This is a genomic window from Chitinophaga arvensicola, from assembly GCF_900110835.1.
Lineage (GTDB): Bacteria > Bacteroidota > Bacteroidia > Chitinophagales > Chitinophagaceae > Chitinophaga > Chitinophaga arvensicola.
This window is the reverse complement of sequence record NZ_FOJG01000002.1, coordinates 3,294,040-3,351,710: the sequence shown is the minus strand read 5'-3', so window position 1 is coordinate 3,351,710 and position 57,671 is coordinate 3,294,040. Positions and strand designations below refer to the sequence as shown.

The 57,671-nt window shown below is 46.7% G+C and carries 51 protein-coding genes (2 of these 51 only partly in view); 38 read left to right on the top strand and 13 right to left on the bottom strand.

The features are described from left to right. From BMW79_RS30550 to BMW79_RS30535, 4 genes are all read left to right on the top strand, one after another. Window positions 1-1,187, top strand: the 3' portion of a protein-coding gene (locus BMW79_RS30550; protein WP_089902509.1) for a SusC/RagA family TonB-linked outer membrane protein. The gene continues 1,924 nt to the left of window position 1, outside the view; the window shows 1,187 of its 3,111 coding nt (coding positions 1,925-3,111); its start codon lies off the left edge, out of view; its stop codon occupies window positions 1,185-1,187. An 11-nt stretch (window positions 1,188-1,198) separates the two neighbouring features. Next, on the top strand, window positions 1,199-2,767 hold the full coding sequence (locus tag BMW79_RS30545) for a SusD/RagB family nutrient-binding outer membrane lipoprotein (RefSeq protein ID WP_089902508.1): 1,569 nt from the start codon (window positions 1,199-1,201) through the stop codon (window positions 2,765-2,767). A 461-nt stretch (window positions 2,768-3,228) separates the two neighbouring features. Beyond that, window positions 3,229-6,510 (top strand): SusC/RagA family TonB-linked outer membrane protein, encoded by a 3,282-nt coding sequence (locus tag BMW79_RS30540; RefSeq protein ID WP_089902505.1) that lies wholly within the window; start codon window positions 3,229-3,231, stop codon window positions 6,508-6,510. A gap of 37 nt (window positions 6,511-6,547) precedes the next feature. After that, entirely contained in the window at window positions 6,548-8,125 is a 1,578-nt protein-coding gene (locus BMW79_RS30535; protein WP_089902504.1) for a SusD/RagB family nutrient-binding outer membrane lipoprotein, read from the top strand. A gap of 142 nt (window positions 8,126-8,267) precedes the next feature. Here BMW79_RS30535 and mutS read toward each other — a convergent pair whose 3' ends face one another. Next, window positions 8,268-10,877 (bottom strand): DNA mismatch repair protein MutS, encoded by a 2,610-nt coding sequence (gene mutS / locus BMW79_RS30530; protein WP_089902501.1) that lies wholly within the window; start codon window positions 10,875-10,877, stop codon window positions 8,268-8,270. 46 nt (window positions 10,878-10,923) lie between these two features. On the opposite strand from mutS, the gene BMW79_RS30525 reads away from it, so the two are divergent. The 9 genes from BMW79_RS30525 to BMW79_RS30485 all read left to right on the top strand — a co-directional run bounded on the left by BMW79_RS30525 (window position 10,924) and on the right by BMW79_RS30485 (window position 17,696). Next, window positions 10,924-11,457: an RNA methyltransferase gene (locus BMW79_RS30525; RefSeq protein WP_177192393.1), complete on the top strand. Its 534-nt coding sequence runs from the start codon at window positions 10,924-10,926 to the stop codon at window positions 11,455-11,457. A gap of 12 nt (window positions 11,458-11,469) precedes the next feature. After that, window positions 11,470-12,342, top strand: coding sequence for a UbiA-like polyprenyltransferase (locus BMW79_RS30520; protein ID WP_089902498.1), 873 nt, complete (start codon window positions 11,470-11,472; stop codon window positions 12,340-12,342). An 18-nt stretch (window positions 12,343-12,360) separates the two neighbouring features. Continuing rightward, window positions 12,361-12,774, top strand: coding sequence for a Holliday junction resolvase RuvX (ruvX, locus tag BMW79_RS30515; protein ID WP_089902494.1), 414 nt, complete (start codon window positions 12,361-12,363; stop codon window positions 12,772-12,774). A gap of 90 nt (window positions 12,775-12,864) precedes the next feature. Next, a complete protein-coding gene (gene def / locus BMW79_RS30510; RefSeq protein ID WP_089902491.1) occupies window positions 12,865-13,443 on the top strand; it encodes a peptide deformylase in 579 nt (192 codons plus the stop codon). A 71-nt stretch (window positions 13,444-13,514) separates the two neighbouring features. Further along, a complete protein-coding gene (locus BMW79_RS30505; protein ID WP_089902489.1) occupies window positions 13,515-14,066 on the top strand; it encodes an RNA polymerase sigma factor in 552 nt (183 codons plus the stop codon). A 12-nt stretch (window positions 14,067-14,078) separates the two neighbouring features. After that, complete coding sequence (locus BMW79_RS30500) at window positions 14,079-15,002, top strand: anti-sigma factor (RefSeq protein ID WP_089902486.1); 924 nt, start codon at window positions 14,079-14,081, stop codon at window positions 15,000-15,002. 201 nt (window positions 15,003-15,203) lie between these two features. Continuing rightward, the gene (locus BMW79_RS30495) at window positions 15,204-15,755 is read left to right on the top strand and encodes an RNA polymerase sigma factor (RefSeq protein ID WP_089902483.1); all 552 of its coding nucleotides are present in this window, start codon (window positions 15,204-15,206) and stop codon (window positions 15,753-15,755) included. Between the two features lie 60 nt (window positions 15,756-15,815). Then, a complete protein-coding gene (locus BMW79_RS30490) occupies window positions 15,816-16,619 on the top strand; it encodes an anti-sigma factor (RefSeq protein ID WP_089902480.1) in 804 nt (267 codons plus the stop codon). Between the two features lie 120 nt (window positions 16,620-16,739). After that, a complete protein-coding gene (locus tag BMW79_RS30485; protein ID WP_089902477.1) occupies window positions 16,740-17,696 on the top strand; it encodes a hypothetical protein in 957 nt (318 codons plus the stop codon). A 23-nt stretch (window positions 17,697-17,719) separates the two neighbouring features. Here BMW79_RS30485 and BMW79_RS30480 read toward each other — a convergent pair whose 3' ends face one another. From BMW79_RS30480 to BMW79_RS30460, 5 genes are all read right to left on the bottom strand, one after another. Then, the gene (locus BMW79_RS30480) at window positions 17,720-18,088 is read right to left on the bottom strand and encodes a TfoX/Sxy family protein (protein WP_089902474.1); all 369 of its coding nucleotides are present in this window, start codon (window positions 18,086-18,088) and stop codon (window positions 17,720-17,722) included. An 87-nt stretch (window positions 18,089-18,175) separates the two neighbouring features. Then, window positions 18,176-18,550 (bottom strand): VOC family protein, encoded by a 375-nt coding sequence (locus BMW79_RS30475; protein ID WP_089902471.1) that lies wholly within the window; start codon window positions 18,548-18,550, stop codon window positions 18,176-18,178. Window positions 18,551-18,623: 73 nt separating this feature from the next. Next, window positions 18,624-19,439: a helix-turn-helix domain-containing protein gene (locus BMW79_RS30470; protein ID WP_089902467.1), complete on the bottom strand. Its 816-nt coding sequence runs from the start codon at window positions 19,437-19,439 to the stop codon at window positions 18,624-18,626. A gap of 42 nt (window positions 19,440-19,481) precedes the next feature. After that, window positions 19,482-21,155 carry a T9SS type B sorting domain-containing protein gene (locus BMW79_RS30465; RefSeq protein WP_089902464.1) on the bottom strand — a complete coding sequence of 558 codons (1,674 nt, stop codon included), beginning with the start codon at window positions 21,153-21,155 and terminating at the stop codon, window positions 19,482-19,484. Between the two features lie 146 nt (window positions 21,156-21,301). Next, on the bottom strand, window positions 21,302-22,375 hold the full coding sequence (locus tag BMW79_RS30460) for an RluA family pseudouridine synthase (RefSeq protein ID WP_089902461.1): 1,074 nt from the start codon (window positions 22,373-22,375) through the stop codon (window positions 21,302-21,304). A 111-nt stretch (window positions 22,376-22,486) separates the two neighbouring features. On the opposite strand from BMW79_RS30460, the gene lipB reads away from it, so the two are divergent. Then, entirely contained in the window at window positions 22,487-23,200 is a 714-nt protein-coding gene (lipB, locus tag BMW79_RS30455) for a lipoyl(octanoyl) transferase LipB (RefSeq protein ID WP_245752745.1), read from the top strand. A 66-nt stretch (window positions 23,201-23,266) separates the two neighbouring features. Here lipB and BMW79_RS30450 read toward each other — a convergent pair whose 3' ends face one another. The 3 genes from BMW79_RS30450 to BMW79_RS30440 all read right to left on the bottom strand — a co-directional run bounded on the left by BMW79_RS30450 (window position 23,267) and on the right by BMW79_RS30440 (window position 26,386). Continuing rightward, window positions 23,267-23,953, bottom strand: a complete 687-nt coding sequence (locus tag BMW79_RS30450) for a hypothetical protein (RefSeq protein WP_143059303.1) — start codon at window positions 23,951-23,953, stop codon at window positions 23,267-23,269. Between the two features lie 112 nt (window positions 23,954-24,065). Further along, window positions 24,066-24,965, bottom strand: coding sequence for a 1-aminocyclopropane-1-carboxylate deaminase/D-cysteine desulfhydrase (locus BMW79_RS30445; RefSeq protein WP_218150481.1), 900 nt, complete (start codon window positions 24,963-24,965; stop codon window positions 24,066-24,068). Window positions 24,966-25,045: 80 nt separating this feature from the next. After that, window positions 25,046-26,386, bottom strand: coding sequence for an alpha-L-fucosidase (locus BMW79_RS30440; protein ID WP_089902455.1), 1,341 nt, complete (start codon window positions 26,384-26,386; stop codon window positions 25,046-25,048). Between the two features lie 131 nt (window positions 26,387-26,517). Here BMW79_RS30440 and BMW79_RS30435 point away from each other — a divergent pair, with 131 nt between their 5' ends. From BMW79_RS30435 to ilvA, 8 genes are all read left to right on the top strand, one after another. Continuing rightward, complete coding sequence (locus BMW79_RS30435; RefSeq protein ID WP_089902452.1) at window positions 26,518-27,417, top strand: sugar phosphate nucleotidyltransferase; 900 nt, start codon at window positions 26,518-26,520, stop codon at window positions 27,415-27,417. After that, window positions 27,318-28,505 (top strand): phosphotransferase enzyme family protein, encoded by a 1,188-nt coding sequence (locus BMW79_RS30430; protein ID WP_089902449.1) that lies wholly within the window; start codon window positions 27,318-27,320, stop codon window positions 28,503-28,505. The genes BMW79_RS30435 and BMW79_RS30430 overlap by 100 nt, the downstream gene beginning before the upstream one ends. Window positions 28,506-29,022: 517 nt before the next feature. Then, on the top strand, window positions 29,023-29,925 hold the full coding sequence (locus tag BMW79_RS30425) for a branched-chain amino acid transaminase (protein WP_089902446.1): 903 nt from the start codon (window positions 29,023-29,025) through the stop codon (window positions 29,923-29,925). Between the two features lie 245 nt (window positions 29,926-30,170). Then, complete coding sequence (ilvD, locus tag BMW79_RS30420) at window positions 30,171-31,850, top strand: dihydroxy-acid dehydratase (protein WP_089902443.1); 1,680 nt, start codon at window positions 30,171-30,173, stop codon at window positions 31,848-31,850. Further along, window positions 31,816-33,564 (top strand): biosynthetic-type acetolactate synthase large subunit, encoded by a 1,749-nt coding sequence (ilvB, locus tag BMW79_RS30415; RefSeq protein ID WP_245752743.1) that lies wholly within the window; start codon window positions 31,816-31,818, stop codon window positions 33,562-33,564. The genes ilvD and ilvB overlap by 35 nt, the downstream gene beginning before the upstream one ends. Window positions 33,565-33,613: 49 nt before the next feature. Then, on the top strand, window positions 33,614-34,150 hold the full coding sequence (gene ilvN / locus BMW79_RS30410; RefSeq protein WP_089902440.1) for an acetolactate synthase small subunit: 537 nt from the start codon (window positions 33,614-33,616) through the stop codon (window positions 34,148-34,150). Window positions 34,151-34,231: 81 nt separating this feature from the next. Further along, the gene (ilvC, locus tag BMW79_RS30405) at window positions 34,232-35,278 is read left to right on the top strand and encodes a ketol-acid reductoisomerase (protein WP_089902437.1); all 1,047 of its coding nucleotides are present in this window, start codon (window positions 34,232-34,234) and stop codon (window positions 35,276-35,278) included. A 163-nt stretch (window positions 35,279-35,441) separates the two neighbouring features. After that, entirely contained in the window at window positions 35,442-36,698 is a 1,257-nt protein-coding gene (gene ilvA / locus BMW79_RS30400; protein WP_089902434.1) for a threonine ammonia-lyase IlvA, read from the top strand. Window positions 36,699-36,771: 73 nt separating this feature from the next. On the opposite strand, the gene BMW79_RS30395 is transcribed toward ilvA, so the two are convergent. After that, window positions 36,772-37,818, bottom strand: a complete 1,047-nt coding sequence (locus BMW79_RS30395) for an NAD(P)-dependent alcohol dehydrogenase (RefSeq protein ID WP_089902431.1) — start codon at window positions 37,816-37,818, stop codon at window positions 36,772-36,774. 143 nt (window positions 37,819-37,961) lie between these two features. On the opposite strand from BMW79_RS30395, the gene BMW79_RS30390 reads away from it, so the two are divergent. Beyond that, window positions 37,962-38,762: an SDR family NAD(P)-dependent oxidoreductase gene (locus BMW79_RS30390; protein ID WP_089902428.1), complete on the top strand. Its 801-nt coding sequence runs from the start codon at window positions 37,962-37,964 to the stop codon at window positions 38,760-38,762. Window positions 38,763-38,771: 9 nt separating this feature from the next. Then, a complete protein-coding gene (locus tag BMW79_RS30385) occupies window positions 38,772-39,911 on the top strand; it encodes an NAD(P)/FAD-dependent oxidoreductase (protein ID WP_089902426.1) in 1,140 nt (379 codons plus the stop codon). Between the two features lie 44 nt (window positions 39,912-39,955). Here BMW79_RS30385 and BMW79_RS30380 read toward each other — a convergent pair whose 3' ends face one another. Next, on the bottom strand, window positions 39,956-40,963 hold the full coding sequence (locus tag BMW79_RS30380; RefSeq protein ID WP_177192391.1) for a porin family protein: 1,008 nt from the start codon (window positions 40,961-40,963) through the stop codon (window positions 39,956-39,958). Window positions 40,964-41,394: 431 nt separating this feature from the next. Between BMW79_RS30380 and BMW79_RS30375 the strand changes: the two genes are divergently transcribed. From BMW79_RS30375 to BMW79_RS30350, 6 genes are all read left to right on the top strand, one after another. Further along, a complete protein-coding gene (locus BMW79_RS30375; RefSeq protein ID WP_089902420.1) occupies window positions 41,395-43,080 on the top strand; it encodes a sodium:solute symporter family transporter in 1,686 nt (561 codons plus the stop codon). A gap of 96 nt (window positions 43,081-43,176) precedes the next feature. Further along, the gene (locus BMW79_RS30370; RefSeq protein ID WP_089902417.1) at window positions 43,177-44,655 is read left to right on the top strand and encodes a xylulokinase; all 1,479 of its coding nucleotides are present in this window, start codon (window positions 43,177-43,179) and stop codon (window positions 44,653-44,655) included. 40 nt (window positions 44,656-44,695) lie between these two features. Then, entirely contained in the window at window positions 44,696-46,024 is a 1,329-nt protein-coding gene (gene xylA / locus BMW79_RS30365) for a xylose isomerase (RefSeq protein WP_089902415.1), read from the top strand. A 78-nt stretch (window positions 46,025-46,102) separates the two neighbouring features. Next, window positions 46,103-47,056 carry an aldose 1-epimerase gene (locus BMW79_RS30360; RefSeq protein ID WP_089902403.1) on the top strand — a complete coding sequence of 318 codons (954 nt, stop codon included), beginning with the start codon at window positions 46,103-46,105 and terminating at the stop codon, window positions 47,054-47,056. An 81-nt stretch (window positions 47,057-47,137) separates the two neighbouring features. Continuing rightward, window positions 47,138-47,323 carry a CsbD family protein gene (locus BMW79_RS30355; RefSeq protein ID WP_089902400.1) on the top strand — a complete coding sequence of 62 codons (186 nt, stop codon included), beginning with the start codon at window positions 47,138-47,140 and terminating at the stop codon, window positions 47,321-47,323. Between the two features lie 182 nt (window positions 47,324-47,505). After that, window positions 47,506-48,225: a carboxypeptidase-like regulatory domain-containing protein gene (locus BMW79_RS30350; protein WP_089902396.1), complete on the top strand. Its 720-nt coding sequence runs from the start codon at window positions 47,506-47,508 to the stop codon at window positions 48,223-48,225. A 59-nt stretch (window positions 48,226-48,284) separates the two neighbouring features. Here the strand turns inward: BMW79_RS30350 and BMW79_RS30345 are convergent, their stop codons facing one another. Both BMW79_RS30345 and BMW79_RS30340 read right to left on the bottom strand, forming a co-directional pair. Further along, complete coding sequence (locus BMW79_RS30345; protein ID WP_089902393.1) at window positions 48,285-49,376, bottom strand: S1C family serine protease; 1,092 nt, start codon at window positions 49,374-49,376, stop codon at window positions 48,285-48,287. 12 nt (window positions 49,377-49,388) lie between these two features. Beyond that, the gene (locus tag BMW79_RS30340) at window positions 49,389-49,964 is read right to left on the bottom strand and encodes an RNA polymerase sigma factor (RefSeq protein WP_089902390.1); all 576 of its coding nucleotides are present in this window, start codon (window positions 49,962-49,964) and stop codon (window positions 49,389-49,391) included. Between the two features lie 132 nt (window positions 49,965-50,096). Between BMW79_RS30340 and BMW79_RS30335 the strand changes: the two genes are divergently transcribed. The 8 genes from BMW79_RS30335 to BMW79_RS30300 form a co-directional block, all read left to right on the top strand. Next, window positions 50,097-50,330 carry a hypothetical protein gene (locus BMW79_RS30335; RefSeq protein ID WP_089902388.1) on the top strand — a complete coding sequence of 78 codons (234 nt, stop codon included), beginning with the start codon at window positions 50,097-50,099 and terminating at the stop codon, window positions 50,328-50,330. A 581-nt stretch (window positions 50,331-50,911) separates the two neighbouring features. Continuing rightward, the gene (locus BMW79_RS30330) at window positions 50,912-51,736 is read left to right on the top strand and encodes a prephenate dehydratase (RefSeq protein WP_089902384.1); all 825 of its coding nucleotides are present in this window, start codon (window positions 50,912-50,914) and stop codon (window positions 51,734-51,736) included. Window positions 51,737-51,744: 8 nt separating this feature from the next. After that, window positions 51,745-52,908 carry a pyridoxal phosphate-dependent aminotransferase gene (locus BMW79_RS30325; RefSeq protein WP_089902382.1) on the top strand — a complete coding sequence of 388 codons (1,164 nt, stop codon included), beginning with the start codon at window positions 51,745-51,747 and terminating at the stop codon, window positions 52,906-52,908. Continuing rightward, window positions 52,905-53,747: a prephenate dehydrogenase gene (locus BMW79_RS34160; RefSeq protein ID WP_089902377.1), complete on the top strand. Its 843-nt coding sequence runs from the start codon at window positions 52,905-52,907 to the stop codon at window positions 53,745-53,747. The genes BMW79_RS30325 and BMW79_RS34160 overlap by 4 nt, the downstream gene beginning before the upstream one ends. A gap of 33 nt (window positions 53,748-53,780) precedes the next feature. Next, on the top strand, window positions 53,781-54,884 hold the full coding sequence (locus BMW79_RS34155) for a chorismate mutase (protein ID WP_245752741.1): 1,104 nt from the start codon (window positions 53,781-53,783) through the stop codon (window positions 54,882-54,884). An 82-nt stretch (window positions 54,885-54,966) separates the two neighbouring features. Then, window positions 54,967-55,992, top strand: coding sequence for a 3-dehydroquinate synthase (aroB, locus tag BMW79_RS30310; RefSeq protein WP_089902376.1), 1,026 nt, complete (start codon window positions 54,967-54,969; stop codon window positions 55,990-55,992). Between the two features lie 39 nt (window positions 55,993-56,031). After that, on the top strand, window positions 56,032-57,294 hold the full coding sequence (aroA, locus tag BMW79_RS30305; protein ID WP_089902373.1) for a 3-phosphoshikimate 1-carboxyvinyltransferase: 1,263 nt from the start codon (window positions 56,032-56,034) through the stop codon (window positions 57,292-57,294). Between the two features lie 55 nt (window positions 57,295-57,349). Beyond that, window positions 57,350-57,671, top strand: partial view of a chorismate synthase gene (locus BMW79_RS30300; RefSeq protein WP_089902370.1) — the 5' end (the start) only. The gene runs 680 nt beyond the window's last position; the window shows 322 of its 1,002 coding nt (coding positions 1-322); its start codon is at window positions 57,350-57,352; its stop codon lies beyond the right edge, outside the window.

Here is a 57,671-nt window from a genome sequence, read left to right as displayed (position 1 = left end):
TAACTATGCCAAAATGGATCAACTACGCAAAGATCCGTACCTCCTGGGCACAGGTGGGTGGCGATACCGATCCGTATCGCTTAAGACTGGCGTACACCGTGCAAAATCCTTTGACACTGGGCACTACCAGTTTCCCGGTGGCAGATGTGAAGAAAGCACAGGATGGCAGTTATGCCGTGCCCAACCCCATCCTGAAACCTTATGTGAATACCAGTTATGAAGCCGGTTTTGAAACACGCATGTTCGACAGCCGCCTGAGTATCGACTTCTCTTACTATACCCGCACAACAAAAGATGATATCGTACAAACAACTATCTCCAACGCTTCCGGTTTTAACACCGCTTTTATCAATGTGGGTAAAGTAAGTAATAAAGGCGTTGAGCTGATGGTAACGGCGACCGCTATACGTACAAAAAATTTCACCTGGGATATCACGCCCAATTTTGCCTACAACAAAAGTGAAGTGATACAACTGGACGGCAGGCTGAAATCGCTCAAAATATCCGATGTGCGTACTTTCAATGCTACCATTCAACAGGTGCCGGGGCAGCCGTTTGGCGTGATAGAAGGGTATAAATTCAAACGCGATGACCAGGGCAATATCCTGTTCAACAGTGCCGGCAAGCCATTGCAGGGCGATTATACCATTTTTGGTACCGGTGTAGCACCTTATACCATGGGCTTCAACAACAACTTTACTTACAAGGCCTTTTCACTGGGTGTGCTGATCGATGCACGCTGGGGTAACAAAATATATTCCGGTACCAACGACTACGCCTACTATTTCGGCTTACAGAAGAATACCCTGGAAGGCCGCGAAGGAGGAGTGAAGATCAAAGCACAGGATGCAGCTGATCCCACCAAGTATGTGGATAAAACCATTCCGGCACAGGACTACTACCAGAATATAGCCTTCAACATTGCAGAGCCATTTATTTATGACGGCAGCTTTGTGAAACTGAGACAGGTGATCCTGACTTATGCACTGCCTTCACAGATCCTGAATAAGTCGCCCTTCACCGGCGCCTCGCTGTCCTTTGTGGCGCGTAATCTCTGGATCATCTATAAGGATATCCCCAACGTAGACCCCGAATCGACATACAGTAACGGAGCCGGTCAGGGTGCAGAGTTAATGGGGTATCCACAAACCAGGAGCTACGGATTGAATCTGAATGTGAAATTTTAAATCAACTGATTATGGCTAAGTCAATATATAAATCACTGATACCGCTGATGGCCGTTGTGCTGGCCCTGGGCGGATGTACCAAGAATTTTGAGAAGATCAACACAGACCCTACTTCCGCACCGAAAGTAGCTTCCAGTATTTTACTCACCCGTGGACTGATCTTTACTTCCGGTGGTGAGTACGAAGCATGGCGCGCGAACCTCATCTATTGCGGACCGATGATCCAGCATTTATCTTCCCTGAGTTTAACCTATGTGGGAGATAAATACCTCTATAATGATGATTATTCAGGTGCAGCCTTTAACTCGTTTTATCCGAATGCCACGAAAACTCTGGCTACGCTGATGACCCAGAGTGCGGCAAATGCAGGCGAGAAAAATTACAATGCCATTGCGCGTATTGCGCGGATCATTGTGTTGCAGCGCCTCACCGATCTGTATGGTGATGTTCCTTATTCAGAAGCCGACAAAGCCTATCCTGACCTGGTATTTCTGCCAAAGTATGATAACCAGGACGCTATTTACGCAGGATTTGCGCAGGAGCTGGAGCAGGCGGCCAATGATATTGATGTTAACGGCACCGTGGCGGGCGACATCTCCGGATATAATGGTACGGCAGCACAGTGGAAGAAGTTGGCGTATTCCCTGATGTTGCGTGTAGGTATGCGGTTATCCAAAAAAACAGATCAGACGCTGGCGAAGCAGTGGGTGCAGAAAGCCGTGGCAGGCGGCGTTTTCACCGCCAATGAGGACATTTTTTATATCCAGCATGCACCGGGCGATTATGATAATCCCAACAGTCATGTGATTGGCGTGTATCCCAGCAGCCGTGCGGAAACAGGAAAAGACAATCTCAGTATCAAGTTGTCGAAGTTTTTTGTAGACATGCTGAAAAGCAAGGGGGATCCACGTTTAAGGATTATTTCAGAATTGCCGAAGCCGGATTCCACACCGGGTGGGAGTGATGTAGCCGCTGTGCAGAAAGGGTTGCCAAACGGGTACGACAATTCTTCTGATCCCGTTTATGGTATTGGATCTACCGGAGATGCGAACCTGGTACATTACTCACAGCCAAAGCAGATTATCGTCCAGCCCAATTCTCCCAATGTGTTTATCACGTATTCGGAAGTGCAGTTGATGCTGGCGGAAGCGGCTGCCCGTGGCTGGATTGCCGGAGATCCGGTGCAGTATTTCATAACAGGTGTACGGTCAGGAATCTGGCAATGGTCTGTTTATTCTTCTTCCATTGTATACAATGATGCGGCGGCTACGGCTTATGCCACCACGCAATCGGTAGCAGTGGCAGCGGGTTCGTTGTCTGCAAAACTGGAGGCGATCAACACCCAGTATTACATTACAACTTTCCTGAATGAATATGAAGCTTTTGCGAATTGGCGGCGCAGCGGGTTCCCGGTTTTGACGCCCGTGAATTACAAAAATAATGAAACCAATGGGCAGATTCCCCGGCGGTTGCGGTATCCACGCGGCGATTACGATGTGAACAGAACCAATGTGGAAGCGGCTAACGCGCATCAGGGAGCAGATATTTTTATGACGCCTGTATGGTGGGATAAACCATAAACATAAAAGCGGATGTTGTATCAAACAACATCCGCTTTACTTCGAAATGCTAACTATAATGTTATTTTCATTACGATGAATATTATTTTCTCTTTCTTAACGACCTGTTAACGAAAAATAAAAAAATTGTTAAATCTTTTTTGCACTTCTCACAATTATAACTAAGTTTGAAACCGTTATTCAAAAATGAAACTGAAAACTTGTAGCGAAGATGAAATGAGGAGAGTGGTTATACAGGTTTTTTTTTGTGGGATAAAGCTAAAACGTTTTACTACTGCTGTTCAACCAGAGTGACGAGAATGCCAATGGAGTAATTCCATATTAAAATTTAGGAACGGAAACTACTTGATTACCATCAGGATTCCTGTGCAATGCAGGTAACTATGGTAGCGGGACCTCTGTGTCTTTTTTGCTTATGTGTCTGATTCACTTGTTATAATTCACTAAACCAAAAGGAAGCCATGCGAAGATCACTTCTTCTCACCACGGTGCTTTTCTTATGCTGCTGCATCACTGCGTGGGCGCAGGATAAGAAAGCGGTTACGGGAGCCGTTAAGGACGAAAAAGGAACACCCCTGCCAGGTGTAACCGTAAAAGAGAAAAACGCCTCCAACGGAGCCACCACAGGCCCGGATGGGAACTTCAAAATCCAGGTAGCAGACGGCGCAACGCTTGTCTTTTCCTACATCGGATTTATCAACCAGGAAGTAGCTGTTAACGGACAGTCTACCTTAAAAATCGTATTAAAAGAAGACAACAAGAATCTGAACGAAGTGGTGGTAACCGCCATGGGTATCAAGAGAGAAGCCAAAGCACTGGGTTACTCTGTAAGTACCGTAAGTTCAAAGGAAATCACCGAAAGCGGAAGCACCAACTTCGCTTCTGCTTTGTATGGTAAAGCAGCGGGCGTGAAAATCGTATCTGCCCCCGGTGGCGCCTCCAGCGGCGTTTCCGTGCAGGTGAGAGGAGTATCCTCCGTGAGCTTAAGCACACAGCCACTATATGTAGTGGATGGTGTACCATTAAGAAACTTTAACGATCCTACCACCAACACCTTCGGTACCAGCAACTCCAGGATTGAAGGAAATGGTATCCTCGACATCAACCCGGAAGACATCGAAACACTGACCATCCTGAAGGGCGCCAGTGCTTCTGCCCTCTATGGTTCTGAAGCCACCAACGGTGTAGTAGTGATCACCACCAAAAAAGGCGTGAAAGGCCGTGGCCTGAATGTAGACGTTAACTACGTGTACAACCAGGAAAAACTCGCGTCTTCTCCCGATTACCAGAATGAATATGGTCCGGGCTATGATCCTGCCACCAACCTCCAGGTAGGTGCGGATTCTGACGGCTGGATCAAAGATGCAGACGGCGCCATGCACCCCTACTACAGAGCGTACGACCAGTTCGGTCCGAAGTTCGATGGCCGCGATGTAAAGTACTGGGATGGAACTACCCGTAAATACCTCGCACAGAAAAATAACTACAAGGATTTCTTCCAGGATGGTTACAACTCTGCTGCCAATGTCGCTATCTCCAATGCCAGTGATAAAGGTAGCTTCCGCTTCTCTTACAGCCGCATCGACTATAAGAGCATCATGCCGGGAAGTAATCTCTATAAAAATAACTTCAACTTCAACGGTACACTGAAACTGAGTGAAAAAGTAAGCGTAGACCTGGTGTCTACTTACAACAACAGCTTTGTTCACAACCGTGCAAATGTAATGAGCAACATCTTCGGTTCATTCGATGGCTTCTTTAGCCGCTTCGATGATATGAATGTGTTCTTCAACAGGTACCAGACCAGTAATGGTTATAAATATGTAGACGCTACCAACAACCAGTACGATCAGAGCGAGAAAATGGCTTACCGTTTCCGCGCTACCAACCTGATGGACTACCTGTGGAACAATCTGCGTAACAGGTATGATGAAACACAGAACCGCTTTATCAACAGTGCTACCCTGAACGTAAGCCTGTTGAACAGCCTGCGTTTCAGAGGCCGTGTAGGTGGTGATTTCACCAACGTCACCATTACCGATCAGCAATACAACACCAAGCCGGTTGTTTATGAAAACAGCGGCCAGTATGCGCTGACCACCCGTAATAACAATTCCTTCTACGGCGATGCGATGCTGATATACAACCCTAAAGTGTCTAAAGACTTTGACATGTCTTTCACAGGTGGTGTTACCGGTCGCAAACAGAAATATAAGAATCAGTATACCCAAACCAAAGGTGGTTTGATGGATGAAAACTGGTTTACTTTAACCAACTCCGTTGATCCGCTGTATGCTACCGGTGTTCGTGCAGAACAGATTGACGTAGCTGGTTTCGGTATGATTAACCTCGCCTACAAAGGCTTTCTGTTCCTCGAAGGAACCGGTCGTTATGAGTCTACTTCTACCTTGCCGGTAAAAAATAACAAATACTTCTATCCTTCTGTGAATGCCGGTTTCCTGCTGTCTGAAGTAGCGAAACTGCCTGCTTTCATTGATTATGCGAAGTTCAGGGCGTCTTATGGCCTGGTGGGTAACCATCCCAACATGTATCAGTCGAACGTAGCGTATACGCCGTACACCGTTACACTGAGCAAGAATAACGTACCTTATCAGCAAACCAGTCCGGGTTCTTTTGGTAATGAAGAACTGAGATCAGAGAAGAAAAGAGAAGCAGAAGTTGGTTTTGAAGCGAAGTTCCTGAAAAACAAACTCGGTATAGATTTTAGCTACTATACCAATAAAGTAATGGACCAGATCCTGACCATGAGTACACCTGCATCTTCAGGCGCTACTTCCCAGATCATGAATGCCGGAGATCTGAGCAACTATGGTTACGAAGCAGCTATCAATGCTACACCAATTGCTACCAAAGATTTCCGCTGGACTACCCGTTTCAATTTTGCAATCAACAAAAACAAGCTGACTGCCCTGAGAGATGGCCAGACGACCCTGACCATGCAGAGTTACGATGGTGGCTATCTGCTCCTGCAATCAAACGTAGGTGATCCATTGGGTAATATCTATGTGCATCCGCGCGATAAAGATGCCAACGGTAATTACCTGGTAAATGGAGACGGTATCTATACTGCCAACACCAATAAATGGGAACTGGCCGGTAACATCATGCCTAAAGTAGTAGGTGGTTTCTCTAACTCCGTGAGCTATAAAAACCTCACTCTGGATTTTACCCTGGATTACCGCTTAGGTGGCGACCTGGTATCTATTCCTTACTACTACCAGGTAGGTGCGGGTATGTTTAACAGTACCCTGAAATACAGAGACGCTGCACATGGTGGTATTGCCTATGACGCAGTAGACTACGCCAGCGGCAACCTGGTGGCTAACCCGAATGGTGCGCACCACGATGGTGTAATCCTGCCTGGTGTAACCGCCGATGGTAAAAAGAATGAGAAAGTAATTACTGCCGCTCAGTATTATATGAGTCAGTACGACTGGCAAACCAATGGTTTGTATGAAAATGCAGTACAGAAAAACAGCTACATCAAGCTGCGTGAAGTAACGCTTACTTACAACATGCCTAAACGCATTGTTGAGAAAATGCACTTCCAGGGACTGCAATTGTCACTGATCGGCAGAAACCTGTTCTATGTATGGAAAACTTTACCAAAAGGTTTAGACCCGGAAGTAGCAGTAGGTTCACAATGGTTTAGCCAGGGTGTTGATGGCGGTACTGCCGGCCCAACAAGAAGTCTTGGTGCCAGTCTGCGCGCCCGCTTCTAGCAGGATACTGATTTGTAAACGTACTTAACAGATTAAAATGAAACGTCTTTTAATAAATACTTCACTGCTTATTTTGCTCGTCGCTTCTTTTAGCGCCTGTAAGAAACAAATTGCAGATGACTACCCAAATCCGGAGTTAACGACTACCGGTTCTATGAGCAAACTGCTCAGCGGTATGTATATGAACAAGCGTATGCGCCCTTCCTACTGGGATTACGCCACTTTTATATTGCCTACCACCGCTGCTTTCGCGCAATCAACGGCATTGTCTCCCTCTATAAAAATGTATATCCCTTCTCCTACCTATACGGAGAACCGCTGGATAGATTTTTATGCAGGTGGTAAAAGCGATGATAATGACCTGAACTATGTAGGTCCCGGCATCATGGCCAACTACCGCGAAATGGAAACTACTTATGGTAAATTAACACCCGCTCAACAGGCAGATCAACTGATTTTCCTGAGCTGCGCCAAAGTAGTATTGTACGATCAGGCTGCGCAAATGGTAGATCTCTGGGGAGATATTCCTTTTACAAAAGCAGGTTCCCTGAATACCGACCGCGTAGTGATCCCCGCTCCGTTTGATAACGCGGCAGCTATTTATGATACACTGATCGCCGGCCTGGATAATCTGAACAGCTATTTCGAATCAGCTGCTCCTCCGGTTGAAATCATGGCTGCCTTCAAAAAAGCAGATTTCATGCTGAATGGCGATATCGCCTCATGGAGACGTTACACTAACTCATTGCGTCTGCGCCTGCTCATGCATACCTCTTTCGTAAATGAAGTACGTGCTAAAACAGCGGTAACTACCATGTTGGGCAACCCGTCCAAGTATCCGCTGATCAGCAGCAATACGGAGAATGTGGTGATCAAAATGAGTGCACCTACTTTAAAAAGCGATCTGCAGAGCGCTTTAACAGGTAGTCCTTTAGCGCCTGCATTTTTACTGGATACCGTAATGGCTGCCAACAGTGATCCCCGTACTGATGTATACTGGGACCCGGGAAAATTACATGGTATGAAAGGCTTCCCGACAGATGGTACTGCCAGTGATTATGAAAAATTAGGGTATGCTACTTACGACACCGCTACCTTCTTTAATAACTACAATGTACCAGGCGTTATACTGACCGCCTCCGAAGTAAGTTTCCTGAAAGCAGAAGCTGGCGAAAGATGGGGGATTGGTGCACCGCAATCCGATTATGAAAATGGTATTTCACAGTCGGTAGGTTTTTATTACAGTATTAACCAGTCTGCTGTATTCAGTACCGGCACCTGGCCTATCCTGCCTACACCATCTGCTGCTGCTATCAGCAATTTTGTTGCGAAACCGGCTATTGCCTACACTGGTACTACCCAGCAGAAACTGGCAAAAATCTGGACGCAGAAATGGGTGAACTTCTTCATCCTGCAAGCAGGTGAAGCATGGACAGAAGTAAGACGCACAGGATATCCTGTACTGCCTTTCGCAACAGGTACTTCCTCCGGATCTACTACGCCGCCGCAGCGACTCCTGTATCCATCCACTGAACAGATCTACAATCCTGACAACTATGCGCAGGTGGCCGGAAAAGATAAAGCAAACATCAAAATTTTCTGGAACGTAAAATAAAACGACCAGTGAACAATGAGATAAAAACAAAGGCTGACCATTCCGGTCAGCCTTTGTTTTTGGTACTAAGTTGTGGTTTATAGCCAGGTTTCAAAACGCCCCCGGGCCAATCCGGGAAAGTCACTTTTGAAACAGTTTTTGCTTATCCGATCATATTCTTGATCTCGCTCAGCTTCAGCAAAGCTTCTACCGGCGTTAAGCGGTTAATATCCACTGTATCCAGTTTTTCACGGATCTGCTGGAACACATCGCTGTGTGCATCAAAAATATTCAGTTGTAATTTCTGTGACGGAGTATTGATCTGCTTGATGTTTTTCTGCAATGGCGCATCAATATGTTTTTCTTCGAGATTGGCCAGCACTTCATTGGCGCGATCAATCAGTTCCGGCGGCATACCTGCCATACGGGCCACATGGATACCAAAGCTATGGCGGCTTCCACCCGGCGCCAGTTTGCGCAGAAAGATGATTTTATTACCGGATTCCATATTGGTGATATGGAAGTTTTTTACCCGGACGTGTTTGTTTTCCAGTTCATTCAGTTCATGATAGTGCGTGGCAAACAACGTTTTCGGGCGGTGTTGTGTCATATCATGCAGATATTCCACGATGCTCCAGGCAATGGAAATGCCATCATAGGTGCTGGTACCACGTCCAATTTCATCCAGTATCACCAGGCTGCGAGCCGTGATGCTGTTGATGATGCTGGCGGTTTCATTCATTTCAACCATGAAGGTAGATTCGCCGCCGCTCAGGTTATCGGAAGCGCCTACACGGGTAAATATTTTGTCGGTTAATCCTATATCCGCGCTGGTGGCAGGCACAAAGCTACCCATGTGCGACATGAGGGTGATGAGCGCCGTTTGCCGCAGCAGGGCCGATTTACCGGACATGTTGGGACCAGTGAGGATGATTACCTGTTGGTCTTCTTTATTTAACAACAGGTCGTTGGATACATAAGTTTCTCCTGCGGCCAGTCCTCTTTCAATTACGGGATGGCGTCCCTCTTTAATGACGAGGTCGAAGCCTTCGGTGATATTCGGCCGGCGGTATTTATACTGCATGGCATTCTGAGCGAAGCAGAGGAGACAGTCGATCCGCGCAAATACCTGTGCGTCTTCCTGTACAGGCTTTATAAATGCCTGTAAACTTTGTACCAGGTCATCAAATAGTCTGCTTTCCAGTACCTGGATTTTATCTTCCGCACCTACAATTTTCTCTTCGTACTCTTTCAGTTCGGGCGTGATATATCTTTCCGCGTTGGCCAGTGTCTGCTTGCGCATCCAGCGGTCGGGCACTTTATTTTTGTGGGTATTGGTCACTTCCAGGTAGTAGCCGAAAACGTTGTTGAAAGCTATTTTCAGGGAAGGGATACCGGTGGCTTCCGATTCTTTCTGCTGGATCTGCAGGAGGTAGTCCTTGCCTTTATTGGCGATGTTGCGCAGTTCATCGAGTTCCGCGTTCACGCCTTCTTTGATACAGCCGCCTTTATTCACCAGTACCGGCGGATTTTCCATGATCTCGTTGAGGATCCGGTCCAGCAACGGTGCACAGGGATCCAGTTTTTCGTTTAGCCGGCGGAGGTAGTCGCTGTCAGTATCTGCCAATAGCGCCTGAACGGCCTGTACCTGCTGCAGGGAGCGGGCCAGCTGCATCACTTCCCTTGGATTTATTTTTTTCAGGGGTATTTTGGAGACGAGTCTTTCCAGGTCGCCGGTCTGCTTCAGGTGATGCACCAGTGATTTGGAAAGGTCGGTTTCCTTAATGAAGTATTCTACCGTATCCAGGCGTTCGTTGATGCCTTTGATGTCGCGGAGAGGGAATACCATCCAGCGTTTGAGCAGGCGTGCGCCCATGGGCGTTACGGTGTTGTCGAGTACTTTCAGGAGGGTATGACCGTTTTCCACGCTGCTGTTAAGCAGTTCCAGGTTACGTACCGTGAAGCGGTCCATCCATAGGAAATCTTCCTGGCTGATGCGCTGCATACGGGTAATATGCTGGAGATTCGGGTGCTCGGTATCCTTGAGGTAGTGAAGGGTAGCGCCGGCCGCAATGATAGCAGCGGGTAATCCGTCTACACCATAACCTTTGAGGGAATGGGTCTGGAAATGTTTCAGCAGTATTTCTTCCGCGTAAGTGGTGGTAAAGATCCACTCATCCATGGTGTAGGTATAAAACCGTGTACCAAAGGTGGCTTTGAAGTGTTTCTGTTGCTGTTTGGCAAACAGTACTTCTGCGGGGCGGAAGCTCTGCAGGAGTTTATCCACATATTCGATACTGCCTTCGGCGATAAAGAATTCGCCGGTGGAGATATCGAGAAAGGATACGCCGGTGGTATCTGTACCAAAATGTACGGTTGCCAGGAAGTTGTTGCTGGAGTTTTCCAGCAGCTTATCATTGATCGCTACACCAGGGGTCACCATTTCGGTGACACCGCGTTTCACGATGCCTTTTACCGTTTTGGGATCTTCCAGCTGGTCGCATACGGCCACACGGTGACCGGCTTTTACCAGTTTATGCAGATAGGTATCTAAAGAGTGGTGTGGAAATCCTGCCAGGTCTACATAAGAGGCAGAGCCATTGGCTCTTTTGGTTAAAACAATGCCCAGTACACGGGCGGCTATAACTGCATCCTCATTAAACGTTTCATAAAAATCGCCAACACGGAACAACAACACTGCATCCGGATATCTCTCCTTGATGGCTTTATGTTGTTGCATGAGCGGTGTTTCTTCCGTTTTACTTTTTGCCATGGCGCAAATATATAAAACTCATCTCATCCTATTATCTTTGCAGGTGATGAGAAAATTAAGCATGGATGAACTGGGCCGTAAAACGGTCGAAGAGTTCAAGGCAGCCGATAAAACGCCGATAGTACTGGTATTGGACAATATACGCAGCATGCACAACGTGGGATCCGTATTCCGTACGGCAGATGCTTTCCTGGTACAGGGGATTATTTTATGCGGCTATACGCCGGTACCGCCCCACCGGGATATCAATAAGACAGCGTTGGGTGCCACCGAAACCGTGGAATGGCAGTATTTCGAAACCACCATGAGCGCCGTGCAGGAGTTGCAGGCGGCCGGTTACCAGGTAATGGCCATTGAGCAGGCGGTAAACAGCCAGCAGCTGGACGCGTTCGTTCCATCGGCCGATAAGCCGCTGGCACTGGTGTTCGGTAATGAAGTGAGCGGGGTAGATGGAGAAGTGATGAAGATCGTGGACGGCTGCATCGAAATTCCGCAGCTGGGTATGAAGCATTCCCTGAATATTTCTGTGAGTACCGGTATTGTGGTTTGGGATATCTTTGTAAAATTGAAGAAGGCTTAAAGAACTAATGATATGATTTCTACGGTTAACAAGTATTTATCGCTGGTAAAGTTCAGCCACACCATCTTTGCGATGCCTTTTGCCCTGACAGGCTATTTCATGGCCACTACCAAAGGGGGCGGCAGTTTCAGCTGGGCTACCTTCGGACTGGTGGTGCTGTGTATGGTATTTGCCCGCAGTGCGGCCATGGCATTCAACCGCTGGCTGGATGTGGATATCGACAAATTGAATCCACGTACGGCGAAAAGAGAAATACCTGCCGGTATCATCTCTCCCAAAAACGCCCTGTTCTTTATTATTGCCAATGTGGTACTGTTTATTATCACTACCTGGTTCATTAACCCGATCTGTTTTTTCCTGTCGCCGGTAGCGTTGCTGGTGGTGCTGGGTTATAGCTATACCAAGCGTTTTACGGCATTGTGCCACCTGGTGCTGGGAGTAGGGCTGTCGCTGGCGCCTATTGGCGCTTACCTGGCGGTAACCGGTGCGTTTGCATTGCTGCCGGTACTGGTATCTTTCCTGGTACTGTGCTGGGTATCCGGTTTCGACATTATTTATTCCCTGCAGGATGAGGATTTTGATAAATCCCAACACCTGAACTCTATACCAGCCTGGCTGGGCCTTTCAGGCGCGCTCCGTTTCTCGGAACTGTTGCATGTAATAGCTGCGGCGCTGGTGGTAACCATCGGGTTAACCGGTCATTTCCACTGGATCTTCTGGATAGGGGCAGTCGTGTTTGTAGTAATGCTGGTATCGCAGCATCTGCTGGTAAAACCTTCCGATCTGAGTAAGATCAATATCATGTTTATGACTACCAACGGTATAGCGAGCGTGGTATTTGCGGTGTTTGCGATTACAGATATGCTTGTTTTTCCTGCGATTTAATTTAAAAATATTGACAATATGGCCCGTTTGATGGCAATTGATTACGGAAAAAAGAGAACCGGACTGGCCGTAACAGATCCAATGCAATTGATTGCCAGTGGTTTAACTACCGTTGCCACACACGACCTGATCCCTTTCCTGAAGAAATATTTTGCCGCAGAGCCAGTGGAAACGATCGTCATTGGCGAACCCAAACACCTGGATGGCAATGCTACCCACGCTACGCCGCTGGTGGAAGAGTGTATCCGCATCATTAAAAAGAATTTCCCCGAGATCCCGGTAGTGAAGGTAGACGAACGTTTTACCTCCAAAATGGCTTTCCAGACGATGATCGATAGCGGTTTAAAGAAAAAGGACCGGCAAAATAAAGCGCTGGTAGATGAAATTGCTGCTACTATTATGTTACAGGAATATCTCCGGAATAAAATATAAAAAATCTACTTAATCTGTATAATCACTGTCACCGGAGTTATACAACATCCGAAATTGTCTATCTTTGCGGATTAAACCAAGTATTTGAACATGATTTTGCCAATTGTAGCTTACGGGCACCCGGTATTGAGAAAAGTAGCAGAAGATATCACGCCTGAATATCCTAACCTGAAGGAATTGATTGCCAATATGTGGGAAACCATGTACGGTTCCAATGGTGTGGGCATTGCAGCACCACAGATCAATAAAGCGATCCGGCTGTTTGTAATAGACAGTGAACAGATTATTCATAACCTGGAAGAAGACGAAAAGAACGATTATCCTGGTGATGAAGGTGTGAAAGAGGTGTTTATCAATGCGCATATTGTAGAAACCGGTGGAAAGGAATGGGCTTACAACGAAGGTTGTTTAAGTATTCCTAAGGTCCGTGAAGATGTAAATCGCGCAGAAACTGTTACCTTGAGCTACGTTGACGAGAATTTCACCCCGCATGTAAGGACTTTCACTGGTGTAACCGCCCGTGTAATCCTCCACGAATACGATCATATCGATGGTGTGTTGTTCATTGACCACCTGAAGCCATTGAAGCGCAGAATGTTGAAAAGTAAGTTAGAAGACATCACAAAAGGTAAAATACGGGTGGACTACAAAATGACTTTCCCTAAATAGGAAATAATTTTGTAATGTAAAGAAAACCTGTTATTTTGGTATCATAAAGTATAACATCCATATCCTCAAACTTGGGAGCGACCTTAACATACACTGAAGTTGAATTGATTTCGGGCCTGCTGGCCAGGGATGAAAAGATATTCACTTATTTGTATGACCATTATTCACCCGCTTTATATGGCGTAGCCCTCAAAGTAGTAGGAGAAGAAGCAGCAGCAGGCGATGTATTACAGGAAGTGTTTGTAAAGATCTGGCGGAATATTGACCGCTATGATGCCTCTAAAGGCCGCCTTTTTACCTGGATGCTGAATATTACCCGCAACACCGCCATCGACAGTCTCCGCTCAAAAAATCACAAACTTGAACAGCGTGTACAGGATGTAAACAGTGTGGCACTGATGTATGAACCGCAACTGGCGGTACATCTGTCGGTCGACCATCTGGGCTTAACCAAGGTGATAGAAAAGTTGCAGAAAGATCAACGCATTATTATTGACATGGCTTATTTCAAGGGACATACCCAGGAAGAAATAGCCAGGTCCCTTGAAATACCATTGGGCACCGTTAAAACCCGAATGCGCAATGCTATTATACAATTGAGAACACTCTTAAAACAATTGTAATTTTAAGAACTAGTGGATGTACAACGATACATATCATCCGGAATCCTCGAAAGCTACGTATTCGGCATGTTGCCGGAAACAGAGCAGGGTGAGGTAGAAACGGCCGTATTACAATACCCCGACGTCAAAGCTGCAGTAAGTTCCCTGCAACTGGACAAGGAGAGGTTTGTACAGCTGTATGCTATTGCTCCTCCTGCGGGTATCAAGGAACGACTGATGGAGGCCATCCGTCTGGAGAATACCCCTGAAGGAAACAACCTGTTACCGGATGAACTGCGTGCGCCCGCTGCAGCTCCCGCCAACGGGAAATATCACCGCCGGGAAAAAGCCCCCAAAGAAACACCGGTAAAACAACTGCCCGTTACCAAAACATCCTCCAACGACCGCCTCTGGAAATACCTGACAGCGGCCATTGTAGTGTTGCTGATCGGTAGCGTGGTCATGAACTTCTTTTTCTTCCAGAAATCCACCGATTACAAAAGCCGTTATAAATCCCTCATAGCTACGAAAGAGAAGCTGGAAGCGGATAAAGCGCAACAATCGCAGGCCAGTCTGAAGAAAACAGACAGCAGTGCCCTGGCAGAAGTGGATCCGCTGAGCAATCCTGATTTTAAATGGACGAAGATCACCGGTGGTGGCGCTTATGCAGGCAACGAAGTTTCTGTAGGCTGGAATGCGCGTACACAGGGTGTATACCTGCAGGCAACGCTGATGCCTGTACCTCCTGCCGGCAAACAATACCAACTCTGGGCTATCGTAAATAAGAAACTGGTAGACGCCGGCGTTTTCGAAACCGGTGCAGCTGTATCACAACAATTACAACAGATGAAAGCGATGACCGTGGCACAGGGCTTTGCTATTACGCTGGAGAAAAAAGGCGGCAGCCCCGATCCGAGCATGGACCAGGTTTGTATGTCTGCCAAAATCGCCAGATAGTTGTATGATGTATTTTGTTTATCATTAGAAATCAGTATATTGCTTTTATAATACCCCCGTTTTAACCGTAAAAGAAGACACACACACAACTGTTATTTAAAATTATCCGTGAAAGCTGCTGATAGATGGATCTTGTTCCGTTTCGTCATGTTGTGAAATTAATTCGACTGTTCTAATACTATAAAATATATCCAATCTATTTTGGAATACGCTGCTACATATACAGAAGCTGAGCTGGTACAAGGTTTGAAAGACCGTGACCAGAAAATATTCAGCTATTTGTATGACCATTACTCACCGGCTTTGTATGGTGTGATCGTGAAAGTACTGAACGACGATAGTGCTGCCGGAGATGTATTGCAGGATGTATTCCTGAAGATCTGGCGCCACCTGGATCGTTACGATGAAAGTAAAGGACGTCTTTTTACCTGGATGCTCAACATTGCAAGAAACACAGCGATTGATATTCTACGTTCAAAATCCCATAAGTTGGAACAAAAAATCCAGAATTTAACGGATGACGTACATTTAGTCAACAACGGACTTTCAACCGTTCAGCCATCGACCGACTACCTGGGATTTTCCCGGATCCTTGAAAAGCTGACTAAAGAACAGCGTACCCTGATAGATTTAGCGTATTACAAAGGTTGTACCCAGGAAGAAATTTCCCGGGTGATGGAGATTCCTTTGGGTACGGTAAAGACCAGGATGCGAAATGCCATTACTCAATTAAGAAACATTTTAAACAAGTAAATATTTTTTGCAATAGTGGACCCACAACATTTCATATCGTCCGGAATTATTGAGCTTTATATGGCAGGCATCGCTAGCGAGGAAGAAGTTCGCGAGCTGGAAGCTGCTATGGCCCAATTCCCGGCTGTGGCAGCAGAGGTAGAAGCCTACCGCCGCAATATGGAAGAGTATATCAGGTTGCAGGGAAGGACTCCGGAGGCGGATATAAAAACCAGTTTATTCAACAAAATAAATAACGAACCCAATTTGCAGGAGGGTGAACCTGTACCCGATCAACACCTGCAACAACCAAAAGTAGTGTCCATGCAAGAAACTAAAAGCCTATCCTGGAAATGGCTTGCCACCGCCGCCGCCGTGCTGCTGGTGGGAAGTCTTGTTCTAAACTATGTGTTCTTCAACCGGTACAAAGAATTCAGGGAGTATAAAGACAAATACCAGTCTTTACTCGTATCCCAGAACTCCATTTTGTCAAAGAGCAATCTTTACAAAACCCGCTTAGAACAAATGCAGGAATCCATGGAAATTATCCAGGATCCTAAAGTACTGAAAGTGCCGATGCCAGGTACCAAAGCGTTCCCTGAAGCATTAGCCACTGTATTCTGGAACCCGCAGAGTCAGGAAGTATATCTGAAAGTAAACAAACTGCCAGAACCTACTACCGACAAACAGTATCAACTCTGGGCTATCGTAGATGGCAAACCAGTTGATATGGGCGTGTTCGAAATGGGTGATACCGCCAGCCTCCTCCAGAAAATGAAAGTAACCGGCAAAGCACAAATGTTTGCTGTTACCCTGGAGAAAAAAGGTGGTGCGCTGCAACCTACGATGGAACAAATGTATGTAGCCGGAAAAATTCCCGGTTGATAAAAAGGGACTTCCCCTTTAAGAAAAAACAAAAAGCTGTTGTAAGTCCAACTTACAGCAGCTTTTTGTTTTTAGCATTTGTCTAACATCCACTAAATGCTTTTTTCTTAAATTGCAGCTATGTCACATGTATGGAAAAGTATAGTAGCCGGAACCATTGCCCTCAGCTTGTTACAGTGTTTAACCCTGTCCGCTCAGGACACCGCCCGCTATAAAGGAATGACGGTAAACCTGGATGAAGTGATTGTAGCAGCAAAGCGTGTGGGCTTCGACGTTAATAGCTTTATTAAAAGGGTGGAAGATGACACCACCTTCTACCGCGCCTTTAAAAACCTCCACATCGTTGGCTTCGATGCCATCAACGATATCCAGGTACTTGGTAAGAATGCACAGGTACAAGCCTCCCTTTTTAATCAAACCCACCAGGAACTGAAAGGGAAATGCCGCACCATGCAGGTGTCCAACGAAAAAGTAACCGGCGACTTCTACACCCGTAAAGGAAATTATAACTACTACACTGCTGAATTATACGCTAACCTGTTCTTTACCAAAGGAACCGTATGCACGGACGAATCCGGGGAAGATCCCGACCGCTCCAGCGGTAGCCTCGCCCGGCACAAATCACAGCTGAAACAACTGATCTTCAATCCCGGTAAACCCATCCGAGGCGTTCCCATCGTAGGCCCCAAAGTAGCCATCTTCAACAGTGAAGTGATGCGCTTTTACGACTTCTCCATCAGCGCACAAAATTATGTGGATGGTACCCCCTGTTATGTGTTTACCGCCAAAACAAAGCCCAACCTGAACCGGATCGACCGGGCAGATGTAGTGATCGATGAACTGATTACTTGGTTCAATAAGGAAAACTTCGAGATCGTAGGCCGTAAATATGCCCTTTCCTATAAAACAATGCTGTTCGACTTTAATGTGAAAATGAATGTGCAGATGACAAAGTACAATGGCCTCCTCATCCCCGCACTGGTTACCTACAATGGTACCTGGAATGTGCCTTTCAAAAAACGGGAAACAGCTGTATTTGCGGCAAAATTCCTCAATTTCACAGGAGCTGCGGAGTAAATAGTATGTTTCTGGCAAGCTTATTATTGTTTTCCGGCTTTTCCTTTTTTCGGTTTGCCGGATGCTTTTGATATCTTATTGTATGCTACGCAGATGTTTATGTAATACTCAAATTCTTTTACGGACTTAAATCCCTCCGGGTTTATATAGCAATAACCTTTATATTCTTTCCCTTTCATCAACATGGTTTCATAACCATTTTTTTCTGCGAGTGCTTCCTGCAGTTCAGGATCGAAACGCAACATTAATTTGTCGCCGCTTACACAAACGCAGGTTTTCCCGTTAACCATAAAATTCAGCACACTAAACATTTCTTTTTCGGTGATTTCTGTGGAAACGATTTCCGCAAGATAAGCCCTGACCCTGTCTGCCAGTTTGCTGTTGTAAGCCATATTATTTTATGATAGATGATAAATAAAGTCACAGGCGACAGCAATCCATGTCCCGGATACTTTTGCGTCGCCTGTAAGTGCTTCGTATTATTTTCTTGAATGAATGCCGATAGTATTCCCTTCTGTGTCTGTCAGTATCGAAATAAATCCAAATTCCCCGATGGAAGTTTTAGGCTGAATGACCTTTCCATTGGCTTTTTCTACCCGGCTTTCTTCAGTAACACAATCTGCTGAAGCGAAATAAATGATGGTGTTATTTCCTTGCGCAGCCCTGTTTTCCTGCTCTACCAGCGCGCCGGAAATATTCAGGCCTTCATAGTCCGAAGGGAAAGCCGATTGTTTACCCCACTTCTCAGGAAGGTCTACAAGCTGAATATTGAAAACCGTTTCGTAGAATTTTTTTGCACGTGCCAGGTTGGATACATGGATGTCGAACCAACAAACGGGATTTACATTTTTCATATTTACTTATTTTAAGTTACAGTAGCAAAGTTGCAGGGAGCTGGAAACTTAAAATTGTAAAAATGCGACACGGCTAATCGATGCTGTCGAAGATCAGCGACATTTTCAGTTGATCGCCATAAAATTCTTTTGGTGTTATACCGGTAAACTCTTTAAAATCCTTGATAAAATGTGCCTGGTCGTAATACCTGCTTTCATAGGCTAAACCAGTAAGGGTAGTCACTTCCTGGGTAAGCAGTATTTTGAGTGTAGCCTGAAGTCTGATAGTTTTTGAAAGCTGTTTCGGACTTAATCCGATTGTTGAGGAGAACCGGCGTTCCAACTGCCTGCGGTTTACCTGGCTTTGCCTGGAAAGCTCACTCACAGAAAGTTGCCCGTTTGCTGTCAGCATAGTTTCCACGGTCGATTTTACGATGTAATCAACATGTGCTTTCTCCGTTAACAGGTTAAATAAAAAATGCTCAATAATATGGATTCTTTCTGAAGTGCTGTCGGCATTTAAAATTTGTTGTCCTGTTTCCTGTCCGTTTTTTCCAAACAGCTGTTCCAGGGGAATGGCGGTGTTTTCCATTTCTTTTATCGGGAGAGATGTAAACGGTAAAAAACCATCCGGATAAAAGCAAACGAAGAAAGTGCCTGTTTCTCCTGTGGGCGCCACCTCATAAGGTTGGGTTAACTGGCCTATTAAAAAACATTTAGGCAGCATAATACTGTTTCCATCACTGGTGTAATGTTGGTATTCATCCCCATAATGAAAAATCAATTTCATACAACCATCCGGAACAATCGTATTCCTGGCAGGTGTTTTTTCTTTTGGACTTTCCAGTGTCCAGTAACATTTGACAAACGCTGCTAAGTCAGGATCCGGTTCAAATATCTGATGTTTCATGGATGATCATTTGCGCACGGATTGAATGTAAAGTATTTTATCTTAATTCACCAGCGTGATCGTCCCCGTTTTATGCACAGGAAAACGGGTCAGTACTTCTTTATAATCTACTATCCATACATAAGTTGCCACATCCGCTAAAGTGCCATTGATACGGCCATTCCAGCCCACCTGCGGATCGGTGGTATAAAAGATCCGTTCCCCCCAGCGGTTGTAAATACTCATCACATAATCGTATATGGGACACCGGTAGACCGGCCGGAAATAATCATTCCGTCCATCGCCATTGGGTGTAAATGCAGTAGGGAAGTATAGCTGGCATTCGCAGTCGTGGTATTTTACTTCTATGGAATCCACGGATTTGCCACAGCTGTTGTACGCTACCATCGCATATATGCCTGGCCTTGTAACGGTATACATCGGGGTGCTGGTACTGTCCTGCCATTTGTAGATGCCGCCCTGGGCGCCGGTAGCGCGTAGCTGGAATACTTCATTTCTGCAGAGCAGGGTATCCGGACCCAGGTTTACACGCAGGGTATCTTCATAGCGCACAGAGATACTGTCGGTCGATTCACATCGTCCTATCTGCGCATGCACATAATAATAGCCGGGTTTGGTTACGTAATAGGTGGCCTGGTCCGAGCCGTCCTGCCACAGGTATTTCCCGTTCCCGAAATCGGCGGTCAGCACCAGGAAGTTGCCTTTACAGATTGCGGTATCATTGCCGAGGTTCAGTTTTTTCAGGCGGTTGTAATTAATGAAAATAGTATCTACTACACTGCAGGTATTATTGATTTCCACCAATGCCCAGAGGTTGGTGGTATTGCGGATGGTGACTGCCGGTGTAGTGGCGCCGGTACTCCATTCCCATTTGGTGGCTGTAGGAATATTGGGTGCGATGCGGATGGTTTCACCAGGGCAAAGCAGGGTATCCGGGCCCAGTGAAAACGGGTAAGCCGGGCCGGTAAAAGTAATGGTGATATCGTCTGATACGGTGGCACAACCTTTCGGAAATACATCTACATGATAAGTGCCGGAGGTGGTCACATTAAGATTAGGCTCTGTGCTGCCATCCTGCCAGAGGTAAGTACAGTTCTGCGCTGTGGCATCGAGCATAATATTTTCGCCGGTGCATAAAATGAGATCCTTTCCCAGGTTGATGGTAGGGATAGGAGTATAGAAGATATTCACCGAGTCGGGGTTCGGACAGCCATTTATTTTCACTTTGTAGGTACCCGAAGTATCCACAAGAATACTGGAATTGGTGGAGCTGTCCTGCCACAGGTAAGTGGCGCCGGGTATCACCGGGGCGCTCAGCGTCATAGTGCCGCCTTCGCAGAGGGTAATGTCCTGCGGCCCGAGATCGAAGAAAGGTACTGGTGTAACGATGGTGACGGGTTGTGTATTGGTATCCGGTACACCATTGCGCCAGGCAATGAGGGTAACGGTATAAGTGCCGATGCTGTTATAGATGTGATACGCCACTACATTTTTGGACGTGTCTTTCACGCCGGTGAGGGGATCTCCAAAGTACCATTTTACGGAATCAATGCCATTGGGATTGATGATCAGGAAATAGGAAGTATCATTCACACAGGTAGAGGATACGGCAAAAGGTGTTCGCTGGGCGCTGGCAGTGTTGCTGCACAGGCAGCATACCAGCAATACCGGTATCAGGAATAAAAAGCGATAGCAATCAGATATTTGGTCTCTCATGTATTGACATGGTAATTGCTGCTAAGATAACCTAAACATGTAGAATATTTGTAATAAAAAGAATGAATTTTATGATAAGAATTATTGGGGGGAAGTAACGGCGGATTTTGTCTTGCTGCGGGAGTAAGACAAAACCCGCGTTATCACTATATTTCCTCGTCTTTTAGTGGTCTTGCGGCGATATATCTTTTCCACTTTTCCAGTACGGAAGTAAAATCGGAAGGCAGGGCACTTTCAAAGTACATCTGTTCGCGGGTGCGGGGATGTATAAAGCCCAGTTGTTGCGCGTGCAGGGCATGGCGTGGCATAATAGTGAAACAGTTATCTACAAACTGTTTGTATTTGGTATAGACCGTTCCTTTCACGATGCGGTTACCACCGTAGGTTTCATCGTTGAAGAGAGAGTGGCCGATATGCTGCATGTGCACACGGATCTGGTGGGTGCGGCCGGTTTCCAGTCTGCATTCCACCATGGTTACATAGTTGAATCTCTCCAGTACCCGGTAGTGGGTAATGGCTTCTTTACCATATTCTCCATCCGGATAGGCGTCCATGATCTTGCGCAGGCGCTGGTGGCGGCCTACGTGGGCTACTACGGTGCCTTCGTCTTCTTCAAAATCACCCCATACCAGCGCAATGTAGCGGCGATGCACGGTGTGATCAAAGAATTGTTTGGCAAGGTCGTTCATCGCCTTATCGGATTTGGCGATCACGAGCAATCCGCTGGTATTTTTATCGATCCGGTGTACCAGCCCAAAGCGTGGGATTTCCGGTTCAGTAGCCTGGGTTTTATCGCCCAGGTACCAGGATAAACCGTTTACCAGCGTACCATCGCGGTTACCGCAGCCGGGGTGTACTACCAGGCCGGCGGGTTTGTCGATGATCATAATATCGTCGTCCTCGTATACAATATTCAGTGGAAGCTCCTGTGGGATGATATCGGTATTTTCCGGGTTCCGGTTGGAAAACACAACGATCCTGTCCAGTGGCCTGATCTTGTAATTGGATTTTACGGGTTTATCGTTCACCAATACCATTTCGCCATCCAGGGCTTGTTGTATCTTATTGCGGGTGGCGCCTTCTATCCGGTTGGTAAGGAATTTATCAATACGGATGGGTTCCTGACCTTTGTCTACCACCATATTAATTTTCTCATACAATTCCTCACTGCCATCACCGTTGTCCAGCTCATCTTCCAGTTCCAGCAATTCTTCAGCCATTAATATAATTTTTTGCAAAGGTAAAGTTTAGTTGGCAGTTTAGCAGCCCTTCGGTCAAATGTTCCGTATCACAGCGAATTGGCGTACCTTTGCGCAGCTGAAAAGACCAACATGATCATGGATAAAGGAAAGCAACAGATTGTAGTGAAAGACCTCGGCGTGATAGACTACCAGGCAGCCTGGGACTACCAGGAGCAGTTGTTGAAGGAAAATGTGCAGTTGAAGTCCAGGTCGGCCGATCAGGCCCCGAAGCCCACCACCAACTACCTGCTGTTTTGTGAACATCCGCCGGTATACACCATCGGTAAAAGCGGGCATATGGAAAACCTGCTGATTTCGGAACAGGAGCTGCAGGAGCGGGGTATTGGCTTTGTACCTACCAACCGGGGCGGTGATATTACTTTTCACGGACCGGGCCAGCTGGTCGGATATCCTATCATGGACCTGGAAAATTTCTTTACAGATATCGGTAAATACCTGCGTTGCCTGGAAGAGGTGATTATCCGCACGCTGGCGGAATATGGCGTTACTGGCGACCGCTCTGCCGGAGAAACCGGTGTATGGCTGGACCCGCACGATAAAACCAAAGCCCGTAAGATATGCGCCATGGGCGTACGTTGCAGCCGCTGGGTAACCATGCACGGTTTTGCCCTGAATGTAAATACCCTGATGGATTATTTCAATAACATTATCGCCTGCGGCATTGCAGATAAGAAAGTGGCTTCACTCGATACAGAGGTAGGACATACGGTAAACCTGGATGAGGTGAAAGCGAAGCTAAGCAGGCATTTCGGAGAAGTGTTTGAAGCGGAGATGGTTTCCTGATCCTGTAAACATAAAAAGCGAAGGCCCATATGGAACTCCATATGGGCCTTCGCTTTTTATGTTGCTTTACATTTTATAGTTCAATGGAATGAAGAGGTTCCATTTCTCTTTCAGTTTGCCTTCTTCAAATATTTCGAAGTTGAACCAGCCTGCATGCAGGAATATGGCCTTTTCCAGGATGAGAGAGGGGCCTTTGATCTGGTCTATATCAAACAGGAAGGTGCCATTGGCTTCGTAGAACTTCACCGAATATTTCTTTTGCAGGGCATCGGGTAATTTGATATTCACATTGCCATCGGCAGTGGTGTAGATATAGTTGGAAGGATGCCAGGATACTCTTTCCGGCTCCTTATTTTCCTGCTCCCGGCCTCTGAGTCCTTTCGCGGCGTCTTTGATATCCGCATACTGCAGTTTCATATCGGCCCGGATGGAGCTGTCGGACACGGCCAGTATGGTTTTACTGTACATGAAGCGGCCATTGGTGAAAAGGATGAACAGGCGGTAATAGTTGCTGCCTGGTAAAGGTTTATTATCGAGATAAGCGTTCCTGGTTTGTGTAGGGTAGCTGGCGTAGCCGATGGTATTAAAGTTCAGTACGCTGTCGAGCGACCGCTGAACGCCTATTTCTTTCACCTGTGTAAAACCGGAGATCCAGTCGAGCTGTATTTTACCGGTTTTAATGGAGGCGGTGAAATTGGGCAGTACAGGAGGGACAAACTCTTCTGACTGAGCTTTTCCTGTGAATGCGGTCAATAAAAAAATTCCAATAACAAAAGTTATACGCACAAACTGCTTCATACTGATTATTCCGTGAGCTCTTAAAGTTGGCAAAAATACACTACCGTTCAAATATAATGAACTGTTTTTAAAAGGATAGAACGCCGGGGGGGAGGGAAAGATTGCCCTGGAGGCCGCCGGTATGTATTAATAAAATCCTGCTGCCTGTCGGGAAATAGCCCTGCTGGGCCAGATGATGAAAGGCCATTACCAGTTTACCGGTATAAATAATATCTGTAGGGATGCCGGTTTCGGTATAAAAAGTATTGATAAAATCTATAAGTGCAGGTGTTTTCTTCGCATATCCTCCGAGGTGGTGATCGTGGAGTAGTTGCCATTGCGGCCTGTTTTCCTGCGGGAGATGTAAAAGCGAGGCGACTTCCTCCTCCAGGTATGCTGCGCCTTTCAGCACAGCTATGCCGGTGATGTGCTGGTGCGGGGCGGCGCTGTTGATGAGACCCGCCAGGGTGGTGCCGGTGCCTACCGCACAAAGGATGTGGGTATAGTGGGCCGTAGGGTGAATGGAAAGGATGTCTTCACAACCTTTGGCGCCCAGGGCGTTATGGCCGCCTTCCGGTACTACGTGGTAATCAGGAAATAATGCTTCATATGTTTTCCGGGTGATGTTGTTACGATAATCTTCCCGCGTGACGAATACCAGCCCCATTCCATTATCTTCCGCCGTTTGCAGCGTATGATTGAGATGACCGTCATGCTCCTGTCCCCGGATAATGCCCATACACGCCAGCCCGGCTTCTTTACAGGCAACGGCAGTAGCGGCAATATGGTTGGAATAGGCACCACCAAAAGTGAGGATACCATTACAATGATCGGCTGTCGCCGCTGCTATATTGTATTTCAGCTTAAACCATTTGTTCCCCGACACCTCCGGATGTATCTTGTCCAGCCGCAGCATAGCTGCCGATAGCTGTGCTGGCAGCCAGCTCGTCTGAAAAGTATCCAGTGTGATATTGTCGTATGAGAGCATGTGCATTCGGGTAAAAGACCGGGGAGATGAATGCCTGTTGCGGCTTTCATCTCCCCGAATATAATTAAAAACAGTATTTATTAATCATTGGTGAGGAAACCGCCCTGGCCCCTGTACAGTTTCACGGCCTTATCGAGTTTTACTTTCAGTACGGTTACATACTTATCCTGTACGTTTTCCGGTACATCGATGTAAACCAGGCCTGGTACCGGGCTCCAGGAAATTTTGCCTACAACTTTGTGGGTCAGCTGGCTGCCGTTACCCAAAACGGTGATGCTTTCAATTTTATTGGAAAGGCCTTTCACCATTACGGGGCCGCTGGTTCTGGCGGGCAGGAAGAGGTACAGGGTACTGGAATCTTTAGACATCGTGGTAGGTCCGTAGAAGTGGCCCTGTGGGATACCACCGATGGTATTGAAGATCCCTTCTCCGTTGCGTTGGTTCCAGGCGCCGAGTTCTTTCAGCATATGTACTTCTTCTTCGGGGATAGTACCATCGGCTTTGGGACCGATATCGAGCAGAAGGTTACCGCCGTTGGCAACTGCATCCACAAAAATGGTGATGATTTCGAAAGGTGTTTTCCAGTTGGTGTCCTGTGGCTGCCATCCCCAGTTGTTGTTGATGGTCATGCAGAGTTCCCACCAGTGGTACTTCGGACGGGACACCGGGAAATTCTGTTCCGGGGTTTCATAGTCGCCATAGCCTTGTAGGCGGCCATTGATAATGGTATTCGGGTTATGGGTGGTGAGCATTTTACGCATTTTAGGGGCTTCCCATTCTTCGGCAGAATGTTCCCAGTCGCCGTCGAACCACCACAGGTCCGGGTTAAACTTCGTCATCACTTCTTCCATCTGTCCTTCGTAGAACTTTAAGAAGCGCTGCCATTTTTCAGGATGAACCTTGATATCATAGCGGTTGCTGTCTTTCAGAAACTGCGGATAATCGTTGTGGCTCCAGTCGATCAGGGAAAAGTAGGCACCACATTTGATACTATCGCGCCGCAAAGCCGCGTAGAACGGAGTGAGCACATCTCTTTTAGCGGGTGTACTGTTAGCAACATCCAGTTTACTGTACTTGCTGTCCCACAGGGCCACGCCATCGTGGTGTTTGGTGGTCATTACCGCATAGCGGGCGCCGGATTCTTTGATGAGGTCGGCCCAGGCTTGCGGGTTGTAATTATTTGCAGTAAAGCCTTTGAGCTGCTGCATATAATCAGGGTAAGCTATTTTTTTGTTGTGGAAAGACCAGGACTCATCGATCCCGTTGACAGAATAAATGCCCCAATGGATAAAAATGCCCAGCTTGGCGTCGGCAAACCATTGCATCTTTTCTTTAATGTCTTCCGGATTGGTTTTCTGTTGTGCCTCAGCAGTACTCATAAGCTGCATGGCAAAGGCTCCCAGCACTAATAATCGCTTCATTGTTCGGTTTAATTAATCTTTAAAAAAGGCATTGTCCACAAAAAGAAAGTGTGAAAATAGTTTTAATGATTAAATTTAACGCCGATATTTTTAGGTAAATAGTTGACACTTATAAAACTAATATCAGAAAAATGCAACCGACTTTATTGATTTTGGCGGCCGGTATGGCCAGCCGCTACGGCAGTTTAAAGCAAATCCAGGAATTTGGCCCCAGCGGTGAAACTATCATTGACTACTCTATTCACGACGCTATCAGCGCCGGTTTTGGAAAAATAGTGTTCATCATCCGCGAGAATTTTGCAGCGGACTTCAAAGAAATCTTTGAACCGAAGCTCAAAGGCCGCGTGGCTGTTGATTATGTATACCAGGAAATGGATGCATTTTTAGGTGACCATCAGGTTCCTGCCGACAGGACCAAGCCATGGGGTACCGCACATGCAGTCCTTTGCGCAAAAAACGCTATCAATGAACCATTTGCGGTGATCAACGCGGATGACTTCTATGGTACCGACGCATTTGTAAAGATGGCTGACTTCCTGAAAAATGAATGCAGTCCAAATTTATACAGCGTGGTAGGTTATGAACTGGGCAAAACAATCAGTGAGCACGGTTCTGTATCCCGCGGTGTATGCGAAGTGAGTGGTGGCAATCTTGCTGCTATCAACGAAAGAACAAAGATCTATAAGGACAACGACCAGATCGTTTATGAAGAAGCAGATGGCAGCAAACATCCGTTATCTGCCGATACGCCGGTATCCATGAACTTCTGGGGCTTCCATCCGAGCGTATTTGAACTGAGCCAAAGCCTGTTCAATGAATTCCTGGATAAAAGCATCGACAATCCTAAGTCAGAGTTCTTTATTACGATTGTTGCCGATGAATTTACCCGCCGTAAAATTGGTGAGGTAAAAGTAATCCCAACCAGTGCAAAATGGTTTGGTGTTACTTACAAGGAAGATGCACCGGGTGTGCAGGCCAGCTTGTCGGCGCTGGTTGCGAATGGAGAATATCCAGACAATTTATGGAAATAAAACCCAACAACAGGATCCTTCAGGCTTTCGGACTTGAGCCTGAAGGATTAAATGTCCGAAAATTTGGATCAGGACACATCAACAACACTTTTTTGTTAGAAAAGAAGCAGGACGGCAGTAGGTACGTTTTACAAAAGATCAATGTAAACGTATTTAAGGAACCAGGAGTAATCGCCGCCAATCAGAGAATGGCAGCAGATTATCTGGCAGTTCATCATCCCGGCTATCTGTTTATTACGCCGATTCCCACGGTTAATGGGGAAGAGCTCTTTGTAATTGACAATGAATACTGGAGATTGATCCCTTTTATTGCGGATTCCGTAACGGTAGATCAGGCCGACAACCCAAAGCAGGCATATGAAGCAGCCAGACAGTTTGGCCGCCTTGCCAGTTACCTTTCGGGGATTGACCTGAAGCCGTTTAAAGCCTCTATTCCCAACTTTCACAACCTGACCCTACGGTACAGCGCTTTCCAGGAAGCCATCCGGACGGCAAAGGAAGACAGGAAAGCTGCAGCAGAAGAGATGATTGAAGATTTCCTCCGCTATTCTGACATCGCTGTAACGTATGAACAACTGAAAACAAATCCCGAATTCAGGGACCATCTGATGCACCACGATACCAAAATCAATAACGTATTGCTCAACAAGGATACTTATGAAGGTATATGTGTTTGCGACCTGGATACCCTGATGCCCGGAAAAATCATCTCGGATCTCGGCGACATGGTTCGTACCTATGTTTGCCCGGTATCAGAAGAAGAGAAAGATTTCAGCCAGATCGTTATCCGCGAAGAATACTACGAAGCCCTTATGCAGGGGTATCTCGCAGAGATTGGCGGTACTTTGACAAAAGTAGAAAAAGAACAACTGTTCTTTGCCGGGAAGTTCATGATCTACATGCAGGGGATACGATTCCTTACCGATTATCTGAACGGTGATGTCTATTATCCCATCAAGTATCCGACACACAACTATGACCGGGCAAAAAATCAGCTGGTTTTACTGCAAAGGCTCATGGAAAAAGAAACCGTACTGCAGGACATTATCGATAAGTGCCTGCACGTCAATGTAACAAGTGAACAGTAAATGAAATCATTTTTAGAACGTGAACAGTAAATGAAATGAAATCATTTAGCCCCGGTGCTTTCCGCACCGGGGCTTTTTTATACCCCAAAACGACCCGATCCGCGTCTTTTGTACACAAAATCAGTAGATTAATTTATAACGATAAAGCAGTTTGATTAGAAAACGCGCAACTATTGTCAAGTTTTTTTAAATATTTTCAAAAACCCTTAATGTGATTAATTTTTTACGAAATATTAGGTGAGTTGTTGTTTTTTATTTTTTTCACGAATACTTTTGTAGAGACACTAAAAGAAAACAAGCACCTCCATGTGGGTAAATAAAGACAACATAAAACTTAATCACATCGTACCTCAGCTCAATTGGGCTATCACGAAGGTCGTGATTATCGTCGTTGTCATTATTAGCCACCAATATGGAGGATAGGTAAACGTGCATATAATCACAAAATATAACGCCTTCCTCCGACAAGAGGGAGGCTTTTTTTTGGACTGTATATTCCTGGTATAATTTCAATTTTATGTATAGCTATTACAACGACAACACCTTTCTCTACATCAACGGTGAGTACACCAAAGCAAATGCTGCTACAACTGACCTGTATGGCCAGTCGCTCCACTACGGATATGCCGTTTTCGAAGGCATCCGCGCCTACAAAACTGCGAATGGCGAAGTGAAGATCTTTAAAGCAAAAGAACACTTCGACCGCCTGAAGCGCTCGTGTGAACTGATCCACATCCCCTACAAATTTGATAACGAAGAGCTGATCGCTGCCTGTTACAAAGTACTGGAGATGAATAACATGGAAGAAGCGTACATCCGACCGCTGGTTTTCTGTCCGCCGAATATGACGCTGAAAGCCGCTTCCGAATCACAAATCCTGATCTGCGCATGGGAATGGGGAGCTTACCTGGGAGAAAAACTGTTACGAGTTATGACTTCCTCCTACGAACGCCCAAATCCAAAAGCCTTTAAAATAGAATCCAAATCCGCTGGTCTTTATGTAAACTCCATACTGGCCTCACAGGAAGCAAAAGAAAAAGGTTACGATGAGGCACTCCTCCTGGATATGAATGGATACGTTGCAGAAGGACCAGGTGCTAACATCTTCTTCGAAAAAGACGGCAAAATCTACACTCCCCCAGCCGGTAACATCCTCCCAGGCATCACCCGCGCCACTGTTATCGAACTTTGCCAGGAACTGAATATCCCACTGGAAGAAAAATTATTCACCATCGCTGAATTAAAAGAAGCTGAAGCAGCCTTCTTCTGCGGTACCGCAGCAGAACTCATCGGCCTGGATTCACTGGATGGCCAGTCTTTCAGCAAACCATGGGCACAGTCGCTCGGTAAAACACTGCAGCAGGCCTATAAAGCGAAAGTGCTGGAAAAAGCATTTCAACGCGAAGCTCAGTTAGCTTAGCCGCTGACTGTTGGCTGTCAGCACACAAATGCTGACAGCCAACAGTTAAAATCCCTTGAAGGTTGTAAATCGAAAAACTTACAATCCACTACAGTAAAGGATTTGAAAGTTCAAAAGGCAGATTTGAAGACCGGTAAATTGGAAATTGTTGGTTTGAATATGCGCACGCTACCGGGTAATTTAGTGGAGAAGTTTTAAAATAGGGTAGCTATAAATACGGGTTATCCTCCCAATAACTAAAAGCAATGGAATTAAACAAATACAGCAAGACGATCACGCAAGACCCTACACAACCCGCTGCACAGGCTCAGTTGTACGGAATTGGTTTAACAGAAGAGGACCTGAAAAAAGCACAGGTGGGCATCGTCAGCATGGGCTACGATGGTAATACCTGCAATATGCACCTGAACGACCTGGCAAAAGATGTCAAAAAAGGCGTCTGGGCCAATGACCTGGTGGGACTGATTTTCAACACCATCGGCGTCAGCGATGGTATGAGCAATGGTACCCCCGGTATGCGTTACTCTCTCGTTAGCCGTGATCTGATTGCAGATTCCATTGAAACTGTTGCAGGAGCACAGTATTATGACGCCCTGATCACCGTTCCAGGCTGTGATAAAAACATGCCCGGTTCCCTGATGGCTATGGGACGCCTCAACCGCCCTTCCATCATGGTATACGGTGGAACCATTGCCCCTGGTAAATACAAAGGCCAGGACCTGAATATCATCTCTGCCTTCGAAGCACTGGGTCAGAAAATGGCCGGTAACCTCGATGAAGGCGACTTTAAAGGCATCGTACAGAACTCCTGCCCGGGTGCAGGTGCCTGTGGTGGTATGTATACTGCCAATACCATGTCTTCTGCTATCGAAGCACTCGGTATGAGCCTTCCTTACAGCTCATCCAACCCCGCATTGAGCCAGGAGAAAAAAGATGAATGTATCGCTGCCGGTCAGTACATCCGCCTGCTCCTTGAAAAAGATATTAAACCTTCTGACATCATGACGAAAGAGGCATTTGAAAATGCGCTCACCATCATCATGGCTTTGGGTGGCAGCACCAATGCAGTACTGCATTTTATCGCTATTGCGAAATCAGTAGGCATCTCTATCAGACTGGAAGATTTCCAGCGCATCAGCGACAAAACACCGCTGATCGCCGACCTGAAACCAAGTGGTAAATACCTGATGGAAGACCTGCACAACATCGGTGGCGTTCCATTAGTGATGAAATACCTCCTGAAAAAAGGTTATATCCATGGCCACTGCATGACCGTTACCGGTAAAACCATCGCAGAAAACCTGGAAGAAGTAGCAGACATCGACTTCAGCACACAGGATATCATTGTGCCGCTGGAAACACCGCTGAAACAAACCGCACATATCCAGATCCTTTACGGTAACCTCGCTACTGAAGGTTCCGTAGCCAAGATCACCGGTAAGGAAGGCGAACGTTTCAAAGGCCCTGCCCGTGTATTTGACGGCGAATTTGAACTGATTGCCGGTATCACTTCCGGTAAAGTACAGAAAGGCGACGTAGTAGTGATCCGCCAGGTAGGTCCGAAAGGCGCTCCCGGTATGCCTGAAATGCTGAAACCAACCAGCGCCATCATGGGTGTGGGATTGGGTAAAAGCGTGGCATTGATCACTGATGGCCGTTTCTCCGGAGGTACACACGGATTCGTGGTAGGTCATATCACACCGGAAGCCTTTGAAGGCGGAAACATCGCCCTGGTAAAAGACAACGACATTATCGAAATAGACGCAACGAAGAATTATATCAATGTAGAGATCAGTGATGAAGAGCTGGCCGCACGCCGGGCAGCATGGCAGCAACCTGCATTGAAAGTGACCAATGGAATCTTATTTAAGTACGCAAAACTTGTAAAAAATGCAACAGAAGGATGTGTTACCGATGAAGCCTGAGATAGCAGATAAGCAGTTAGCTGTAAAGCCTGTAATTACAGGTTCCGAAGCCGTGATCCGCTCCCTGATTGAAGAAGGGGTCGACACCATTTTCGGATATCCGGGTGGGGCGATCATGCCTATTTATGATGCCCTCTACGATTTTCAGGATCAGGTCCATCACATACTCGTCCGGCACGAACAGGGTGCCACGCATGCTGCACAAGGTTATGCACGCAGTTCCGGTAAGGTAGGAGTGGCCTTTGCTACTTCCGGTCCCGGCGCTACCAACCTGGTTACAGGTCTGGCAGATGCCTATATGGACAGTACCCCCATGGTGTGCATTACCGGCCAGGTAGCCGCCGCCCTGTTAGGTACTGATGCATTCCAGGAAACAGACGTGATCGGTATCACTATGCCTATCACCAAGTGGAATATCCAGGTAACCCGTCCGGAAGATATCCCGGGCGCTATGGCCAAAGCTTTTTACATTGCCCGTAGTGGCCGTCCGGGCCCTGTGCTGGTAGATATTACCAAGAATGCGCAGTTCGGGGAGTTTGAATATGAGTACAAGAAATGTGAATATATCCGCAGCTACCGCCCTATTCCTGAGTTAAGCCAGGAAGCTGTATCGGAAGCCGCTGCACTGATCAACAGTGCAAAGAAACCATTCATTCTTTGTGGTCATGGCGTACTGCTATCCGGTGCGGAAAAAGCATTGATTGCACTGGCGGAAAAAGCGCAGATTCCTATCGGATCTACCCTGCTGGGCCTCTCTGCCGTTCCGGTAGATCACCCGATGTACGTAGGTATGCTCGGTATGCACGGTAACTACGGTCCTAATATGCTCACCGGTGAAGCCGATGTGGTAATTGCTGTAGGTATGCGTTTCGATGATCGTGTAACCGGCGACGTAGGTACCTATGTGCCCAACGCGAAAGTAATCCACATCGAAATCGATGCAGCCGAAATCAACAAGATCGTAAAAGCAGATGTAGCTGTACACGCAGATGCAAAACCTGCACTGGAAGCGCTGATCCAACAGGTAAATCCTGCTGATCACACTGCCTGGCTGGAAGAATTCCGCGCAGCAGACAAGAAAGAATACGATAAAGTACAACATAGAGAACTGTATCCGCAGGAAGGTGAACTGAAAATGGCAGAAGTAATCCGCCTGATCTCAGAAAAAACCAAAGGTGAAGCAGTACTGGTAACAGATGTTGGTCAGCACCAGATGGTGGCTTCCCGCTACTATCGCTTCAAAAACCCAAATACCAATGTCACTTCCGGTGGTATGGGTACCATGGGCTTCTCGCTGCCAGCCGCAATGGGCGCCAAAATGGGTACGCCCGAAAAAGAGGTAGTCGCTATTATCGGCGATGGTTGCTTCCAGATGACCTTACAGGAACTGGCCACTATTCACCAGTCACAGATCGGTGTGAAAATAGTGATCCTGAACAACAACTTCCTGGGAATGGTTAGACAATGGCAGCAATTGTTCTTCGACAGGCGCTATTCTTCCACTGAAATGGTCAATCCCGACTTTGTACAGGTTGCCAAAGGATTTTATATCCCGGGCAAGAAAGTCACTGCAAGGGAAGATATCTCCGCAGCTATCGATGAAATGCTGGCACATCAGGGCGCTTACCTGCTCGAAGTAGTGGTGGAAAAAGAAGACAACGTATTCCCCATGGTGCCTGCAGGCGCACCTATTACCACTATCCGCCTGGAGTAGCAGGACCCGCAGCGATTCATATTGATCATTTGTAATTCACAACAGGTATATGCAAAAAGAATATACAGTAACGGTATATACGGAAGATCGTATAGGTATAACCAACCGTATCACGATTATATTTACCCGCAGGGGCATCAATATCACCAGCTTAACCACCGCTGAAACGGAAATTCCGGGCGTGTATAAATTCGTCATTACGGTGATGTCTACACGTGAAAAACTGGATAAGGTTGTTGGACAGATTGAGCGACTGATTGAAATACACCGTGCGTTTGTACATGAAGAAGATGAAGTAGTTTACCAGGAGCTGGCATTGTACAAAATATCAACACGTTCTTTACATACCGGTGATATCGAAAGACTGATACGTGAAAATAATGCACGTATCCTGACGATCACCGCAGAATATTTTGTCATCGAGAAAACAGGCCACCAGCAGGAGCTGACGGACTTTATCAAAAAACTGGAGCCATACGGCCTGATAGAGTATACCAAAAGCGGCCGCGTAGCCATTGTGAAATGGAGCCGTCGCTTCCATGAGCACCTGAAAGAGTTACACACACAGGACGCTGATATCAGCTGAAAAATTATAAATCATTATTCATTCAAATCACATCTCAGCTAATAGCTCACCGCTAGTAGCTAAAAGCTAAAAAAACAACACATGGCAACCATCAATTTTGGAGGGGTACTCGAACAAGTAGTAACCAGAGAAGAATTCCCTATGGAAAAAGCAAGGGAAGTGCTGAAGAACGAAGTGATTGCAGTTATTGGTTATGGCGTACAAGGTCCTGGCCAGGCACTGAACCTGAAAGACAATGGCTTTAATGTTATTGTAGGTCAACGTAAGAATTCCAAAACCTGGGATAAAGCAGTAGCTGATGGCTGGGTTCCTGGAGAAACTTTATTCGATATCGAAGAAGCAGCTCAGAAAGGTACTATTATTCAGTTCCTGCTGTCTGATGCAGGACAGATCACCCTGTGGCCTACTTTAAAACAACACCTGACACCTGGTAAAGCACTGTACTTCTCCCACGGTTTCGGTATCACGTATAAAGAACAAACCGGTATCATTCCTCCGGCTGATGTAGATGTAATCCTGGTAGCACCAAAAGGTTCCGGTACTTCCCTGCGTCGTCTGTTCCTGGCTGGTCAGGGTCTGAACTCCAGCTTCGCTATCTTCCAGGACGCTACCGGCCGCGCTAAAGAACGCGTTGTAGCACTGGGTATCGGCGTTGGTTCCGGCTACCTGTTCGAAACAGATTTCAAAAAAGAAGTATTCTCCGATCTGACTGGCGAACGTGGTTCCCTGATGGGTTGTATCCAGGGTATCTTCGCTGCTCAATACGAAACACTGCGTAAGAATGGTCACTCACCTTCTGAAGCATTCAACGAAACAGTGGAAGAACTGACACAATCCCTGATGCCACTGGTAGCAGAAAACGGTATGGACTGGATGTATGCTAACTGCTCTACTACTGCTCAGCGCGGTGCGCTCGACTGGTGGAAGAAGTTCAAAACTGCTACCCAGCCTGTATTTGATGAACTGTACGCCAGCGTTGCCGCAGGTAAAGAAGCTGCCCGTTCTATCGCTTCCAACAGCACCGCAGATTATCGCGAAAAACTGAACGAAGAACTGAAAGAACTGCGCGAAAGCGAAATGTGGCAGGCAGGTGCGGCTGTACGTAAGCTGCGTCCTAACAACGCGTAATAGCAATTATATATAAATTACAATGGCAAAGCATTTTCGAATTATTGAAATTATTGGTGCTGATATTTAGTACAGAAGGAAAATATTCTTACTGTTTACTAAGTATGGTTCCATGATTTCGATAAGCCCGGAGATGCTTTGCCATTTGTATTAATTACATTTTATGTCTGAAGTAATGAGTAGTGTCAATTCCCTGAATATCCTGGAGGCGGCGATGAAACTGAAACCCATCGTCAACCGCACACCACTGATGTATAGCGCCACCCTTTCCCGGCGTTACCAGTGCGACGTATATCTGAAAAGAGAGGATATGCAGATTGTACGCTCTTATAAATTGAGAGGCGCCTATAACCTCATCAGCAGTCTGCCTGCTGAATTGCTGGCCAAAGGCGTAACCTGCGCCAGCGCCGGAAACCATGCCCAGGGCTTCGCTTATGCTTGCAAAGCCATGAATATAAAAGGCGTGGTGTTTATGCCGGTCATCACACCGAAACAAAAAGTTAACCAGGTAAATATGTTCGGCGGCGATCATATCGAAATCCGCCTCGTAGGAGATACCTTCGACGATTGCTCCGCAGAAGCACAGGCTTTTACCAAAGCCAGCGGCATGACCTTCATCCCGCCATTTGATAACCCGAAAATTATAGAAGGACAAGGCACTGTTGCTGTTGAAATACTGGAAGATCAGACCGGGATAGATTTTCTCTTTGTACCCGTTGGAGGCGGTGGCCTGGCCGCCGGCTTAGGTACCTACTTTAAAACTTACAGCCCCAAAACCCAGATCATCGGGGTAGAACCCGAAGGCGCCCCTTCTATGCTCCGCGCACTGGAAAACGGCGGCCCCGTTACCCTCGATGAAATAGAACGCTTCGTGGATGGCGCTGCCGTAAAAAGAGTAGGCACCCTCAATTATGAAATATGTAAAGATGTGCTGGATAAAATGCAGCTGGTACCGGAAGGAAAGGTATGCTCCACCATCCTGCGTTTATATAATGAAGATGCCATTGTAGTAGAACCCGCCGGTGCTTTGTCCATCGCAGCATTGGACGACTACGCAGATGCCATCAAAGGGAAAAAAGTAGTGTGCGTGATCAGCGGCAGTAACAATGATATCGACCGCATGCAGGAAATAAAGGAACGCTCCCTCCTCTATGAAGGATTGAAACATTATTTTATTGTACGTTTTGCACAACGCCCCGGTGCCCTGAGAGAATTTGTGAATGATATTCTTGGACCTGATGATGATATCACCCGCTTTGAATATATCCAGAAACACAATAAAGAAATAGGGCCGGCACTCGTGGGCGTGGAACTCAAGAACCGCGAGGATTACGACAAGCTGATCGCCAATTTCAAAAAATCCAACTTCCAGTTCACGGAGTTGAATAAAGACGATAGTTTATTCGGCTACCTCGTGTAAACAACAGCAGCAATAAAAAGAACGCCCATTCCGGTATAAGGAATGGGCGTTCTTGTATTGTTAGCTTTCCTGACTATTTTAAACTTGCAATGTCTATCACAAAGCGGTATTTCACATCGCCTTTCAACATGCGCTCGTACGCATGGTTGATATCACTGATCGGAATCACTTCCACATCGCTGGTGATGTTATGTTCTGCACAGTAGTCCAGCATTTCCTGTGTTTCACGGATGCCGCCTATCAGGGAACCGGCAATACTGCGGCGACCCATGATGAGGTTGAAAGCAGGTACAGCAGATGGTTCTGGCGGTACGCCCAAACAAATCATCACACCGTTCAGGTTCAGCAGGTTCAGGTAAGTGGCATAATCATGCGGCGCAGAAATGGTGTTGATAATAAAGTCGAATTTGCTGCGGAGTTGTTTTACCTGTTCTTTATCGGTCATCAGCGCAAAATGATGCGCACCCAGCCTGCGGGCATCTGCTTCCTTGGACGGAGAAGTACTCAGCATGGTTACTTCCGCACCCATAGATGCTGCCAGCTTTACTGCCATATGTCCTAACCCGCCTAATCCTACAACACCTACTTTATGTCCTTTTCCCACTTTCCAGTGACGGAGCGGTGAATAAGTGGTAATACCAGCACAGAGTAAAGGTGCTACGCCTTCCAGCGGTAATTTATCAGATACTTTCAGGGTATATTTTTCGTCGGTAACGATGTGCGTGGAATAACCGCCATAGGTATGTGTTTTACGATCCATTTCATACCCATTGTAAGTGCTGGCACCACCGGTTACGCAGTACTGCTCTTCACCGGATTTGCAGGGATCGCATTCGCGGCAGGAATCCACAAAACAACCGATACCGGCCAGGTCGCCCACCTTGAATTTGGTGACATGGTCGCCCACTTTGGTGATACGTCCTACTATTTCATGACCGGGTACCATCGGGTAAATGGAATTACCCCATTCATTTCTTACCTGGTGAATATCGGAATGACATACACCGCAATATAAAATTTCGATCTGTACATCATGCGGTCCCGGCTCCCGGCGCTCAAAGTTCCACGGACCCAGAGGGGAGGCCGCATCGTTTACTGCATAAGCTTTTGTTGCAATCATGGTGTGACAATTTAGGTACCGAAGCTACGTAATTTGTATTATCCGTGATAAGTTCACGTGTTAAGGCTTTGATTTTAACCCGCCTTTGCTGTTTTTTCAATAACTTATAGGGTCCTCCAATTACTTTATTAAAAAATATAACCATGGAGCTTCATTTAAAAGGAAAGGTAGCCATTGTTACCGGTGGCAGTAAAGGAATCGGTAAAGGCATTGCAGCCTCGCTGGCGAAGGAAGGTGCCACTGTGGTGATTACCGCCCGTAATGCCGATGAACTGGAAGATACCGCCGCCATGTTTCGCTTACAGGGACAGGATGTATTGGCCATTGCCGCCGATATGACAAAAGAAGCAGACCTGCAACGGCTGGTAACCACCACGGTGCAGCAATTCGGGCATATAGATATTCTCGTCAATAACGCCGGTGGCATAGATGCTTTTGGCCCGCTCGATACCATCAGCATGGATCAGTGGCGCCAGATCTTTGAAGTCAATTTCTTTGGCCTGGTAGCGCTTACCCAATTGGTGATTCCTCACCTGAAAAAGCAAGGCGGTGGAAGGATTATCAATATCTCTTCCGAAAATGCAGAACAGCCGGACCCGAACATGGGCCACTACAATGCTACGAAGGCAGCATTGAATAATTACTCTAAAACCCTGTCGCAGAATTACGGAAAAGATAATATCCTTGTTAATACCGTCTCCCCGGCATTTATTAAAACACCGTTGGTAGATGAAATGCTGGAAGGCATCTCCAAAGAGAAAAACATATCGGTGACAGCAGCTGCGAAATTGTTCCTGAAAGAAAACCGGCCATACCAGGTATTGGGCCGCCCGGGTACGCCGGAAGAAACCGGCAGCCTCGTGGCTTTCCTTGCTTCCGATCATGCTGCTTTCATTACTGGCGCCGTATTCCGGGTAGACGGCGGTTCTGTAGGTACCGTTTAAATCAGGCCTATGTTAAGTTACTGGGAAAAAGAAAGTCTGCTGCAGTATGATTATATCATTATCGGCAGCGGTATCGTAGGATTGTCGGCCGCCATCAGTCTGAAAGAAAAGACGCCCAAAAGCAGGGTGCTGGTGCTCGAAAGGGAAATCCTCCCTACCGGCGCCAGCACCAAAAATGCAGGCTTCGCCTGTATCGGCAGTCTTACGGAAATATTGGCCGATCTCCGGACCATGCCGGTAGAAGCGGTCATCAAACTGGTACAGCTGCGGCTGTCGGGGCTACGTTTGCTACGTCGCCGCCTGGGCGATGCCGCTATCGGCTACCGCGAAAACGGCAGCTATGAGCTGATCAGCGCGCAGGAGGAATGGGCGTTGTCTGAACTGGAAGAAGTAAACCGCATCCTGGCAGACCTTTTTTTGGGTGCGGCAGCTTTTACGCCGGCACACGAACAGCTACAATCTTTCGGCTTTGCACCACAGCATATAAAAGGACTGATCCGCAATAATTTTGAAGGAGAACTGCATACCGGTAAAATGATGCGGTCGCTGATTGACACCGCTATCTCACACGGCGTGGAAATCAAAACCGGATGTACAGTAAAGACGATCGATGATTTTCATACAGGTGTCAACGTTATAGTACCGCATCACCTGCTGAAGGAAGACATTGTTTTTACTGCCCGTAAAGTGCTGATCTGTACCAATGCTTTTACCCGCGCGTTGTTACCCGGAGAAGAAGTGGTACCGGGCAGGGGACAGGTGTTGATCACATCGCCGGTAAAGGATCTGCCGTTTAAAGGTGTTTTCCACATGGAGGAAGGATATTACTATTTCCGGGAGCTGGATGGCCGGGTGTTGCTGGGAGGCGGGCGTCAGCTCGACTTTGCCGGAGAAACGTCCGAAGCATTTATCTTCAATGACCGGATCCAGCAGGAGCTGGAAAACCTGTTGCATACTGTTATTCTTCCGGGTCGCAGTGTATCAGTGGCAGATCGCTGGACAGGCATCATGGCGTTTGGTAAAACGCGGCAGCCTATCGTGAAGGCGCATACGAAAAATGTGATCATGGGTGTGCGTATGGGCGGAATGGGGGTAGCAATCGGATCTATGATAGGTGAGGAAATTGCAGGAATGGCGTTGGAAGGGTAGTGGTCTTTACGGCAGTGGGTCCGCTATTTCCCGGACATTGGTTGTTAAAAGCTATACCCCACCCCAAACACCAAACCATAATCCGACCGGCTGAATATCTTCAATGGCGGCTGATTATCGAAGCTGTTATAAAACACCAGGTTCACACTGAAAGTACTGATAATATTATATGCCGCCCGGATCCAGCCCTCTTCCCGGATGCGGCCTCCCTCATTCAGCCCGAAGAAAGCACCTTGCGCCAGTTGCAGCTGGAAGTTGTTGTCCCGCAGCAGGTATAGATTATACGTAAACATCAAAGGCAGTTCAAACCGGCCGGTTTTCAGTTGCCCCTGGAAGGCGCTTTCCTGCACAGTAGCCAGTCCTGCCAGCACACCCGCATCCATATGGTGTTTCAGCAGGAACTGGTAAGTGGCGCCGGCGCCTTCTATAAAACGCCTGGCCGTACCCAGTTCCAGGTTACGCTGGTAGCTGAAAATAGCATTCACCTGCCAGTGGCTGTTGAGGTAGTAGCCTGGCACAAGCCAGGCATACTCCCGGACCCTTTTAGTCCCATCTTCCGAAAAACCCGTAATACCGCTGATATTCAGGTCCGCTCCGATGCGCCCGTCGAAATAACGGATATCATTATACGTATTCAATATCCCCAGGGAAGCCGAGCGGGTAAAAACATAGCCCAGCGCCACTGTTCCGGAGAGGTTGTGGAAAAACCCGGTATCATAGGAAGCCACGGTCGATAGTTCTTTCAGCTGGATCAGCAGGGTATCCTGCCGGGTCTGGATCTTTACCATGCCGCTGTCGGCTTTGCCGAGGGTACCATAGTAAACTTTATGCAGGAGGGTGGTAATGCGGTAAGTGTACGTGCTGGCGCAAAGGGTGCTGATCTTATAGGTACTGATATCCTGGTCGTCCAGGTCGTCGGAAGAAAAGGAAATCATCCCGCGTTCCAGGTGGTCGAGTTCACCGGAAAGTTGTAACCCGCTTTTAAAATAGAGGGTGTCGGTCGACTGTACCCTCAGAGAATAGCAGCCGTACAGCAGGACCAATATTAACAATCCGGCCGGTTTACACAGCAAAAACCCGGTTTCTTCCATCATATGCTTCAAACAAGCATTCCTGTCAAAATGTTTTTTCCCCGCTTTACAGGAAAAATTTGCTTCCCGATTTTCTGTTCTCTATATTTATTTTTTATTTCCACGCTATCAGGCATTCAGTTGACAACTCCCACCCCGCAAGGAAAGGAATTCAATCTGGAAGACATTTTATTGTGTGTACGGTACCTTTTGTGAAAGTAAGGGGTATTAATTGTTTCTTTTTATCTTAATGAACTATGAACAGTAATTTAAATGTATAGTTTTATCATCCAAATAAGCGGCGGCCAACCCGCAGTTTTATATTTCACGTTAAAAAAATAATTGTAAGCGTACTTTTTACATTTATTATGTATATTGATCCGCTAAATTTTTTATAACCACGTTTGAACGTTATGCAAACAAAATCCTTACACATCTTTGATTACCTGGTATTCCTGGTATATTTCGTAATAGTGGCTGGCTATGGTTACTATATCTATCAGAAAAAGAAGAAGTCCACAACGGATTCCAAAGACTTTTTCCTGGCAGAAGGTTCCCTGACCTGGTGGGCTATCGGCGCCTCCCTGATCGCCTCCAACATTTCTGCGGAGCAGTTTATCGGTATGTCCGGTAATGGTTTCAGCATGGGATTGGCCATTTCTACCTACGAATGGATGGCAGCTGCCACGCTGATTGTGGTAGCGGTGTTTTTCCTGCCCATTTACCTGAAAAATAAGATCTATACCATGCCCCAGTTCCTGGAACGCAGGTATAACCAGACGGTAAGTACGATTATGGCCGTTTTCTGGCTGTTGCTGTACGTGGTGGTAAACCTGACCTCTATTCTTTACCTTGGTGCGCTGGCGGTATCTACTATTTCCGGTATCAACTTCTATGTCTGTATGGTGGCACTGGCCTTCTTTGCCATCCTGATCACACTGGGAGGGATGAAGGTAATCGGGTATACAGATGTGATCCAGGTGTTCTTCCTGATCCTGGGCGGATTGGCGACTACTTACCTGGCGCTGCAACTGGTATCTGAACACTTTGGTGAAACAGGTGTATTAAAAGGATTCTCGCTGATGAGCCAGCATGCCAGCGACCATTTCCACATGATCCTGCATAAAGACAATCCCAAATACCTGGATCTGCCCGGATTAAGTGTATTGATCGGAGGTATGTGGATTGTGAACCTGAACTATTGGGGATGTAACCAGTACATCACACAACGCGCACTGGGTGCGGATCTGAAAACTGCGCGTCAGGGCTTACTGTTTGCCGGTTTCCTGAAACTGCTGATGCCGGTGATCGTGGTATTACCGGGTATTGCGGCCTATGTGCTGTATTCCCAGAACCATGGGGATTTTGCACAATCCATGATGAAAGGCGGTTCCCTGAACCCGGATAATGCTTACCCGGTGTTGCTCAACCTGCTGCCAAGCGGATTGAAAGGTCTGGCATTTGCCGCCTTAACAGCAGCGGTGGTGGCTTCCCTGGCAGGTAAAGCCAATAGTATTTCCACCATTTATTCCCTGGATATTTATAAGAAGATATATAACAAAGATGCCGATGAGAAGAAAGTAGTGAGCGTGGGCCGTGGCGTGGTGGTCATTACCATGATCATTGCCATTGTAATCTCCAACTTCCTGGGTATCGATAAAAAAGGTGGATTCCAGTTCATCCAGGAATATACCGGCTTTGTTTCACCAGGTGTATTCGCCATGTTTGCCCTCGGATTTTTCTGGAAACGGACTACTTCCAGCGCAGCCATGTTTGCGATGATAGGCGGTCTACTGCTTTCCTTCTTCTTGAAATTTATGCCGGCATGGATCAACCTGGAGCCATTGCACCAGATTGGTTTTGCCGCCCTGAATCCGGATAGCGGATTATGGGAAATGGCCTTTATTGACCGTATGGGTCTTGTATTTGTGGTGTGTGTGATCGGAATGGTGATCATTACCCTGGCGGATAAACGCAGTGCGAACAATCCGAAAGGACTGGCGATCGACAGCAGCATGTTCAAGCCCAACCTGGGCTTTACAGTGGGCGCTTTGCTGATCATCGGTATCCTGATTGCACTGTACACGGTATTCTGGTAACAGTAACCGTTTAATATTTTTAGTATCCGGATATTTTAGGACAGTACCTGTCTTAAAATATCCGGTACTTTTTCAGATTGCTAATTCTTTCACGTTATGTACTTTATAGGATACGATATTGGGTCATCCTCTATTAAGGCTGCTTTGCTCAATGCCGAAACGGGTGTTTGTGTGGCTACTGCCACCTGCCCTGAAAAAGAAATGGTTATTGAGGTACCACATGCCGAGTGGGCAGAGCAGGACCCTGAGAGCTGGTGGCAGGAAATTGTCAATGCAACAGGCATATTGCTAAATCGTTTTACAGTTGATCCGGCATTGATTAAAGGGATTGGTATTGCCTACCAGATGCATGGGCTCGTGTGCGTAGACAAGCAACAGCAGGTACTGCGCCCGGCGATTATCTGGTGCGACAGTCGCGCTGTTGGCATCGGTAACAACGCCTTCAAAGCACTGGGCGAATCTTACTGCCTGGAACACCTGTTGAACTCCCCCGGTAACTTCACGGCCTCCAAACTTCGCTGGATACAGGAGAATGAGCCACACATTTATGAACGCATTCATAAAGTAATGCTGCCTGGTGATTTCATTGCCATGAAATTAACCGGTGAAGCCTGCACCACTATTTCCGGTTTGTCGGAAGGTACCTTCTGGGACTTCGAAGAAAATGCAGTGTCCAAAGCATTGCTGAAACATTACAACATCGATGAAAACCTGTTATCCGCCATCGTGCCTACGTTTGGTGTACAGGGACAACTCACCGCCGCCGCTGCTGCCACATTAAAACTGGCCCCCGGCACACCGGTTACGTATCGTGCCGGTGATCAGCCCAACAACGCTTTCTCCCTGAATGTACTGCAACCCGGCGAAGCCGCTACCACAGCAGGTACTTCCGGGGTAGTATATGCGGTACACGATAAAAACAGCTTCGACCGCCAGAGCCGCGTCAATACCTTCGTACATGTGAATAACGATGACGCACATACCAGAAACGGTGTGCTCATGTGTTTGAATGGTACCGGTATCGCCAACAGCTGGCTGAAAAACCTGGTAGGAGACATCACTTACCCGGAGATGAATAACCTGGCCCAACAGGCGCCGGCAGGATCAAAAGGGCTACAGGTGTTTCCTTTTGGGAATGGTGCCGAACGCATCTTCGAAAACAGGAACCTCGGCGCTACACTGAAAAACCTGGACTTCAACCGTCACAGCCGCACACACATCATGCGCGCCGTACAGGAAGGCATTGTATTCGGCCTGAACTACGGAATGGATATCATGGCAGAAATGGACCTCAACATCCACCGCGTAAGAGCCGGACATGCCAATATGTTCCTCAGCCCTTTATTCCGGGAAGCATTCGCCAACACGGCCAATGTAGTCATAGAACTGTATAACACCGATGGCGCACAGGGCGCTGCTCGCGGCGCTGCCGTAGGAGCTGGTTATGTAACTGCTGCCGATGCTTTCCGTGGCATGGAATGCCTCGCAGTTATTGAACCCGAGGCCGCCCTGCAATCGCAATACCGCGATGTTTACGGCAACTGGTTAAACGGTCTTCGTAACTTAATGCAATAGGAAACCATAAAGAACGAGCATTTTTAAAACCACATTTGTTATGAGCATTACATTAGGAAACAACGAGTATTTCAAAGGAATTGGTAAAATACTATTTGAAGGACCGCAGTCGGATAATCCACTGGCGTACAAATGGTATGATGAAAACCGTATCATCGCGGGTAAATCCATGAAAGAACTGTTCCGTTTTGCAGTGTCTTACTGGCATACCTTCTGCGGAACCGGTGGCGATCCATTTGGTCCGGGCACCAAACAATTTCCATGGCTCGCTTCCGCTGATGCCAATCAGAGCGCGAAAGACAAGATGGATGCTGCTTTTGAATTTATTACCAAAATGGGCCTTCCTTACTACTGCTTCCATGATGTGGATCTGGTAGATGAAGGCGCCAATGTAGCCGAATATGAAAGCCGCATGCAGCAGATCGTTGCCTACGCCAAACAAAAGCAACAGGCCAGCGGCGTGAAACTGTTATGGGGAACCGCCAATGTATTCAGCAATCCGCGTTACATGAACGGCGCTGCCACCAATCCGGATTTCGCCGTACTCGCCTACGCTGGTACACAGGTGAAAAACTCACTGGATGCCACCATTGCTCTCGGTGGTGAAAACTATGTGTTCTGGGGCGGCCGTGAAGGTTATATGACCCTGCTGAATACCGATATGAAACGCGAACAGGAACACCTGGGCCGTTTCCTGGGCATGGCCCGCGATTACGCACGTGCACAGGGTTTCAAAGGAACCTTCTTTATAGAACCTAAGCCTTGCGAACCTACCAAACATCAGTATGATTACGATGCTGCTACGGTAATCGGTTTCCTGCGCCAGTTTGGCCTGGAGAAAGATTTTAAACTGAACCTGGAAGTAAACCACGCTACCCTGGCCGGACACACCTTCCAGCACGAATTACAGGTAGCCGTAGACGCAGGCATGCTGGGCAGCATCGATGCCAACCGTGGCGATGCACAGAATGGTTGGGATACCGATCAGTTCCCGACTAATCTCAACGACCTCATTGAAAGCATGCTCGTGATCCTGGAAGCCGGTGGATTTGCTGGTGGTGGTGTAAACTTTGATGCCAAAACCCGTCGTAACTCTACCGATCTGGAAGATATCTTCCATGCACATATCGGAGGTATCGATACGTTTGCCAGAGCAGCTATCGTAGCAGAAAAAGTATTGACTGCCACACCATATAAAAAATTCCGTCACGATCGCTACGCTTCTTTCAACAGCGGTAAAGGACAGGAATTTGAAGCCGGTAAACTGACACTGGAAGACCTCCGCAATTTTGCAGCAGCAAACGGAGAACCAAAGCAGATCAGCGGTAAACAGGAGTGGCTGGAAAACCTGATCAACGCCAGCATCTAATATATTTGGGATTTTGCTTTGGGAATATGCAAAGTAAAATCCCAAAATGTTTTATATTTTCTTCCAAAATAATGAACAATGAAATTTGGCATCCATTCTTTTCAAGAGGCAGGATTTGATATCGTTGCGCTCCAGGATCTCGAAGCAGGAACGCAGGTGGAAATAATTCCTTCTTATGGCGCACTACTGCATGCTTTCAAAGTAAAGCACCCCACAGGTCCGCTGAATCTGATCGACAGTTACAAAGACCTGGCAGACCTGGAAGCAAATCTCCGCTCCAGCTTCAAAAGCGTAAAACTGAGCCCCTATGCATGCCGGATGAAGGATGCACAATATACCTGGGAAGGCCATTCCTACAGCATCCAGAAAACACTGGCGCCCGGAAATGCCATCCACGGCTTATTGTATGATGCCCCCTTTACCGTTACTGCACAGGAAACCAGCGATCAGCATGCATCCGTTACCCTGACCCATCATTTCAAACAAACCGATGATGCAGGCTATCCGTTTGCGTACGACTGTATCGCTACCTTCACCCTGCGTGCCGGTAATGACCTTCAGCTCAGCACCAAACTCGTAAACCGGAGCGCTACCACCATCCCGGTGATGGACGGCTGGCATCCTTACTTCAGTACCGGCACTCACGTGGACAAGCTGGTGCTGACCTTCGCTTCCAAAGAAATTGTGGAATTCAATGAAAAGCTGCTGCCCACCGGGAAAGTATTGCCATATACCGAGTTTGTTACAGGAAAACCACTGAAAGGAGTGGAACTGGACAATTCCTTCGTACTGGACCTCACAAAGCCACAACCGCTGGCCACGATCCACGATCCGGAGAAAAATATCAACATTGCCTTCTACCCGGAAAATAGCTACCCCATCCTGCAGATATATATTCCGCCACATCGTACCAGCATCGCTGTAGAGAACCTCAGTGGTGCGCCGGATGCCTTTAACAACGGACTTGGACTGGTTCAGCTGGCTGCCGGCGAAAGCAAAGTCTTCAGCACCCGCATCCAGGTTACGGTATAGCCCGATCAGTGGATGGCATATTCTTTGGCTTTTACACTTCCATAAGAAACCAGATTATATCACCATATAAATTGAAAGATTATGGACAAGTTAGAGATCAAAGGAAAATGGAACGAATTAAAAGGTACCCTGAAACAGAAATACGCAGATCTGACAGATGATGACCTGCTGTATGAAGAAGGTCAGGAAGATAAGTTGGTCGGAAAACTCCAGCAGAAATTAGGCAAAAGCAGGGAAGAAGTGATCGATTTGCTGAAATCTGCCTAAGCGTATATTACCTGAAATTTTAAATATCAAGATCCTTCTGCCTCCGGGTAGAAGGATTTTTGTTTTTAAAACACCGTAGCATTTTCATTAATTTGTGCTTTGTTAGGCAGATGAACAATGTCTATACTGAGCTGTTTGTAAAGGAGAGGAAGGGATTCAGCAGTTAAAATTATTATATCTATATGAAGGTTTTCTTACGCATCATAGCACTAGGCTGTATATTCAGTATGGCATTTGCTCCCCGCGCACAGGCACAGGTAACGGTGACCGGAATGATTTCAGACAGTAATAACCTGGTATTACCCTATGCTACTGTCAGCAATCTCAACTCCGGCAAGCGATCGCTTTCTGATCAGGGTGGATACTATAAAATCAGCGCTTCCCGCAACGATCGGCTGGTAGTCACTTTCGTAGGGTACAAACCAGATACCCTGATTGTTAGCCAGAGTTCCGGCACACAAACAGTGAATATCGTAATGGAAGCTGCCGGTAAGTTCCTGAAAGGGGTGGAAGTTACTTCCCAGTATACCCCTTACCAGATAGACTCCATCGACAGACGTAACCAGTACGGTTATATCCTCGATAATCCCAACAAACCGCTGGCTGGTGGCAGTACTCCTGAAGGCGCCGGTATCGTGTTTAGTCCCATCACCCGGTTTTCCAAAAAAGAAAAGCAGAAACGCCAGTTTAAAGAGAACTACGAGAAGATGGAAAAAGAAAAGTTCATCGACTCCCGCTTTACTCCTGTACTCGTGAGCAGGGTAACCGGTTTGAAAGGCGATTCTTTACAGTTATTTATGCGGGATAACTATCCTGACTACAATACCATGCGCACGATCAACAACAACGATCTGCTGTATTGGATCACGGATAAGTACAAGGCATGGCAGCCTAAGAAATAGGTGCATAAAAAAGGGCGGGATATCATATCCCGCCCTTTTTTTATGTGTAGTTGTTTATCTTAATTATACACCTTCACCATATATACAAAGTCTTCCAGCTTCTTGATCTGATCTATCCGGTTCATCCCTTCCATGCTTTTATGCCCCCATTCTTTCCGGAGTTGTTTGTCTTTCGGCATTTCATCCAGCAGGTGTTTGAGGTGGGCAGATTTTACCGCAAAGGCAATACCATCAGAGGTAGTTTGTTTGCCGGTTACTATTCCCACTACATCGCCTTTATTATCGAGCAGCGGCGCTCCACTGTTACCCGGATTTACAGGAATAGACACCTGGTAAGCGGTGGTATCTCCGTTAAAACCTGTTTTGGCACTGATATAACCTTTGCCATATACAATTTCATCACGGGGGTAGCCGATAGTAAATACTTCTTCACCCAGTTTTACGGCTTGTGGTTTCAGCGAGTAAGGGAGTGGCTGACTTTTAAAAGTGGAGTCGGCAATTTTCAGGATGGCCAGATCACTGGAAATATCTTCAAATATGCTGACCGCTTTAAATGCTTCTCCTTTATTATTCTGAACATATACAGAGTCTGCGCCGGCTACTACATGATAGTTGGTAACAATATAGCCATTGCCGGATACTGCGAAACCGGTACCACCATAGGTACCAGGGTTTAACGGTGCCCTGCTCTTTTTGTTCATATCATTCACCAGTGCATTCTGGGAGCGCTGAATATTATTCAGGACCCTTCTTACATCTTCGTATTGAGCAGTAGATTTATTTCTGGAAACGTTCTGGATCACTGCGATGGTAGACAAAGAGGTAACCAGTGCGATACAGGCGGCAGCAGCCAGGTTGGTGATGGTTCTGCGGCGGATGGTCAGTCTCTTGGCCGTCTGGTTTTCTTCCTGCGCCTGTTTACGGAGCGTTGGCATATCCAGCTGGTGATGAATCTGATCAAGTTTAGCCTGCAGGTTCACACGTTGACCATAGTTGCCCAGGTGCTGAAGAAACAATTGATGTTCTTCTACCTGTTTATTTATTAAGGGATTGGTATGACGTAAAGCTTCAAAAGCAGTTTTTTCTGACTCATTCATTTCCCCTTCCAGGTAACGCTCAATTTCACGTAATAAGATCATGTCTTCTTTCATGGCTGCTTCTGCTTATAGTGGTGTTTTGTACTGATCAAAAAATAACTTCTTCAAACGCATCAGGCATTTATACTTCTGGTTCTTGGCGTTTTCTGCATTGGTATAGCCGAATTTCTCCGCTATTTCCTGCATCGACTTTTTGTGGAGGTAATAATCTTCCAGAATGGTTTGGCAGGGTTGACCGATGCTACTCATGGCTCCTTCCATTATTCTGAACTCCTGATCCTTTACATTGTGTTCTTCCAGTTCTTCTGTAGCCGGAATAACTTCTTCCAGCTCAGGTGTTAAAGCATATAATCCGTAGGTACGTTGCACTTTTTTAAGCCAGAGATGACGGCAAACCGAATAAAGAAAGGTTTTGAGCCGGCTGCTGAGCGTAAAATCGTTGTTTTGTACTTTTTCATACAGGACTATAATTGCCTCCTGGAACACATCTTTGGCGTCGTCTTCCGAGCCATTATGCTGAAGGATCATTCGTAATACCACCGGAAAATTCTCTGAATAGATGATTTCCAATGACTTATCCTCGCCTTTTGCCAGTCCCAGCAATAATTCCCTATCTCTTGTTATGTCTTGATTTTGCTTCACTCTTAATACAGTTATTGGCCATTTGGTAACCCAAAGTAGCGAAAAAAAATATTTTTAAAAGTTTGGGTTACCTTTTAGGTGATCCCGGTATAAAGGTTAAATCATTCAAAAAACAACTTAAATAATTGTAACATGAAGAACGTAATCAAAATTGGTTTCTTAGCTCTGTCTTTCGGTCTGTTCGCAGTTGCTTGCGGTGGTGCAAAAACTGAAACTACCGGTGATTCTACTGCTACTGCTGCTAGCAACACTATCGATTCAGCTGCAACTGCTGCAACTGCAAACGTTGATTCAGTAGCTAACGCTGCTAAAGCAACTGTTGATTCTGCTGCTAAAACTGTTGATTCAGCTGCTGCTCATCACTAATTTAACCTTAGGTTATATAATTAACCGTTCTGGCTTGGCCAGAACGGTTTTTTTATGTCCTGTTGGCTGCTGTACCTGTTTGATTTGAAAGTTATTCAATAAAATACGGTTATTATTAAAAAAAGTATATTTTTTGATATTACCGCTTGGATAATTAAAATCGTGCCGTATTTTTGTTCTACACTCAAAAAGAGTACAAATAACGAATATGATTCAGCAAACCTCTTTCGGCTTTTTTAGCTTTTATTATTTCTGGTACCAGAAATAGGGAGGTCGTTTGTAAAAAATAAAAGAACTACAAAAAGGCCTTCCGGAACCGGGAGGCCTTTTTTAATACCATAAACCGGCATGCAGCCAGCTGATGCCAACAAACAAATAAGTATATGTTACAGCCAATTACCGGCAATTACTTTTTTTATTACTTCTCTTACTTCTTTTATGCGAAGAAGCAGGGGACTCATTTGCAATAACATACTTACCATATAAGAGTACAACGCAAAGGGTCCCGGATCGGGACCCTTTCTGTTTTTAATAGCTAGTTGCTGTAGCAACTATAAATAAATAAAATCAATCACATACACATGAAAATTGCCATACAGGGGTTTGAAGGATGTTTTCACCAGGTAGCTGCCCAGGGGTATTTCGGTAAACAGGTCGAAATAGAATGCTGTGCCTCCTTTGCTGAGCTGGTTAAAAAAGCAAAACAGCAACCCGATGTGGATGCAGGTATGATGGCCATCGAAAACTCTATTGCCGGCAGCATTTTACCTAACTACAGTCTCATAAAGAACTCCGGTTTGCACATTACCGGCGAAATTTACCTGCAGATCAACCAGCACCTCATGGTATTACCGGGTCAGACGATGGAAGACCTTCGCGAAGTACATTCCCACCCGATGGCGTTGTTACAGTGTATGGATTTCCTGGAAAAATACCCGCATATCAAACTGGTAGAAACCGAAGATACCGCTCTCAGCGCCAGGCACGTAAGACAGAAAAAGCTGAAAAGCACTGCCGCCATTGCCGGTAAACTGGCCGCCGAAATCTTCGAACTGGATATCATCGCTCCCAATATTCATACAAATAAAAATAACTATACCCGTTTCCTGGCCGTGTCCCGTACACCCATGGCAACACCGGAAGACGCTAATAAAGCATCGGTGTATTTCCAGACCAGCCACGATCGCGGCAGCCTGGCTAAAGTACTCACACAGATTGCAGTAGCCGGTATCAACTTATCCAAATTGCAGTCGTTCCCCATCCCGGCAAAAGAATGGAACTATTACTTCCACGCCGATATGGAATTCGATAACGCCGCTCACTTTGAGAAAGCATTATCTAAAATAGAACCACTCACCGAACACCTGACAGTTTTAGGGATTTATAAAAAAGGAAAAACACATTAATCAGTTTTATGCAGATACAGGTCGCTAAAAGATTACAGGGCACAGAAGAATATTACTTCTCCAAAAAACTCAGGGAAATTGAGGAAATGAACCAGACAGGTACCAGGGTGATCAACCTCGGTATCGGTAGTCCGGACTTACCACCTCATCCTTCCGTGGTGGCTGCATTAAACGAAAATGCTGCATTACCGAATACCCATAACTACCAGGGCTACAAAGGTATTCCGGCCCTGCGTAAAGCAATGGCCGATTGGTATCAGCGCTATTACAACGTAACCCTGAATCCGGATACAGAAGTATTGCCGCTGATAGGTTCCAAAGAAGGTATTATGCACATCTGCATGACCTACCTGCAGGAAGGAGATGAAGCCCTGATCCCTAATCCGGGTTATCCTACCTATCGCTCTGCAGTGAACCTGAGTGGTGCTACTGTTGTTGATTATGACCTGACCGAAGAAAACAGCTGGTTGCCCGATCTGGATGCACTGGCCAAAAAAGACCTGAGCAAAGTGAAGCTGATGTGGGTAAACTATCCGCATATGCCTACCGGAGCAAAGGTAAACCGGGAGTTTGCCGCAAAGCTGATCACCTTTGCCAAACAGCATAACATCCTGATCTGCCATGACAATCCATATAGCTTTATCCTGAATGAACAACCGGAAAGCCTGTTACAGTTTGAAGGTGCAAAGGAGGTAGTTCTGGAACTGAACTCACTCAGCAAATCCTCCAACATGGCCGGCTGGCGCATTGGAATGCTGGTGGGCAAAGCAGAATGGATTGCACAGGTATTACGCTTTAAAAGTAATATGGATTCCGGTATGTTCCAGCCCATGCAAATGGCCGCTGTTCAGGCGTTGCAGCTGGGGAAAGACTGGTACGATGATTTAAATAAAATTTACCGTGCACGCAGGGAAAAAGTATTTCAACTACTGGATCTGCTGCATTGCACATACGATAAAAACCAGGTAGGTATGTTCGTTTGGGCGAAGATACCGGCCAATATCGAAAACGGCTATACGCTGACAGACGAAATACTGCAAAAAGCACGTGTATTCATTACTCCGGGCGGTATTTTCGGAAGTAACGGAAACGGCTATATCAGAGTGAGTCTCTGTCAGGATGAGAAAGTATTCCAGGAGGCGATAGAACGTATCAAAACAAACGTAAAATGATTGCAACAATAATAGGAACCGGTTTAATAGGTGGCTCACTGGCGATCACGCTGAAAGAAAAAGGCGCGGTCGACAGGATCATCGGGGTAGATCAGAACCAGGAGCATCTGCAAAGAGCACTGGAGCTGAATATCATCGATGAAGGGGCCAGTCTCGACGACGCCATGACGCGCTCAGACCTGGTAATACTGGCCATTCCCGTGGATGCAGTGCTGCAGGCATTGCCCGCCATTATGGATAAAGCACGCCCTGGCCAGGTGATTATGGATGTAGGATCTACTAAAGAAAAAATACTGCAACTCGTTGCCGGTCATCCCAACAGAGGACGTTTCGTGGCGGCCCACCCGATGGCCGGCACCGAGTATTCCGGCCCCGACGCTGCGGTACGCAACCTTTTCGTAAACAAAACCATGGTGCTCTGCGATGTGAAAAACAGCGATGAAGACGCCCTGGAAGTAGTGGAAAACATGGTCGACCAATTGCAGATGCGAACCGTATATATGAATGCGGAAGAGCATGACCTGCACACGGCCTATGTGTCGCATATTTCCCATATCACCTCCTTTGCACTGGCATTAACAGTGCTCAAAAAAGAGAAGGAGTCCGGACGGATTTTCGAACTGGCCAGCGGTGGTTTTGAATCTACCGTTCGTCTTGCGAAAAGCTCTCCTGATATGTGGGTACCTATCTTCAAACATAACCGCAACAACGTACTCGACGTACTGGACGAACATATCAGCCAGTTACAACAGATGAAAACGTTGCTGGAAACAGAAGACTACGACACTTTTTACAAGCTTATTCAAAAATCAAATAAAATCAGGAAGATCCTGAAATAATTAAATTCTGATAATCTACTTAACTTCAATACTATGGTACAGACAATGGAACAGATATTATCCAAAACTAAATTCTCCGATCCGTCTTCCGATAAAAAGCCGTTGATCATTTCCGGACCCTGCAGTGCAGAAACCGAAGAGCAGGTATTAGCTACCGCGCTGGCCTTGCAGAAAACAGGTAAAGTGGACGTTTTACGCGCTGGTATCTGGAAACCACGTACCCGTCCGGGTTCTTTCGAAGGTATTGGTACCAAAGGTCTTGCATGGCTGCAGAAAGCCCGCGAAATCACCGGCCTGCCTTTAGCGGTGGAAGTGGCTACAGCCAAACAGGTGGAAGATGCGCTGCATTTCGGTGTGGATATTCTGTGGGTAGGCGCCCGTACTACCGTAAACCCATTCTCTGTGCAGGAAGTAGCCGATGCACTGAGAGGCGTGGATACGACCGTTTTAATTAAAAACCCTATCAACCCGGATCTGGAACTCTGGATCGGTGCGGTAGAAAGAATCCAGAAAGCTGGTATCAATAAAGTAGGTCTGATTCACCGTGGCTTCTCCAGCTATGGCAATACCCAATACCGTAACGCGCCGATGTGGCACCTGGCTATTGAGCTGAAACGCCGTATGCCTGAACTGCCAATGATCTGCGATCCTTCTCACATCTCCGGCCGCCGCGATATCCTGCAGGAAGTTTCCCAGGAAGCAATCGACCTGGATTATGATGGTCTGATGCTGGAAACTCACGTAGATCCGGACAACGCATGGAGCGATGCCAAACAACAGGTTACTCCTGAGAAACTGGCTGAACTGCTGGACGGTATCACCTGGAGAAGAGAGCATTCCGATAAAAAAGATTTTAACTCTGCACTGGAAAAACTGCGTGCGCAGATCAACCAGGTAGATGATGAAATCATGCTGTTGCTCGGCAACCGTATGAAAATTGCAGAGAAGATCGGTGTATACAAGAAAGAAAATAACATCACCATCCTGCAGACGAACCGCTGGAATGAAATCCTGGACCGCGCTGTAGCGAAAGGTGAGAAACTGGGTCTGACCAAAGACTTCATCGTGAAATACTTCGATGCGGTTCACCTGGAATCCATCAACCGTCAGAACAAAGTAATGAACGAAGATAAGTAGATACCGCAGCCGGCTTTTAACCGTCAGGTATCCTGACAAAAAGCCGGCAGTAGTTTTTCCCAACGCTAAAGCTAACCGATAAATGCTCAAACAAATCCACCAGTTTCAACAACAGGAAACTACCTATTATTTAGGTGAAAGCCTGCTGCAACTGGGCAATCATGTAGACCGTAACAGGGCAGTACTGGTGATAGATGAAAATGTGGAATACCATCACGGTCATCATTTGCGCGATTGGAAAAAAATTGTGGTCACCGCAGGAGAGGATGTGAAGAACATGGCGACAGTGGAAAAGATCATCGATGGTCTTATTTCATTTGAAGCGGATCGCAAAACCACGCTGGTAGGCATTGGTGGCGGTATGCTCACGGATGTTGCCGGCTTTGCCGCCAGTATTTATATGCGCGGTATTCCCTTTGGCTTTGTTCCCACTACTTTGCTGGCACAGGTAGATGCTTCTATTGGTGGCAAAAACGGTGTAAGTCATGGTAAACAGAAAAACCTGCTGGGCATTATCCGTCAGCCGGCGTTTATCCTGTTCGACTACAGTCTGCCGCTCACCATGCCTGCAGAAGAGTGGCACAACGGCTTTGCTGAGATCATCAAATATGCCTGTATCATGGATGCAGAACTGTTCGATTATCTCGAAGTGAATAAAGAAAAGGCATTGGCGCGTGATGTCACTGTTCTGGAATACCTGGTCAATAAATCTGTGGCTGCCAAAACAAAGGTGGTACTGGAAGATGAACTGGAAAACGGTCCCCGTCGCTGGTTAAACTTTGGTCATACCCTCGGGCATGCCGTAGAAAAGCTGGAACACATAGCACACGGTAAAGCCGTGGCCATCGGTATGGTAGCAGCTACCCGTTTTTCGGAGAAGCTGATGAACCTGCCGGCAGATCAAACCATCCGGCTGATTAAACTGATCAGTGATTACCAGCTGCCCGTTGCTTTTACCTCTGATAAAGACGCCGTGTTCGACATCTTCAAACTGGATAAAAAGCGGGAGAAAGACGTCATACACTTTGTATTACTGGAACAGATCGGGAAAGCCACCACTATGCCTATTCCCATTGCAGAACTGAAGTTGTTACTGCAGGAGTTGTAAATTTTTTTCTAATCAATTAAAGGCGGACGAAATATACATATGCAAGTTACTGTATCACCAGCCATCATAAAAGGCACCGTTACGGCGAATCCTTCCAAAAGCGCAATGCAACGCGCTGTGGCAGCGGCGTTGCTGGCAAAAGGAAAGAGCATTATCCGTAACCCGGGCCTCAGCAATGACTGCCTGGCAGCACTGGAAGTAGCCGAAAATCTGGGTGCTAAAATAAAACGCGAATACGATCATTTCGAAATCACCAGTAATGGCGTTGCGCCGTTTTATGATGAAATCAACTGTGGTGAATCCGGTTTGGGTATCCGTATGTTTACTCCCATTGCGGCTTTGTCGTCTCTCCCTATTACCATAGAAGGACATGGTAGCTTAACTACCCGTCCGATGGACTTCTTCGAAGAAGTATTACCGCAACTGGATGTGAAGTGCACTACACAGGGTGGTAAATTACCCCTGCACATTCAAGGTCCTTTGCAACCTAAAAATATTACCATCGATGGTTCCCTGAGTTCCCAGTTCCTCACCGGACTGCTCATGGCCTATGGTGCAGCCGCAGAAAACGTAACCATTACCGTTACGGATCTGAAAAGCAAACCATACATTGCGTTAACCCTCCAGCTGATGGCACATTTTGGTGTTCAGGTGGAAGAAAAGAATTTTGAAACCTTCCACTTCGGTAAGCAACAGGCGTATAACGCCTGCGACTATACGGTAGAAGGCGACTGGAGCGGCGCTGCATTCCTGCTGGTAGCAGCAGCAGTAGCCGGTAAAGCAGAAGTACAACATCTGAATACTTCCTCTGCACAGTCGGATAAAGCCATCCTGGAAGCGTTGGAAAAAGCTGGTGCACAGATGATGTCCGGCGTATTTACCGTGAATATTGAGAAAGGTGGTTTAAACGCATTTGAAATAGATGCTACAGATTGCCCCGACCTGTTCCCTCCGCTGGTAGCACTGGCTGCTAACTGCAACGGCACTACGAAAATTAAAGGCGTAAGCCGTCTGGCACATAAAGAAAGCGACCGTGGTTTAACACTGCAGGAAGAATTCGGCAAGATGGGTATTAAAATAGATCTGCAGGGCGATATCATGCTGGTACACGGTGGCACTGGTATCAAAGGCGCACATGTACATTCGCACAACGACCACCGTATTGCGATGGCCTGTGCTGTAGCCGCTTTAACCGCTGATGGTCCGGTGATCATCGACAATGCAGAGGCCATCAATAAATCCTACCCGGAATTTTATGATCACCTGGAATTGCTGGGTGGTAAGGTAGCCGTAACCGTATAAATTTTTTAGTTCCCGGCAGTGTACTGCCGGGAACTTCACTTTAAATCTTCAGTGTGTGAACAGTTTTGGCAGATTATTCAGGGTAAATGTTTTCGGAGAATCGCATGGCGCCAGCGTTGGCGTTAATATAGATGGTATACCTGCCGGTATTCCTTTAAAACAGGAAGATTTCCTGGCAGACCTGGAACGTCGCAAAGGCGGCTCCAGGGGCACTACCCCCCGCAAGGAGGAAGACCTGCCGTATATCAAATCTGGCGTGTTCAACGATTACACCACCGGTGCTCCTGTTACCATTCTTTTTGAAAATAATAATACCCGCAGTACCGATTACGAAAAGCTGCGGGAGTTTCCGCGTCCGGGTCATGCCGATTTTGTAG

Excerpts from the sequence above, each read along its gene's own strand:
- BMW79_RS30540 (WP_089902505.1), top strand. The coding sequence starts at position 3,229 with ATGCGAAGATCACTTCTTCTCACCACGGTGCTTTTCTTATGCTGCTGC.
- BMW79_RS30330 (WP_089902384.1), top strand. The coding sequence starts at position 50,912 with ATGAAAATTGCCATACAGGGGTTTGAAGGATGTTTTCACCAGGTAGCT.
- def (WP_089902491.1), top strand. The coding sequence starts at position 12,865 with ATGATTTTGCCAATTGTAGCTTACGGGCACCCGGTATTGAGAAAAGTA.
- xylA (WP_089902415.1), top strand. The coding sequence starts at position 44,696 with ATGAGCATTACATTAGGAAACAACGAGTATTTCAAAGGAATTGGTAAA.
- BMW79_RS30430 (WP_089902449.1), top strand. The coding sequence starts at position 27,318 with ATGGTTTGGTGTTACTTACAAGGAAGATGCACCGGGTGTGCAGGCCAG.
- BMW79_RS30480 (WP_089902474.1), bottom strand. The coding sequence starts at position 18,088 with ATGGCTTACAACAGCAAACTGGCAGACAGGGTCAGGGCTTATCTTGCG.
- ilvA (WP_089902434.1), top strand. The coding sequence starts at position 35,442 with ATGTCTGAAGTAATGAGTAGTGTCAATTCCCTGAATATCCTGGAGGCG.
- BMW79_RS30535 (WP_089902504.1), top strand. The coding sequence starts at position 6,548 with ATGAAACGTCTTTTAATAAATACTTCACTGCTTATTTTGCTCGTCGCT.
- BMW79_RS34155 (WP_245752741.1), top strand. The coding sequence starts at position 53,781 with ATGGTACAGACAATGGAACAGATATTATCCAAAACTAAATTCTCCGAT.
- ruvX (WP_089902494.1), top strand. The coding sequence starts at position 12,361 with ATGGCCCGTTTGATGGCAATTGATTACGGAAAAAAGAGAACCGGACTG.
- BMW79_RS30465 (WP_089902464.1), bottom strand. The coding sequence starts at position 21,155 with ATGAGAGACCAAATATCTGATTGCTATCGCTTTTTATTCCTGATACCG.
- BMW79_RS30545 (WP_089902508.1), top strand. The coding sequence starts at position 1,199 with ATGGCTAAGTCAATATATAAATCACTGATACCGCTGATGGCCGTTGTG.
- BMW79_RS30325 (WP_089902382.1), top strand. The coding sequence starts at position 51,745 with ATGCAGATACAGGTCGCTAAAAGATTACAGGGCACAGAAGAATATTAC.
- mutS (WP_089902501.1), bottom strand. The coding sequence starts at position 10,877 with ATGGCAAAAAGTAAAACGGAAGAAACACCGCTCATGCAACAACATAAA.
- BMW79_RS30360 (WP_089902403.1), top strand. The coding sequence starts at position 46,103 with ATGAAATTTGGCATCCATTCTTTTCAAGAGGCAGGATTTGATATCGTT.
- BMW79_RS30440 (WP_089902455.1), bottom strand. The coding sequence starts at position 26,386 with ATGAAGCGATTATTAGTGCTGGGAGCCTTTGCCATGCAGCTTATGAGT.
- BMW79_RS30385 (WP_089902426.1), top strand. The coding sequence starts at position 38,772 with ATGTTAAGTTACTGGGAAAAAGAAAGTCTGCTGCAGTATGATTATATC.
- BMW79_RS30375 (WP_089902420.1), top strand. The coding sequence starts at position 41,395 with ATGCAAACAAAATCCTTACACATCTTTGATTACCTGGTATTCCTGGTA.
- ilvD (WP_089902443.1), top strand. The coding sequence starts at position 30,171 with ATGGAATTAAACAAATACAGCAAGACGATCACGCAAGACCCTACACAA.
- BMW79_RS30470 (WP_089902467.1), bottom strand. The coding sequence starts at position 19,439 with ATGAAACATCAGATATTTGAACCGGATCCTGACTTAGCAGCGTTTGTC.
- BMW79_RS30475 (WP_089902471.1), bottom strand. The coding sequence starts at position 18,550 with ATGAAAAATGTAAATCCCGTTTGTTGGTTCGACATCCATGTATCCAAC.
- lipB (WP_245752745.1), top strand. The coding sequence starts at position 22,487 with ATGATCATGGATAAAGGAAAGCAACAGATTGTAGTGAAAGACCTCGGC.
- aroB (WP_089902376.1), top strand. The coding sequence starts at position 54,967 with ATGCTCAAACAAATCCACCAGTTTCAACAACAGGAAACTACCTATTAT.
- BMW79_RS30345 (WP_089902393.1), bottom strand. The coding sequence starts at position 49,376 with ATGAAAGAAGACATGATCTTATTACGTGAAATTGAGCGTTACCTGGAA.
- BMW79_RS30390 (WP_089902428.1), top strand. The coding sequence starts at position 37,962 with ATGGAGCTTCATTTAAAAGGAAAGGTAGCCATTGTTACCGGTGGCAGT.
- BMW79_RS30425 (WP_089902446.1), top strand. The coding sequence starts at position 29,023 with ATGTATAGCTATTACAACGACAACACCTTTCTCTACATCAACGGTGAG.
- ilvN (WP_089902440.1), top strand. The coding sequence starts at position 33,614 with ATGCAAAAAGAATATACAGTAACGGTATATACGGAAGATCGTATAGGT.
- aroA (WP_089902373.1), top strand. The coding sequence starts at position 56,032 with ATGCAAGTTACTGTATCACCAGCCATCATAAAAGGCACCGTTACGGCG.
- BMW79_RS30355 (WP_089902400.1), top strand. The coding sequence starts at position 47,138 with ATGGACAAGTTAGAGATCAAAGGAAAATGGAACGAATTAAAAGGTACC.
- BMW79_RS30490 (WP_089902480.1), top strand. The coding sequence starts at position 15,816 with ATGGCAGGCATCGCTAGCGAGGAAGAAGTTCGCGAGCTGGAAGCTGCT.
- BMW79_RS30435 (WP_089902452.1), top strand. The coding sequence starts at position 26,518 with ATGCAACCGACTTTATTGATTTTGGCGGCCGGTATGGCCAGCCGCTAC.
- BMW79_RS30350 (WP_089902396.1), top strand. The coding sequence starts at position 47,506 with ATGAAGGTTTTCTTACGCATCATAGCACTAGGCTGTATATTCAGTATG.
- BMW79_RS30335 (WP_089902388.1), top strand. The coding sequence starts at position 50,097 with ATGAAGAACGTAATCAAAATTGGTTTCTTAGCTCTGTCTTTCGGTCTG.
- BMW79_RS30445 (WP_218150481.1), bottom strand. The coding sequence starts at position 24,965 with ATGCTCTCATACGACAATATCACACTGGATACTTTTCAGACGAGCTGG.
- BMW79_RS30395 (WP_089902431.1), bottom strand. The coding sequence starts at position 37,818 with ATGATTGCAACAAAAGCTTATGCAGTAAACGATGCGGCCTCCCCTCTG.
- BMW79_RS30520 (WP_089902498.1), top strand. The coding sequence starts at position 11,470 with ATGATTTCTACGGTTAACAAGTATTTATCGCTGGTAAAGTTCAGCCAC.
- BMW79_RS30460 (WP_089902461.1), bottom strand. The coding sequence starts at position 22,375 with ATGGCTGAAGAATTGCTGGAACTGGAAGATGAGCTGGACAACGGTGAT.
- BMW79_RS30485 (WP_089902477.1), top strand. The coding sequence starts at position 16,740 with ATGTCACATGTATGGAAAAGTATAGTAGCCGGAACCATTGCCCTCAGC.
- ilvC (WP_089902437.1), top strand. The coding sequence starts at position 34,232 with ATGGCAACCATCAATTTTGGAGGGGTACTCGAACAAGTAGTAACCAGA.
- ilvB (WP_245752743.1), top strand. The coding sequence starts at position 31,816 with ATGCAACAGAAGGATGTGTTACCGATGAAGCCTGAGATAGCAGATAAG.
- BMW79_RS34160 (WP_089902377.1), top strand. The coding sequence starts at position 52,905 with ATGATTGCAACAATAATAGGAACCGGTTTAATAGGTGGCTCACTGGCG.
- BMW79_RS30525 (WP_177192393.1), top strand. The coding sequence starts at position 10,924 with ATGAGAAAATTAAGCATGGATGAACTGGGCCGTAAAACGGTCGAAGAG.
- BMW79_RS30370 (WP_089902417.1), top strand. The coding sequence starts at position 43,177 with ATGTACTTTATAGGATACGATATTGGGTCATCCTCTATTAAGGCTGCT.